This is a genomic window from Sphingomonas sp. Leaf62, assembly GCF_001421915.1.
In the GTDB taxonomy this organism is placed as follows: domain Bacteria; phylum Pseudomonadota; class Alphaproteobacteria; order Sphingomonadales; family Sphingomonadaceae; genus Sphingomonas.
On the sequence record NZ_LMLN01000012.1, the window covers coordinates 72298 to 128950 of the forward strand.

Here is a 56653-nt window from a genome sequence, read left to right on the forward strand (position 1 = left end):
CGTTACCGCAAGGCCGCCGTCGCTGACGTCGTGGCAGGCGGTGATCTTGCCCGACAGGATCGCGCGGCGGATATAGCCGCCGGTGCTGCGTTCGGCGTCGAGATCGACCGGCGGCGGCGGGCCTTCCTCACGGCCGTGCAGTTCGCGCAGCCAGAGCGACTGGCCGAGCGGCCCGGTGCGGTCGCCGACGCGCAGAATGATGTCGCTGGTCTGCTTGAAGGCGATCGTCGCCGACTTCTCCCAATCGGCCAGCAGCCCGACGCCGCCGATCGCCGGGGTCGGCAGGATCGCCGAGCCGCCGCCGGTCGCTTTCGATTCATTGTAGAGCGAGACGTTGCCCGACACGATCGGGAAGTCGAGCGCGCGGCAGGCTTCGCTCATCCCGTCGAGGCAGCCGACGATCTGGCCCATGATCTCGGGCCGCTGCGGATTGGCGAAGTTCAGGCAGTTGGTAACCGCCAGCGGCGTCGCGCCGACGGCGGTCAGGTTGCGATACGCCTCGGCGATCGCCTGTTTTCCGCCCTCGACCGGGTCGGCGAAGCAATAGCGCGGGGTGCAGTCGGTGGTCATCGCCAGCGCCTTCTGCGTCCCATGCACCCGCACCACCGCCGCATCGCCGCCGGGGCGCTGCACGGTGTTCGCACCGACCATGTGGTCGTACTGTTCCCAGATCCAGCGGCGGCTGGCGATGTCGGGCGATCCCATCAGCTTTAGCAGGTCGGCGGCCGGATCGGTGCATTCGGGGACGTCGGTCAGCTCGGCGGGCTTGGGCGTGGCGACATGCGGCCGATCGTAGAGCGGGGCATCGTCGGCCAGCGGCGCCAGCGGAATGTCGGCGACGACGTCCCCCTGCCATTTTAGCACCATGCGGCCGGTGTCGGTGACGTGACCGATGACCGCGAAGTCGAGCTCCCATTTGTCGAAGATCGCGCGCGCGAAATCCTCGCGGCCGGGCTTGAGCACCATGAGCATCCGCTCCTGGCTTTCCGACAGCATCATTTCGTACGGGGTCATGCCGCGCTCACGCTGCGGCACGTCGTCCATGACCAGTTCGATGCCGACCCCGCCCTTCGACGCCATCTCGACCGAGGAGGAGGTGAGGCCCGCGGCGCCCATGTCCTGAATTGCGACGATCGCGTCGGAGGCCATGAGTTCGAGGCACGCCTCGATCAGCAGCTTTTCGGTGAAGGGGTCGCCGACCTGCACGGTCGGGCGCTTCTCCTCGGCATCCTCGCCGAAGTCCGCCGAGGCCATGGTCGCGCCGTGGATACCGTCGCGGCCGGTCTTCGACCCGACATAGACGATCGGATTGCCGACGCCCGATGCCGCCGAATAGAAGATCTTGTCGGTGTCGGCGATGCCGACGGTCATCGCGTTGACGAGAATGTTGCCGTCATAGGCGGGGTGGAAATTCACTTCGCCGCCGACGGTCGGCACGCCGACGCAGTTGCCGTAGCCGCCGATGCCGTGGACCACGCCCGCGATCAGGTGGCGCATCTTGGGATGATCGGGCCGGCCGAAGCGCAGCGCGTTGAGGTTCGCGATCGGCCGGGCACCCATGGTGAACACGTCGCGCAGGATGCCGCCGACGCCGGTCGCCGCCCCCTGATAGGGTTCGATGTACGAGGGGTGGTTGTGGCTCTCCATCTTGAAGATCGCCGCCTGTCCGTCGCCAATATCGATCACGCCGGCATTCTCACCCGGACCGCAAATGACCTGACGGCCGGTCGTCGGCAGCTTTTTCAGATGGATGCGGCTGGATTTATAGCTGCAATGTTCCGACCACATGACCGAGAAGATGCCAAGCTCGGTGAGGTTCGGCTCACGGCCCATCGCGTGCAGGACACGCGCATATTCTTCGGGGCTCAGGCCGTGTTCGGCGACGATCTCGGGCGTGATCTGGGTCATGGGCGTGCCTCTAGCGTGCGCGCGCAGGCGGTGCCAGCCGGTTTGTGATCGTTGCCGATGTGTTTCCGGTGGTTCTGCTGCGTTGCAAAATAGGTACAGGCGAAGAACAATTATGATCGGCTGGATTTAATCCGCTTCGATTAACCCGTTTGCTGTGGGAACCTTGCATAGCGCTAGACGTCGGTGATCCGCATCGCCGGTCGCTGGCGTAGCAGGGCGTCATGCCGAGCAAGGGAGAATCTGAATGGTTTCGAAGTTTCTGACGGCAATCGCGGCAACCACGCTGGTCGCAGCCCCGGTCGCCGCCAACGCCGCATCGAACGCGCAGTCGCTGTCGGTTGCGAAGTCGGTCCGTGCGTCGGCCCCGACCAAGGGTGGCCAGAAGCTGGCCGGCGGCGGCATCGTGTTCGCACTGCTGGCAGCCGCGATCGTCGCCGGCGGCGTCATCATCGCCACCGACGACAATTCGGACAGCAACTAAGTCCGGTTGCGGGGCGGGGGCCGGTGTCGGTCCCCGCTTCGGTTTTCAGCTTGTACCTTGCCCGTTAGCGCGGTTCAGCACTGCGGACCGACGTTCTCCTATTTTGGTAACAAGGTCGTCGCAGAACAGTCCGCCCATCATGACAAAGAATGCGGTGTCGAGAGTCGGCGTTGCCATTCCCGACCACCAGCGCCACGCCACGATCGCGAACGGAACAAGCGCGACGATCCCTATCGCTTGCCGTAAACGGATCGGAACCTCATAGCGAAGCACGATGAGCGACAGCAGGGCGATCGCCCATGTCGATCCGGCCAGAACCCGCAGCATCAAGCGGTCTCCTGACCGGAAGACGAGCGGCTCAAACTTTCCGCTTCTTCCACGCCTGCCACAGCATCATGCCAAGCAACGTGCCGCCGGCGACGGTGCCGCCGACCGCGACCGCCGTCATCACCGGCGACAGCGTATTGTCGGCGCGGTGGAGATGCGGGCGGTGCTTCTTCAGCTTCTTGAGCAGCGGCGTGCGCTGCGACAACCCTTCGAACATCTCGCCCGGACCTTCGGGATCGAGGATCTTGTTGTCGGCCAGCCATTCGGTGACTGCACCGAGGTCCGGCACTTCATAGGGGCGTAGCGAGCGGCCGTCGCCGCGAAGTTCCTCGATGGTCGCGATCAGCGAGCCGGTACGCTCCAGCGTGGCCTCGATCGTCTTGCAATCGGTGCAAAGATGCTCGGCCAGCAACGAGTCGCGAATGCCGGCGATGGTGCGGCGTTCGTCGGCATTGACATGGCGGGTGGCATCGATGGTCACGTCGCATTCGGTGTCGAGGCGCAGCGAGCGGTTGTTGAAGTTCGACGAGCCGACGCGCAGCAGCTGGTCGTCGATCACCGTCACCTTGGCATGGACATAGATGGCGGTGCCGCCGGCGGTGAAGGGGTGGTAGATGCGCAGCCGGTCGTGGCGGTCGCGTTCCTTCAACGCCTGAAAGATGCGGGCGCGCGCCGAATCCATCGCGACCGGTTCGAGCCAGCCCTCCGCCGTGGTCGGGTTGACGATCACCACTTCGGGGCCGTCGGCTTCGTCCAGCCGCCTCGCGATCGCCTCGGCGACCTTGCGCGAGGCGAAATACTGGCTTTCGGCGTAGATGAAGCGTTCGGCGCGGGCGATCAGGTCGAGATAGAGCGTCTCGATCTCGTGCACCGGTTCCTGTTCGGCCATTTCGGGGATGGTACGGGCGATGGCGACGTCGATTTCGGTGAAGTCGGCGTCCAGCCCGGTCGGCCAGCAATCGCCGGTACCGGTCGGGGCGGGCAGGACCTCGCCCCCCGACACTGCCCAGCGGCGGCGGCACATGTCGCCAAGGGCGGCCGCGACCGGCCCTTCCAGCGCCGTCGTGACGTCGTGCCATGGTTGGTAGGGCGTGCCATCGGGTTCGAGACGACGGGGATCGTTGTCGAGGTGTTCGCGCGTGTCCCAACGGTCGACGGTCATGTCGATCCCGCCGCAAAAGGCGACGCTGTCGTCGATGACCACGACCTTTTGATGATGCGATCCGGCGATCGGGTGATGCCCGTCGAGGCGGAGATGGACCTGCGGATCGCCGATCCATTTGGCGATCCGTACCAGCGTGCGGCCGTGGAACAGCGTCTTGATCGCACCGGTGTCCCAACGCAGGATATGGACCTGTAGCCCCGGCGTGCGGCGCACCAGCCAGCTGATGAATTCGCCGACCTTGTCGGGGCCTTCGCTCTTCGGATCGGTCTTGAACCGGATGCGCGCATCGAAGTCCCAGCCGATCAGCATGATCTGCTTCCTGGCCTTCAGCATCGCGTCGCGGGCATGGGTGAAATAATTGTCGGCATCAACCAGCACGGTCGCGCGGGTCGCGCGCTCGATCCGCCAGCAGTTACGACCGGGTTCGAGCGGAGGAGTATGACGTGCCATATGCCCGCCATGGCATCCTATCGTGACGGTTCCAAGGGTTAGCGACGCGTGACGTGGCCAAAGGTCACAAAGGTCACACTCGCGCGCGGTTTGTGGCGCGCGTGTCGGACACCGGTTGGGACGGGCGGCGGGCGGACGATGGGAAAGAGCGGGAGGGCGATGCTGGCAGGGTGGCGGCGTGTAGGAAAGGGCGGATGCGGGCGCGCTCGCCTTCGCGGGAATGACGATGCGGGGCGTCGATCTGTCGTCACCCCGGGTCAAGCCCGGGTGACGGGGTGGAGAGGTGGTTACAGGATTTCGTGCACCCGTTCCGGCGGACGGGCAAGGACGCTGCCCCTGGACGTTTCGACGATCGGGCGTTCGATCAGGATGGGGTGCTCGGCCATCGCGTCGAGAATGGCGGCGTCGGTGGCGTTCTTCAGCGGTTTGGCTTCGGTTTCGCCGGTGCGCAGGGCCTCGCGTGGGGAGAGGTTGGCGCGGTTGAACAGGTCGGCCAGTTCTGCGCGGGTCGGCGGGGTTTTCAGATATTCGATGACGGTGACGTCGGCGCCGGCGTCGGTCAGGAGCGTCAGAGCCGCGCGGGACTTCGAGCAGCGGGGGTTGTGGTAGATCGTAGCTTTCATGATTTCCTCCCCACATGGTGGGGAGGGGGACCGTTCGCGCTGGCGAGGGGGTGGAGGGGGATGGCCTGCTCCACTGACGCTGCGTTCGGGGCGANATCCCCCTCCACCATCCTGCGGATGGTCCCCCCTCCCCGCGGGCGGGGAGGATCTTACGTCAGTCGTTCTTTGCCAGCCATTCCTCGAGCCATTTGATCGTATAGTCGCCCTGCTGGAATTCGGGGTCGTCGAGCAGCGCCTGATGCAGCGGAATGGTGGTTTTCATCCCCTCGATCACGAATTCCTCCAGTGCGCGGCGCAGGCGCATCAGGCAGCGTTCGCGGGTGGTGCCATAGACGATCAGCTTGGCGATCATGCTGTCGTAATAGGGCGGCACCTTGTAGCCGGCATACAGCCCGCTATCGACGCGGACGTGCATCCCGCCGGGGGCGTGGAAATGCTTCACCGTGCCGGGCGACGGCGCGAAGGTGCGCGGGTCCTCGGCATTGATGCGGCATTCGATCGCGTGGCCGGTGAAGCGGATCTGCTCCTGCCGACAGGTCAGGCCGTGCCCTTCGGCGACGCGGATCTGTTCGCGGACGAGGTCTAGGCCGGTGATCATTTCGGTCACCGGATGTTCAACCTGCAGGCGGGTGTTCATTTCGATGAAATAGAACTCGCCGTCCTCCCACAGGAATTCGATCGTGCCCGCGCCGCGATAGCCCATATCGGCCATCGCCTTTGCACAGATGCCGCCCATGCGCTCGCGGTCGGCCTGTCCGAGCACCGGCGAGGGCGCTTCCTCCAGCACCTTCTGGTGCCGGCGTTGCAGCGAACAGTCGCGCTCGCCCAGATGGATGGCGTGGCCGTTGCCGTCGCCGAACACCTGGAACTCGATATGGCGCGGGTTGCCGAGATATTTCTCCATGTAGACGGTGGCGTCGCCGAACGCCGCCTTCGCCTCGCTGCCCGCCTGCTGCATCAGCGTTTCGAGCTGGTCCTCGGATGCGCAGACCTTCATGCCGCGCCCGCCGCCGCCCGATGCGGCCTTGATGATGACCGGATAGCCGATCGACGCGGCGATCGCCTTGGCCTCGTCGACGTCCGCGATCGGGCCGTCGGAGCCGGGGACGAGGGGCAGGCCGAGCTTGCCGGCGGTCCGCTTCGCCTCGACCTTGTCGCCCATTACCCGGATATGTTCGGGCTTGGGACCGACGAAGATCAAATTATGCAGCTCGACGATCTCGGCGAACTTGGCGTTTTCCGACAGGAAGCCATAGCCCGGATGGATCGCGTCCGCGCCGCTGATCTCGGCGGCCGAGATGATGTTGGGGATGTTGAGATAGCTGTCGGTCGCCGCCGGCGGGCCGATGCAGATGGCTTCGTCGGCGAGGCGCACGTGCATCGCATCGGCATCGGCGGTCGAATGGACCGCGACCGTCCTGATGCCCATTTCATGGCACGCGCGGTGGATGCGGAGCGCGATCTCGCCACGGTTGGCGATCAGCAGTTTCTTGATTTCGGGCATGTTATTCCACGACCACCAGCGGCTGGTCGAATTCGACCGGCTGGCCGTTCGACACGAGGATCTGGGTGACGGTGCCGGCGGCGGGGGCGACGATCGGGTTCATGACCTTCATCGCTTCGATGATGACCAGCGTGTCCCCGGCCGCGACCTTTTGCCCGACCGTGATGAACGGTTTCGCATCGGGATTGGCGGCGAGATAGACGGTGCCGACCATCGGCGAGGTCACCGGCGGCACGGCGCTGACCGGCGCGACGGCGGCAGCGGCCTCGATCGTGGTCGTCGCGGCGCTGGCAAGCTGCGGCGCGGGTTGCGAGGCATAGGCCGGGGCGTAGGTCGCCTGTGCGACCGGCGCATGCTTGCGCACCACGCGGACCTTGCGCGCGCCGTCCTCCACCTCGACCTCGGTCAGGTCGGTTTCGTCGAGCACCTGCGCCAGCGCACGGACGAGGTCGATGTCGACGCGCATCGCGTGGCTGGTGAACGGCGTTCCTTCGCCCTGATTGTCGTCTGCCATGGTAACCCCCAATGGTATCGCTGAGTATAAAAAACCGCGCCCTTGTCAGATGCGGGCGGCCGCTTCAAGCGCGACCAGATAGGAGAGCGCGCCGAACCCGGCCACCGTGCCGCGTGCGGCGCGGCCGACGAAGCTGACGTGGCGAAAGTCCTCGCGGGTATGCGGATTCGACAGATGGACCTCGATCACCGGGGTCTTCACCGCCTTGATCGCGTCGTGGAGCGCGATCGACGTATGGGTATAGGCACCGGCGTTGAGCAGCACCGCCTTTGCCCCGTCCGCCTGCGCCTCGTGCAGCCAGTCGACCAGATGCCCTTCGTGGTTCGACTGGCGCAGTTCGATGGCAAGGCCGAGTTCACGGGCGCGATCCTCCAGCATGCCGGCGATGTCGTCGAGCGTGTCCGACCCGTAGATGTCGGGTTCGCGCAGGCCCAGCAGGTTCAGGTTCGGGCCGTTGAGGACGAAGACGGTGGCAGACAAGGCGGTGCTTTCGGTTGCGGGGGCTTGTCCGCCCTCCCTATATGCAGCGCACCATAGCCGGACCGGGCCCGGTAAGTCGAGAGAACGGCTCGCCCGCAGGAGACGACATGCATAGCGACGGCACCATCAGCATCACGGTCAACGGCGATCACATGCGGGTTCGCGACGGGCTGACCATCGCCGAGCTGGCCGCGCAGATCGGGCTGGTCGCCGAAAAGGTGGCGGTCGAGCGCAATCTGGAAGTGGTGCCGCGTTCGACGCTGAAGGACGTGAAGGTCGAGGATGGCGACGAGCTGGAGATCGTGCATTTTGTCGGGGGTGGCGATCATCCGCCGGTCGCGACGACGGCCGATACGTGGAGCGTGGCGGGCCGCGCCTTTACCTCGCGGTTGATCGTCGGCACCGGCAAGTACAAGAATTTCGAACAGAATGCTGCCGCCGTCGCAGCATCGGGCGCGGAGATCGTCACGGTCGCGGTGCGCCGGGTGAACGTCAGCGACCCCAAGGCACCGATGCTGACCGACTTTATCGATCCGAAGAAGGTCACGTACCTGCCCAACACCGCCGGCTGCTTCGATGCCGACAGCGCGATCCGCACGCTGCGGCTGGCGCGCGAGGCGGGCGGCTGGGATCTGGTCAAGCTGGAGGTGCTGGGCGAGGCGCGGACGCTGTATCCCGACATGGTCGAAACGCTGCGCGCGACCGAGGTGCTGGCCAGGGAAGGCTTTCTGCCGATGGTCTATTGCGTCGACGATCCGATCGCGGCCAAGCGGCTGGAGGATGCGGGGGCGGTCGCGATCATGCCGCTGGGCGCGCCGATCGGGTCGGGGCTGGGCATCCAGAACCTCGTGACGATCCGCCTGATCGTCGAGGGGGCGACGGTGCCGGTGCTGGTCGATGCCGGTGTCGGACAGGCGTCCGACGCGGCGGTGGCGATGGAACTGGGCTGCGACGGGGTGCTGATGAACACCGCCATCGCCGAGGCCAAGGACCCGGTGCTGATGGCCCGCGCGATGAAGGCCGCGGTCGAGGCGGGGCGCATGGGTTATCTGGCCGGCCGGATGCAGCGGCGGCGCTATGCCGATCCGTCGAGCCCGCTGGCGGGCCTGATATGAAGTAAGTTTAATGGAACCGGTGGGTGCGGTTGCGGTTTCTATCATCGCAATCCAGCGAGGGAAACCTCGCCAACCTACAGGAGCCTTTCATGGGTGAACTCACCGACAAGCTCGCCGCCGCCGGCAACAAGATCGCCGGCAACGTCAAGGAAGCCGTAGGCAAGGCGACCGACAACGAGCGTCTGGAAGCCGAAGGCGAGGCCCAGCAGGCCAAGGGCACCGGACAGGACGTCAAGGGCAGCGTCAAGGGCGCGCTCGGCGACAAGATCTGAGCCGATCCGCACCGCATACCGTCGTGTAGTTGGCGGGTGGTGCGAAAGGGTCGCTCCGGGAAACCGGGGCGGCTCTTTTCGTATCGGGCGTCGTGCTGCGGCAGGCCGCGCGTTGCGGGTAGGCAGCGGACGCGATAGGAACGGCGATGGCCAGAGCGGATCGACTTGCCCGTACCGAAACGTTGCGTGTCGAGCGCGAGGCGGAGTATCGCGACGCGTTGATCGTCGCGCTGACGGCGGCGGCGTCGGGCAAACAGGGGCTGTTCGATCATAACCGCGATCGACGTACCCGCGCGGCTATCGCCCCGGTCGTCGACGAACTGGTCCAGATCGGCGAGGAGATCGACGCGATGCGCGAGCAGTTGGGGATGCCGCCCTTCGCCTTGCACCACGAATTCATCAAATCGCGCGGCCCGGTCGGGCCGCAGGCGGTCGGCGAGCGCAAGCAGGCGCAGGCGTGGCTGGACCGGCTGGCGACGGATGTGGAGTAGCGTTGGGGCGGTGTGATCGAACGGTCCGAACGGAACCGTTGCCCGACACGGGTCCAGGTGGAGCGACCGAGCTTCACGACCGTGATGCCGGATGTGTTCGCGATCCCTGCAGAAGTCGCGATCGCTGATCGATAAGCGTACCCCCGCGCGGAGAGCTGGTGTCACAAACGCAAGTGATTGTTTTGCTTGGCTCTGGACCCCCGCCTGCGCGGGGGTACGAGGGTTTCTGCCTCGGCGCGCGACTGCGGCAGAGGTCTCGAACTAGGGCCGATCGACCTTCAGCGATAACCACGGAATTTCGTCATTCCCGCGCAGGCGGGAATCCATAGACGCCGACGGTTTGGCTGGATCTGCGACGATGGCGTGTATGGACTCCCGCCTGCGCGGGAGTGACGGAAAGGGGATGGAACGCTATTCCTTACGCGCAGCGAACTGAATGTCGATCCCGCCCGGTGCGGGGTACAGCAGCGGGCGAGGTTAACGATTGCGAATGGCGGCGATCGTCGTGCTGTGGGTGATGATCTCGATCTCGGTCCTGCAGTGGAGCAGACGGACGCCGGTCTGGGCCAGCGCGCGATCGAGGGCGGGGGCGAATTGGTCGGTCGTCTCGACGGTTTCGGACCACGCACCGTATGCGCGGGCGAGGGCGGCGAAGTCAGGGTTGCGAAGCGCGGTGCCGCTGAGGCGCGCGGGATATTCGCGTTCCTGATGCATGCGGATCGTGCCGTAGCCGCCATTGTCGACGAGGATGACGAGCAGGTTTGCTTGCGTCTGGACGGCGGTGGCCAGTTCCTGTCCGTTCATCAGGAAGTCGCCGTCACCTGCCACCGCGACTGCCAGTTTGTCGGGTTCGCGCAAGGCGGCGGCGACGGCAGCGGGGACGCCATAGCCCATCGCGCCGCAGGTCGGGGCGAGCTGCGTGCCTGACCAGCCATAGTGCCAGTAGCGATGCCACCAGCCCGAGAAATTGCCCGCGCCGTTGCAGATGATCGTGTCGTGGCCCGACAGGCGCTCGCGCATCGCCGCGACGCATTGGCCGAGGTCGAGGGCGACGTCGCGCGGGGCGGGGGTGGACCATGCCAGCCATTCGGCATGGGCTTCGGCACCCGACGGATGCGGATTGGCGGGCGGTTCGGCGCGGGCGAGCATCGCGGCGAAGGCGAACGGGTCGGCGGCGATGGCGATGTCGGCGCGGTACACGCGGTCGAGTTCGGCCGGGTCGGGATGGACATGGATCAGCGTTTGCCCCGGATGATCGGGGGTGACGAGGGTATAGCCGTCGGTGGTCGCTTCCCCGAGCCGCGCGCCGGCGACCAGCAGCAGGTCGGCGGCCTTGATCCGTTGCACCAGCCTGGGCGAGGGGCCGTAGCCGAGATTGCCGGCCCATGCGGGAGTATCGTTGGCGATCGCGTCCTGTCGCCGGAACGCACCGGCGACGGGGATGCCCCAGCTTTTGGCGAAGGCGGCGAAGGCGGCACCGGTCGCCTTGTCCCAGCCCGCGCCACCGACGATCGCGACCGGGCGTTCGGCCCGGCGCAACCGGTCGAGAATGTGGGCGAAGTCGGCGGGGGCGAGCGTCGTTTCCAGTCTGGCGAGCGGCGGGCGGTCGACCGCCACCGCTTCCTCGACCAGCATATCCTCGGGCAGCGCGATCACGACCGGGCCGGGGCGGCCAGAGGTCGCGGCGCGCCACGCGCGGGCGATATATTCGGGGATGCGCGCGGGATCGTCGATGCGCAGCACCAGCTTGGCGAGCGGTGCGAACATCGTCAGGAAATCGACCTCCTGAAACCCTTCGCGGTCGCGCATTCCGCGATCGACGTCGCCGATGAACAGCAGCATCGGGATCGAATCCTGCATCGCGACATGCACGCCGATCGACGCGTTGGTGGCACCGGGGCCGCGCGTGACGAAGGCGACGCCCGGTCGGCCGGTCAGCACCGCATCGGCACAGGCCATGAAGCCGACCCCGCCCTCCTGCCGGCAGGTGACCAGATCGATCGCGGGCGTGTCGTGCAGCGCATCGAGGACCGCGAGAAAGCTTTCGCCGGGGACGTGGAAGATGCGGTCGCAGCCATGGGTGACAAGGGCATCGACGAGGATGCGGCCGCCGGGTCGTGGAGTTGTCATGGCCCCACGCTATCGCGGGCCACCGGTCGACGCCAGAGCGGCGGCGAAGTTGAAGGGCGGTTCAGGTTCTTGACCCGCCCGGTCGACCCTGCGACATCGGCGACGCGACCAGTTGGGAGAGAGCGAGTGAACAAGCTGTACCCGAGTGCCGAGGCGGCGCTGGAGGGATTGCTCCACGACGGGATGACGATCTGCGCGGGCGGGTTCGGCCTGTGCGGCATTCCCGAACGGCTGATCGACGCGATCGAGGCGTCGGGCGTCCAGAAGCTGACCATCGCCAGCAACAATGCCGGGATCGACGGGCAGGGGCTGGGCAAGCTGCTGCGCAGCCGGCAGGTCGCCAAGATGATCTCCAGCTATGTCGGCGAGAACAAGGAGTTCGAACGGCAATATCTGTCGGGCGAGCTGGAAGTGGAATTCTGTCCGCAGGGGACGCTCGCCGAACGTTGTCGCGCGGGCGGGGCAGGCATTCCGGGCTTCTATACCAAGACCGGGGTCGGCACGCTGATCGCCGAAGGCAAGGAAGTGAAGCAGTTCGACGGCGAGGACTATATCCTCGAACGCGGCATCCGCGCCGACCTGTCGATCATCAAGGGGTGGAAGGCGGACGAGGCCGGCAACCTGATCTTCCGCAAGACCGCGCGCAACTTCAACCAGCCGATGGCGACCGCCGCCAATTTCTGCGTGGCCGAAGTCGAGGAAGTCGTGCCGGTCGGGTCGCTCGACCCGGATGCGATCCATCTGCCGGGCATCTATGTGAAGCGGATGATTGTCGGCGCGCCGTATGACAAGCAGATCGAGTTCCGCACGGTGCGGGAGCGGGTGTGATGGGGTGGCCGCGCGGTTTGACCAAAGGGGTGGCGCGTACGCTTGCTCTTGGTGTCGGAGCCTTCGCGCTGTCGGGATGCGTCGTGGCGGTCGGCAACCAGTCGGCGGCACCGGTCGCGCCGGCCACCGTGGCAGGTGTGCCGGCGGGGATGCAGTATCTCTATGGGTCGGGTGAGGCGGCGGCGGCGAGCCGGCAGGCTTATGCCGGGCTGGTCCGCTATGTGAACCAGTATTTGCGCGACCGGACGACGCTCCGGCGGATGTCGCTCTCGGCGGTCCTCGCCGCCAATGCGACGCTCGCGCAGCCGGCGCAGCTGCCCTGCACCGGCAAGCCGGCGGTCGTGTTCGATGTCGACGAAACCGTGCTGCTGAACACCGGGTACGAGTATTCGGATGCGCGCGGTGGCCTTGGCTATGATGCCGCGCGCTGGGAACGGTGGGAGCGGTCCGACGGGCGCGCGACCCGCGCCGTGCCGGGTGCGGTCGAGGGGCTGGCGGCACTGCGCGCGGCGGGCGTGACCGTGGTGTTCAACACCAACCGCAACGCCGCGACCGCCGAATTTACCGAAGGCGTGCTGAACCGCGCGGGCCTCGGCCCCGCCAGACATGGCGAAACGCTGTTCCTGAAGGGCGATGCGCCGGGCGGGTCGGGCAAGGATGCCCGGCGCGCGCTCATCGCCAGCCGATACTGCGTCGTGGCGCTGGTCGGCGATCAGCTGGGCGATTTCAGCGACCTGTTCAACACCGGGCTGAAGCCCGCCGAGCGCCGCGCCGCCGCCGATTCGCCGGCCGTCGCCAATCTGTGGGGCAATGGCTGGTTCGTGCTGCCCAACCCGGTGTACGGCACCGCGCTGGCCGGTGATTTCGACGATGTTTTCCCCAATGACCTGCGCTGGACCGATCCCGGCGCGCGCAAGGAGTAACCCGATGGCCTGGACCCGCGATGAAATGGCGGCGCGTGCCGCGCGCGAGCTGAAGGACGGATTCTACGTCAATCTGGGCATCGGCATCCCGACGCTGGTCGCGAACCATATCCCGGACGGCGTCGAGGTGACGTTGCAGTCGGAAAACGGGATGCTGGGCATCGGCCCGTTTCCCTATGCCGGCGAGGAAGACCCCGACCTGATCAACGCCGGCAAGCAGACGATCAGCGAATTGCCGCAATCGGCCTATTTCAGCAGCGCCGACAGTTTTGCGATGATCCGCGGCGGGCATATCGACCTGACCGTGCTGGGCGCGATGGAGGTGTCGGAGAAGGGCGACATCGCCAACTGGATGATCCCGGGCAAGATGGTGAAGGGCATGGGCGGGGCCATGGACCTGGTCGCCGGGGTCAAGAAGATCATCGTCGTGATGGAGCACACGTCGAAGAACGGCGATCCGAAGTTCATCCCCGAATGCACCCTGCCGCTGACCGGGCGCAATGTCGTCGACATGATCGTCACCGATCTGGCCGTGTTCCAGCGGGCCGACCATGACAGCCCGTTCCGGCTGATCGAATGCGCGCCGGGGGTGACGACCGAGGAGGTTCGGGCGAAGACGACGGCGGCGTACGAGGGGTAGCGCCGCCTGTCCACGGACGCACTTTCAGGGAAGGCAGGAATGACGTTCGCGGTGGGCGCTCGATAAGAAGATTGGTTTCACGCGAAGGCGCGGAGACGCGAAGGAAGAAGTAGCAGAATTGGTTTGCGCAGAGGCGCGAAGGGCGCAAAGTACTGCGCTTGCGGTAAAGTCCGCCGCGACAGCGGCTTTCGGCGCTCGCGGCAAAAGGAAGAGAGGCTTCGCCGGACAGGCGGCGACCGCCACGTCCACAACCTCTCTTCTTCCATCGCGTCTCCGCGCCTTCGCGTGAAACGAACCTTCTCCTGCCGTTCCATCGCATCAGGCTCGATGCGCCCGTATGCAATCCAGCGAGATCGGTAATAAAATGTCGTGCGGACTTTTGTTGGCGACTGTTTTCGGTTAACGCGCGCCCATGAGCAACCGTCCGCAAACCCTGTACGAGAAAATCTGGGACGACCATGTCGTCGAACGCCGCGATGACGGCACCTGCCTGATCTATATCGACCGGCATCTCGTCCACGAGGTCACCAGTCCGCAGGCCTTTGCCGGGCTGCGCGCCGCCGGACGGCGGGTGCGGCGGCCCGACCTGACGCTGGCGGTGCCCGATCACAATCTGCCGACGACGGCGCGGGTGGACGCGCAGGGCAACCGCCTGCCGATCGCCGATCCGGCCAGTGCCAGCCAGCTGGCGGCGCTGGAGAAGAACGCGCCTGAATATGGCATCCGCTATATTGACGCGACCGCCGCGCAGCAGGGCATCGTCCATGTCGTCGGACCCGAACAGGGCTTTACGCTGCCGGGGACGACGCTGGTGTGCGGCGACAGCCATACCAGCGCGCACGGGGCGCTGGGCGCGCTGGCGTTCGGGATCGGCACCAGCGAGGTCGAGCATGTGCTGGCGACGCAGACGCTGTTGCTGCAGCAATCGAAGACGATGGAAATCCGCGTCGACGGGACGCTGGGCTATGGCGTGTCGGCCAAGGACGTCGTGCTGGCGATCATCGGCAAGATCGGCGCGGCGGGCGGCACCGGCTATGTCGTCGAATATACCGGTGAGGTCATTCGCGGCCTGTCGGTCGAGGGGCGGCTGACGATCAGCAACATGTCGATCGAGGGCGGGGCGCGCGCCGGGCTGATCGCGCCCGACGAGACGACCTTCGCGTATCTGAAGGGGCGGCCGATGGCCCCGACCGGGGCCGATTGGGACCGGGCGGTCGAATACTGGCGGACGCTGCCGACCGACCCGCAAGCCCGGTATGATCGCGTCGTGCAGCTGTATGCCAGCGATATCGCGCCGTCGCTGACCTGGGGCACCAGCCCCGAGGATGTCGTGCCGATCACCGGCGTGGTCCCGTCGCCCGACAGCTTCGCTGATGCCAGCAAGCGCGTCGCGGCGCAGAAATCGCTCGATTATATGGGGCTGACGCCGGGCACGCGGATGCAGGACGTCCCGGTCAGCTACATCTTCATCGGCAGCTGCACCAACAGCCGGATCGAGGATCTGCGCGCCGCCGCCAGCGTCGTGAAGGGCCGCCATGTCGCGGGCGGGATCAAGCAGGCGCTGGTCGTGCCGGGGTCGGGACTGGTCAAGCGACAGGCCGAGGCCGAGGGGCTCGACCGCATCTTTACCGAAGCGGGCTTCGAATGGCGCGAACCGGGCTGTTCGATGTGCCTGGCGATGAACCCGGACAAGGTGCCGCCGGGCGAACGCTGCGCTTCCACCAGCAACCGCAATTTCGTAGGGCGGCAGGGACCGGGCGCACGGACGCACCTGTTGTCCCCGGCGATGGCGGCGGCGGCGGCGGTGACCGGGCGGCTGGCCGATGTCCGCGAATTGGTGACGGAGTAAGGCGTATGAAGAAGGTGTTGATGGCGCTGATCGCGGGCGCGGTGCTGAGCGGAGTCGCGGCGGCCTATGCATCGAGCGTGCGGCCGGCGGTCGCGAAGCCGATCGTGCCGCGCGACGGAGCATAGGATGGAAGCGATCACGCAGGTCGAGGGTGGTGCCTATCCGTGGGGTGCCAAGAATATCGACACCGACATCATCATCCCGGCGCACTGGTTGAAGACCACCACGCGCGAGGGGCTGGGCAAGGGCGCGTTCGAGAGCGTTCGGGCGGAAGCCGGCAATATCTTTGACGATCCGCGCTACGCGGGCAGCCCGATCCTGATCGCAGGCGAGAATTTCGGTTGCGGGTCGAGCCGCGAACATGCCGCGTGGGCGCTGGGCGACATGGGCGTCAAGGCGGTGATCGCGCCGAGCTTTTCCGACATTTTCTCCGGGAATGCGATCAAGAACGGGATCGTGACGGTCGTGCTGCCGCAAGCGGCGATCGACCGGCTGGTCGAGGTGGCGAAGGATCAGCCGATCGCGGTCGATCTGGAGACGATGACCGTCACCACGCCGTATCAGGATCGCTTCACCTTCGACCTCGATCCGTTTCGTCGCCGGTGCCTGATGGAGGGGCTGGACGAGATCGGCATGACGCTGGCACAAGATACCGCGATTTCGAAATATGAGTCCGGCGTGGCGAATGCCCGACCGTGGCTCAATGGGAGAAGCGGTGATGCGGGCGTTGCTGTCGAAGGAGCCGGGCGGGCCTGAACGCCTCGCGATCGGGGAATTGCCCGAGCCGGTAGCGGGCGGGGGCCAAGTGATCGTCGCCGTCCGCGCCTGTGCCGTCAACTATCCCGACGTGCTGATCATCGAGGATCGCTATCAATTCCGCCCGCAGCGCCCGTTCGCGCCGGGGGGTGAGGTCGCGGGCGTCATCGAGAGCGTCGGCGAGGGTGTCGAGGGCTGGGCGGTCGGCGACCGGGTGATCGCGGTCACCGGCCATGGCGGGATGGTCGAGAAACTGGCGCTGCCCGCCGCCGCGCTCCACCGCCTGCCACCGAACCGCAGTTTCGAAGATGGTGCGGCGCTGTTGCTGACCTATGCCACCGCGATCCACGCGCTGGTCGATCGCGGGAGGATCGCCGCGGGGCAGACGTTGCTGGTGCTGGGGGCTGCGGGCGGTGTCGGGCTGGCGACGATCGAGCTGGGCAAGGCGTTCGGGGCGCGGGTGATTGCGGCGGTGTCTTCGCAGGAAAAGGCGGCGGCGGCGCGGAGCGCGGGTGCGGACGAGGTCGTCGTCTATCCGTACGCGCCGCTCGACAAGGCGGCGTCGAAGGCGCTGGCGGATGCGTTCAAGGCGGCGGTCGGCGGGCAGGGCGCGGACATCGTGTTCGATCCGGTCGGCGGCGACTATGCCGAACCGGCGCTGCGCAGCGTCGGGTGGGAAGGGCGCTATCTGGTGGTCGGGTTTCCGGCCGGGATACCGAGGCTGCCGCTCAACCTGACGCTGCTCAAGAGTTGCGATGTGTGCGGCGTCTTCTGGGGCGCATTCGCGACGCGCGATCCGGCGGCGAATGCGGCGCATGTGGCGACACTGTTCCGGTTGTGGGACAAGGGCGCGATCGCACCGAAGGTTACGGGGGTGTTTCCGCTGGAGCGTGGCGGCGATGCGATTGCGGCGCTGGCTGCGCGTCGGGTCGTCGGGAAGCTGGTTGTGGTGCCGTAAATTTGGTTCACGCGAAGGCGCGGAGGCGCAAAGGGGTTGCTTGACGTCGAACCTGCATGAATTTCGTCCTTCCCGCGAAGGCGGGAAACCATAGACGCGCAGCTTGGCGATGGAGGCGTGACCGTTGCGGTTATGGATCCCGGCCTTCGCCGGGATGACGGTGGGGCACGGGTTCGGGACGACGGGGGACGTGATCTGGTGATGGCGGCGAGTTGTACCAGCCTCCCAACCCTGCGCCGTTGCACGGAACCCGGCTGCGTCCTATCTCGCGGGGGAGGGACCATTAGGGGATTGCCATGACGACGTTCGACGACCGGGAGCGCGCTTTCGAAGCCAAATTCGCCCGTGACGGGGAAATGGCGTTCCGCGTGACCGCGCGGCGCAACAAGCTGGTGGGCCAATGGGCCGCCGAACGCATGGAACTGACCCCGGCCGAAACCGACGCCTATGCGACGTCGGTCGTTCAGGCCGATTTCGAGGAAGTCGGTGACGAGGATGTGATTCGCAAGCTGATATCCGATTTGGCCGCCGCCGGTGTCGATTGCGGCGAGTCGGACATTCGCCAGGCGATGGCCGATTGCACGGTCGAAGCCCGCCGGCAGCTGCTGGAGAGCATGTAATGCCGATGGAGGCACAGGCGATCGAGGCGCTGATCGTCGCCGCCATTCCCGATGCGGTGGTCGAGATCACCGATCTGGCGGGCGATGGCGACCATTATGCGGCACGGGTCGTGTCGGAGAGTTTCCGTGGGAAACCGCGTATCGCACAGCAGCGCGCGGTCTATGCCGCGCTGGGTGAACGGATGGGCGGCGAACTGCACGCATTGCAACTGACGACCGGCGTCCCCACTCCACAGGCATGAAGCGCCCGTCGGGCGACGAGAAGGATATGACGATGACCGACGATACCAACGCCCGCATCGACGCGGTGGTGAAGAGCAACCCGGTGGTGCTGTTCATGAAGGGCAGCCCGCTGTTCCCGCAGTGCGGCTTTTCGAGCCGGGCGGTGGCGATCCTGAACCATCTGAACACCCAGTTCGAAAGCGTCGACGTGTTGCAGGATCAGGGCATCCGCCAGGGCATCAAGGCCTATTCGGACTGGCCGACCATCCCTCAGCTGTACGTCAATGGCGAGTTCGTCGGCGGATCGGACATCATGATGGAAATGTACGAGAGCGGCGAACTGGCCGAAATGCTGGGCGGCGACAAGGCGGCCTGAGGTTTCAGGTTTTGGACCGTCGGGAAGGCCCGGTCGCACGATGGTGCGGCCGGGTTTTCCGTTTGGGGTGGCGGAGGTTGAGTCATCGGGGGTGCGCCGGACCGCGGACTGACGACGCCTGAAATAGCTTCGTGAAAGCGCGGCGAGTGCTGCTGCAGGCGCCCGCCCCTCGCCAGGGCGACCTCTGCTCGGATGTTCCGCCCGGTCGAAGCGATCATAGACCAGTTCAACGCCGGCGGCGGAATGGCATGGCTGTCGGTGAGGGAGACCCGGGTGGGCGGACCGGCAAGGATGCTGGCCCGCCCGATTGAAGCGCGAACGCATCGGGTGCCTGTACCGTTGCAGATCGCGTGCCAGTTCCGAACATTGCACGTTTCCATCGGCCATTGCGGTTAACCGCCCTTCACCACGCGGCGGGAGTGTAAGCGGTTCCGACAGGTTGGATGGCGTAAACAAATTACACTTGTAAACGTGGCGACCACGGGTGTAGTCATTGCCCATGGCCGAACGAATCAGCGATGCCGAGCATGCCGTCATGGAAGTGCTCTGGGACAAGAACCCGCTCACCGCGCAGGAGGTGGTCGAACGCGTCGCCCCGCTGCGCGACTGGAGCGCGAATACCGTCAAGACGCTGCTCGGCCGGTTGCTCGCCAAGGACGTGATCGGCGCGGAGGAGGATGGGCGGCGCTACCGCTATCGCCCGCTGGTCGCGCGTGAGGAATATGTCGCGGGGGAATCGCAGAAGTTCATCGACCGGTTGTTCGGTGGCAGCCTGACCCCGCTGGTCGCGCATCTGGCCGAACGCGACCAGTTGAGCGCGAAGGAAATCGACGAGATCGAGGCTCTGTTAAAGGCGCTGAAACAATGATCGGATGGGCGGTGGAGACGATCGCGGCGGCGACGCTGCTGATGCTGCTGGTGCTGGTGCTGCGCGGTCCGGTCGCGCGGCGGTTCGGTCCGCAGGCGGCCTATGCGCTGTGGGCGCTGCCCGCGCTGCGCATGATCCTGCCGCCGATTCCCGATGCGTGGCGGCCGGTCGATATCGCACCGATCGGTGCCGCGACCGAGCCGGGGGTGTTTTCGCTGGGCGTGCCGGTCGCCGACATCCCGGCGCTGCCGCAGGGGTGGGGTATGGCCGACGTGCCGCTGGCGGTGGTCGCGCTCTGGCTGCTGGGCGCCATCGCGTTCGTCACCTGGCATGTCGTCCAGCATCGCCGATTCTGTGCGAAGGTGCTGGCGTCGGGGCGAGCGAAGGGGGTGGCGAACGGACACGTCAAGATGATCGAGACGCGCCATGCCGCCGGGCCGCTCGCCTTTGGCGTGGTGCATCGCTACGTCGCGATGCCGGTCGATTTCCGCGAACGCTATGACGAACGCGAACAGGCGTTGGCGCTGGCGCACGAGCTGGGCCATCATGCGCGCGGCGACCTGCTCGCCAACTGGGTCGCGCTGGTTGTGCTGGGGTGCCACTGGTTCAATCCGGTCGCGTGGCGCGCCTTTCGGGCCTTCCGCGCCGATCAGGAGATGGCGTGCGACGCGATGGTGCTGGCCCGCGCCACGCCCGGCGTCCGCCACGCCTATGCCACCGCCATCGTCAAATCCGCGCATGGCCAGGGGCTGTCGGCCGCCTGTCACCTGCACGGCGTCCATGAACTGAAAGGGAGGCTTGTCATGTTGTCGAAGCATCGGGTGATGTCGCCCGCCACCAGGCGGATCGCCGGGGGCGCGACGCTGGCGCTGGCCGTGCTGGGGCTGGGGATCACCGCGTCGGGGACGGAGGCGGCCGAGACGCTACGCGGCAAGATGGAGAATGCGACCGGCGTCGAGATCGCAGCAGTCGAGGCGAAGGCGGCGGCGGTGCTGGCTCCGGTCGCGGCGATCGTGCCCGCACAGGCGGCGACGCTGCCGGCAGAGCCTGCGAGCCCCGCGCCCTTGCCGAAACCCGCGGTCCCGGCGACCACGCCGCAGGTGCCGATGCCGGTGACGGTCGTGATGCCGGCCATGCCCACCATGCCCGCGACGTCGGGCAAGCGGGCGAGTGGCGAGGTCCGCAAGATCGTCGTCCAGCGGTTCGATGGCGATGGCAAGCTGATCGGACAGGATGTCAACGACATCCCCGAAGTGAACGTCGTCGCCGGCAATTGCGGCCCCGGCACGCAGACCAGCGTGACGCGCAACAAGGACGGCAAGCAGGTCACCGTCATCTGCTCCGACCGCATCCGCATCATCACCCGCGAAGCGGCACGCCGCGCGCAGGACGGTGCCCGGATAGCGGCAATGGGTGCGGCTGCGGCAGCCCGCGGCGAAGCGGCGGCGGCACGCGGTGACGCACAGGCGGCGCAGGGCCGTATCTATGCCCGGCAGGGATTGCGGACCGCGCTGGCCAGCCTGCGGTCGACCCGCGCGTCGATCGCGGCGGACCGGGACATGCCGGCCGCAGGACGCACCAGCGCGCTCGAAGGCATCGACGAAAGCATTAGCGAACTTCAGTCCCAGTTGGACGACGAGGACTGATACCCGATCCACGGACGTTCTGCCCCGTTCGTTCGTGGCAGGGCCGGTCGGCTTCGCGCCGGCCGGCCCGATCGCCTTGTATCGTCGGCGGTCAGCCGCCATCTGTCCCGGTAATGGCCGAATTTCCCCCCGGTATCGCCCAGCCGCTCGAACCGCTGGTGACGCGCGTGCTGGCGCGCAATGCTTCGCCCTACACCCATAGCGGCACGCAGAGCTTCGTGGTCGGCGGCACGGGGGCGGTGGCAGTGATCGATCCGGGGCCGGTCGACGACGTTCATCTCGACGCCATTCTGGCGGCGGTCGGCGGGCGCGAGGTCGCCGCCATCCTGTGCACCCACACCCACCGCGATCACAGTCCGGGCGCGGCACCGCTGGCGGAGCGGACCGGCGCGGCGATCATCGGCTGCGCGCCGCTGACGATGGACGATGCAGGCCCGCGTTCGGATGCGGCGTTCGACATCGATTATCGCCCCGACCGGGTGCTGGCCGATGGCGAGGCGGTGGCGGGTGACGGGTGGACGCTGGTCGCGGTGGCGACGCCGGGCCATACATCGAACCACCTCGCCTTTGCCTTGCCCGAAAGCGGTGCGCTGTTCAGCGGCGACCATGTCATGGGCTGGTCGACGACGATCGTGTCGCCGCCCGATGGCGACATGGGCGAGTACATGGCGAGCCTCGCGAAGCTGCTCGAACGTGATGATCGCGTCTATTACCCGGCGCACGGTGATGTCGTAGCGACGCCGCAACGGCTGGTGCGCAGTATGCTCGGCCATCGTCGACAGCGTGAGGGGCAGATCGTCCGGGCGATCGAACGCGGCATGCACGACGTGCCGACGATGGTTTCGGCGATGTATGTCGGACTGGCACCGGGGCTGGTCGGTGCGGCGCAGCGGTCGGTGCTGGCGCATCTGATTGACATGGAGCGGCGGGGATTGGTGATGCAGGAGGGCGCGACATGGCATCGCAGGTGAGGCCACAGGCGCTGCGGCTGGTCGTCGCGGTCGTCGTGCTCCTGGCATTGGCGGTCGGCGGTTGGCTGCTGTGGCAACGCTATGAAGAGCGCTATACCGTCACGACCGAGCCGGACAGCGGGCAGGCGGTGACGCGGATCATCACCGCGCGGTTGTCGGGGGCGAGCGCGCTGAAGGTCGCGTCGTTGTCGGGCACGTTGCAGGCGACGGCAAGCGATGTCCGCGGCTTTGGCTGGCTGCGGTCCGATCAGGTGGTCAAGATGCCGTATTCGGTCGATTATTTCGTCGATGTTGGCGGGATCGGGGATGGGCAGCTGAGCTGGTCGGCGGATACCCGGACGCTGGTGGTCGATGCGCCTGAGGTAACGGTAGCGCGGGCGAATATCGACGAAGCGGCCCGGACGCTGGTTCAGACCAACGGGCTGTACGTCACGCGCGAGGCGGCGGCGGCGTTGTCGCAGCGGGTGTCGTCGGTGGCGCAGACGCGCGCCGAACGCGAGGCGCGCAGTCCCGAGCGACTGGCGCAAGCGCGGGAGATGGCGCGTGCCGGGCTGGCCCGGTTGCTTGCCGCGCCACTGGCGGCGGCGGGTGAGCGGAATGTGCGGGTCGTCGTGACCTTTCCGGCCGAACGAGCCGTTCGGAACAACGAGCGCTGGGATGTTTCGGCGGACCCGGCCGAGGTGGTCGCCAATCGGCGGTGAGGTTTCGGCTCCGCTCCCTTGGCGGGGAGGGGCGGACGTCCCGCTTGCGATGCGGTCGGGACCGACCTACGGGCAGGTTCACAGGAGACGACAATGAACGCGCGCACCGAAATGCCCACCGGCACCGACCTGCTGGCCGAGATCGACCGGCTGCGCCGTGAGCGCAACGCCGTCATCCTCGGCCATTATTACCAGCGACCCGAGATTCAGGACCTTGCCGATTTCGTCGGCGACAGCCTCGACCTCAGCCGCAAGGCGGCGGCGACCGATGCCGATGTCATCGCGTTTTGCGGCGTGCGCTTCATGGCCGAAACGGCAAAGATCCTGTCGCCCGACAAGACGGTGATCCTGCCCGACATGGATGCCGGCTGTTCGCTGGAGGACAGCTGCCCGCCCGACCAGTTCGCGGCGTTCCGGGCCAAACATCCCGACCATATCGCGCTGACGTACATCAACTGTTCGACCGAGGTGAAGGCGCTGTCCGACATCATCGTCACCTCGTCATCGGCCGAAAGGATTCTGGCGCAGCTGCCGGCCGATCAGAAGGTGATCTTCGGTCCCGACCGCAATCTGGGCGGGTATCTGATGCGCAAGACCGGGCGCGACATGTTGTTGTGGCCGGGCGTGTGCATCGTGCACGAGGCGTTCAGCGAGACCGAGTTGCTGAAGCTGAAGGCGCAGCATCCCGGCGCGCCGGTCGCGGCGCATCCCGAATGCCCGGCGATCATCCTCGACCATGCCGATTATGTCGGGTCGACCAGCGGCATCCTCGCCTATGCCGCCGACTTCCCCGGCGACACGCTGATCGTCGCGACCGAGCCGCACATCATCCACCAAATGGAAAAGGCGTTGCCGAACAAGCAATTCATCGGCGCGCCAGGTGCGGACGGGAACTGCAACTGCAATATCTGTCCGTATATGGCGCTCAACACGCTGGAAAAGCTCTACATCGCGCTGCGCGACCTGTCGCCGCGGATCGAGATCGAGGAGGGCTTGCGCCAGCGGGCCAAGGTGTCGCTCGACCGGATGCTGGCGATGGCCAGCGGCACGGTGGGGCTGGGCGATCTGGGACCGCTGCGCGCGGGGTGACGGCGGCGTAGCGGCACGGGTGCCGGACGCCGAGTCGCTATGCCATCGGTCGTCCGGACGGGCGGTTTCCCCCGCCGGTGGGCGAGCGGGTGCGATTCACACGCGGGCCTGGTTCCGGATTTCGTCCGTAGCGCGCGGCACGCCGCGTCCCAGCCAATGGGCGAAGCCGCCATTGCGCAGGCCGGTAATGGTGCCGATCAGCACCAGCAGCGTGGCGATGACCACGCCGATCGCGACCAGCGCCGATCGCTGCCCGCCCGATGCCCAGATCGCCGACAGCGCCCAGAAGAAGACCAGCGCATAGGGCGGGCAACCCCGGCCGGCGACCAGTGCCGCCGACGCGATCGCGCCACCGACGACCACCACCGCCGCGGCGATGAACGGCGTTTCGCCGCCGAAATAGACGCCGTGCGCGCGCAGTGTCGCGGTGATGTTGACGATCGACGCGACGGTCAGCCAACTGGCCAGCGCAGTCAGCGGCAGGACCGCGCACCACCGCTCACCGGGGGTGAAGCCCGATGGCCATGCGGCGAGAATGCGGTAGCTTTTGAGCAGGCACAGCAGCGTGAACAGGATGATCGCGACCGACGGCACACCCAGCCCGGCGACCTGCACATAGGCGGCCCATAGCGCGTTGCCGAAGAACGCCCCGGCGGCGGGGCCGCGCAACCGGGCGATCAGCACATTGTCGCGCTGGGCGGGTAGCGCCTGATACAGCGCGAACACCAGCGCGCCGGTGTAGAGCGCGCCCCAGATCGCGAACGCCCAGCCGGCGGGCGTGACCAGCGTGCGGACGGCGTTCGACTGATCGCCGATCGTTCGCCCGATGTCGATCATCGGCAGCAAGGGGGTCAGGATTTGTGCCGAAGCGCAAACCAAGGGGAGCATGCGCGACGTGAACGATACGTCGGCGATATCAGGGGATTGCGTCGTCATGGCGAGCAAACTCGCAACATTGCATTCGGTTGCCAACTGCTACTGGCATGTTGGTTCCATTATTTTTTCTGTCTGCTCCGACTAATCGGCGCACCGGGGGTGCCGGCGCGCCGAAAATGTCAGGGATTGGCCACGCTGCGCCGTTCCCCGAACCGGGCGTACAGCGTCGGCAGCACGAACAGGGTCAGCAGCGTGGCCGAGATCAGCCCGCCGATGACGACGGTGGCGAGCGGTTTCTGCACCTCCGCCCCAGCGCCCGATCCCAGCGCCATCGGCAAGAAGCCGAGGCTGGCGACGAGCGCGGTCATCGCGACCGGGCGCAGGCGGAGCATTGCCCCGGTCCGCGCCGCCTCCGCCCGGGCCATGCCACCCGCGACCAGTTGCTGGATCGAACTGACCATCACCAGCCCATTGAGCACCGCGATCCCCGACAGCGCGATGAAGCCGACCGCCGCCGATACCGAGAAATCGATGCCGCGCGCGTACAGGAGCAGCACGCCGCCGACCATCGCGAAGGGAACGCCGGTAAACACGATCGCGGCGTCACGCACCGACCGCAGCGCGCCGTACAACAGCAACAGGATCAGCACGAAACAGGCCGGGACGACCAGTTTCAGCCGGGCGGTAGCGGACGCGAGGTTTTCGAACTGACCGCCCCATTCCAGATAACTGCCCGAAGGCAGGCGGACCTTCGCCGCGATCGCCTCCTGCGCATCGGCGACGACCGAGGCGACGTCGCGGCCGCGGACATTGGCCTGCACCACGACGCGGCGCTTGCCGTTTTCGCGGCTGATCTGGTTGGGGCCGTCAACGACGCGGATTTCGGCCACGCTCGACAGCGGTACGCTGCCGCCGCCCGCAATCGGCACCGGTACGCGCTCCAGCAGTTGCAGGTCGGCGCGCTGGCTGTCGGACAGGCGGATGACGATCGGCACCCGCCGGTCGCCTTCGAAGATCACGCCCGATGGCCGCCCGCCGATGGTGGCGGTGATGACGTCCTGCACGTCCTGCGCGGTGACGCCGCGCTGTGCCATCGCCATCCGGTCGACGCGGATGTCGAGCATCGGCAAACCGGTGGTCTGTTCGACCTTCACGTCCGCCGCGCCCTTCGTCTGGCGCAGTACCGCCGCGATCTGTTCGGCGGTGCGGTTCATCGCGTCGAAATCGTCGCCGAAGACCTTCACCGCGATGTCGCCGCGCACCCCCGCGATCAGTTCGTTGAAGCGCATCTGGATCGGCTGGGTGATCTCATACGCGTTGCCGGGAATCTTGGACAGATCATGCTCGATCCGCTCGACCAGTTCCGCCTTGGGCAAACGCGGGTTTGGCCATTCGGAGCGGGGTTTCAGGATCACGAACATGTCGGTGGCATTTGGCGGCATCGGGTCCGATGCCAGTTCGGCGGTACCGGTCTTCGAATAGACGAAGCGCACCTCGGGCTGGCGTGACATCAGCCGTTCGATCGGCACCTGCATCGCCTGACTCTGCTGGACCGAGGTCGCGGGGATGCGCAGCGCCTGAATCAACAGATCGCCTTCGTCGAGCTGCGGCAGGAACACCTGTCCCAGTCCGGTAAAGGCGAGCAGCGCCACGATCAGGCTGGCGATACCCGCACCGATGGTCAGCGATGGGCGCTTCATCGCGCGGTCGAGGCCGGGTTCGTAGCGCGCCTTCAGCCACGCGACGATCCGGCCGTCCTTCTCCTCGATCCGGCGCGACAGCAGCAGCGCGATCATCGCGGGGACGAAGGTCAGCGACAGCACGAAGGCGAAGGCGAGCGCGATGATGACCGTCAGCGCCATCGGCACGAACGTCCGCCCCTCGACCCCCGACAGCGTCAGCAAGGGCAGGTAGACGAGGATGATGATCGCCTGCCCATAGACCGAGGGCCGGATCATCTCGCGCGCCGCCGCCGTCACGGTGTCGAGCCGTTCGTCGGTGGTGAGCAGCCGGCCCTCGGCATGTTGACGATCGGCAAGGCGTCGCATCGCATTTTCGACGATGATGACCGCACCGTCGACGATCAGCCCGAAATCGAGCGCACCGAGACTCATCAGATTGGCCGACACACCCGCGTGCAACATGCCGAACCCGGTCAGCAGCATCGTGATCGGGATGACCAGCGCCGCGATCACCGCCGCACGGAAATTCCCGAGCAGCAGGAACAGCACGACAATGACCAGCACCGCCCCTTCGGAAAGGTTCTTGGCGACGGTGGCGATGGTCGCGTTGACCAGTGCGGTTCGGTCGAGCACCGGCTGCACCACCACGTCGGGCGGCAGCGAGGCGTTGATCGATTTCAGCTTGTCGGCGACCGCGGTGGCGACGGTGCGGCTGTTCTGGCCGATGCGCATGATCGCGGTGCCAACGACGACTTCGGTGCCGTTTTCCGACGCCGATCCCATCCGCACCGCCTGTCCGGTCCGCACGGTCGCGACCTGATCGAGCGTGATCGGCACGCCTTCGCGGGTGGCGATGACCATGCGCGACAGGTCGGCGGCGCTGCGCACCAGCGCGTCGGACCTGACTGCCAGCCCCTCGCCACCGCGATCGACGAAGCCGCCGCCGACGCTGCTGTTGTTGCGTTCCAGCGCAGTGCCGAGGTCGGTCAGCGTCAGGTCGAGCGCCGCCAGCCGCTGGATATCGGGGACGACGAGGAACTGCTTGGCATAGCCGCCGATCGAATCGACCCCGGCTAGACCCGGCACGGTTTTCAGCAGCGGGGTGACGATCCAGTCCTGCGCGGTGCGCAGATAGGTCGCCTTGTCCTCTTCGCTGACCAGCCGTTCGCCCTCGGGCGTGATATAGCTGCCATCGGGCTGCTGGCCGGGCTCGCCGGGTTTGTGCAGGTCGTCGCCGCGATGCTGAAGCCGGACGGTGTACATATACACTTCGCCAAGGCCCGTCGCGATCGGCCCCATTTCGGGGGTGACGCCCGGCGGCAGGCTTTCCTGCACCCCCTGCAACCGTTCGCCGACCTGCTGCCGGGCGAAATAGGTGTCGGTGTCTTCCGAAAAGACGGCGGTGATCTGGGCAAAGCCGTTGCGGCTGAGCGAGCGGGTATATTCGAGGCCGGGGGTGCCGGCGAGCGCGGTCTCGATCGGGAACGAGACCTGTTTCTCGACCAGTTCGGGCGAGAGGGCGGGGGCGCGGACGTTGATCTGCACCTGGTTGTTGGTGATGTCGGGCACGGCGTCGATCGGCAGGCGATAGAGCGACCATGCGCCGATGGCGGTGGCGATGAGGGTCAGCAGCAGAACCAGCCAACGCTGCGCGACCGACCACGAGACGATGCGGGCGATCATCGATCAGTGATCCGCATGGGTGGCTTCACCCTTGCCGAGTTCGGCCTTGAGCGTGAAGCTGCCGGTGGTGGCGATCTGTTCGTTACCCGACAGCCCCTTGCGAACGACCACCGCACCGCCCGATGCGGTGCCGAGTTCGACCGGAACCGCCCTGAACCCGGTCGGGGTACGGACGAACACGACCGAGCGATTCTCGACGGTCTGGACCGCCGTGGTCGGCACGCGGATCGCGCCGGTGCCTTCGCTGCCGGTCAGGCGGATCGCGGCGGTCACCGGTTCGCCGACCCGCCACTGGCCACCGCGATTGTCGAGCGTGGCGATGGCGGGAACCAGCCGCGTTTCGGGGTCGAGCGCGGGCGAGACGAAGCGGATGCGGGCGGTCGTTTCCCGACCCGGCGCGGTGACGGTGACGACATTCCCCGGCGCGATGCGGCTGGCATCCTCGGGCTTCAGGCTGAGCGACAGCGCGACCCGCGACAGGTTGGCGACGCGGAACAGTTCGGCGTCCGCCGCGACGGTCTGACCCAGTACCACCGGGCGGGCGATCACCTGTCCGGCGATCGGGGCGACGATGCCGATGCGGTTGAGGCTGCCGCCCCCGCCGCCCATCGCGGCCATCATGGCGCTTGCCTGCGTCAACGCGATGCGCGCCTCGGTCGCGGCGGAGCGCGCGGCGATCAGATCCTGTTCGGGCGTGACCTTCTGCGCAAACAGCCGCTGTTCGCGGGCGAGATTGCTGTTGGCAAGTGTCAGGCGGGCGCGGGCGGCCTGTACCTCGCCCTTGATCTGCGCCGCCTCGCGGCTTTCGATCACCGCCAGCGTCTGTCCGCGTGCGACGCCTTCGCCGAGATTGCGGTTGAGCGCGACGACCCGTCCGCCGATCGCGGCGGAGACGACCTGCGTCGCCTGCGGATCGCCCTCGACGATCGCGGGGATTTCGATCGTCGCCGCGCCGTCGTTGGTCGGGCGGGCCAGTTCGACGCCGGCCAGCGCGATCTGTTCGGCGGTCAGGGTGACGGTCGCTTCGTCATGCTCGCCGCCATGTTCCTCGCCATGTTCGGCTTGCGCCGCTTCGTTGGTCGGGGCGTCGACGGTGTTACAGGCCGACAGCAACAAGGCGAGCGCGAGGGTCGTGCGCAATTTCATCACGGTGTCTCCGTCGACGGCGCAGGGGCGGTCAGTCGCTCCAACTGCGCACGGGCATTCTGATACTCGGCCAGCGCATCGATCGCGGCGAGCCGGGTTTCGGCAAGGGTGCGTTCGACGTCGAGCAATTCGGTCTGGCCGAACTTGCCCTCGCGATAGCCGATACGGGCGATGCGCGCGGCCTCCTGCGCCGCTGCCAGTGCCGGGCCGGCGGCGGTGCGCGCGGTGGTCGCGGCATTGGCGGCCTGTACCTGCGCATCGGTGATCGCCTGCGCGACATCGAGCGCGGTGACGCGGGCCTGCGCCTCGGCACGGGTGCGTTCGGCGCTGGCCTGCGCGATCGCCGCGCGACCACGGTCGAACAACGGGATCGGCAGCGACAATGCTACCACCGCGGCGGTATCGTTGGTCGCCTCCAGTCGCCGGATCGCCGGACCGATATTGAGGTCGGGAACGCGGGCCGCGCGGGCGAGGCGAATGCCGGCATCGGCGACGGCGATATCGGCCCGCGCCGCCGCCAGCGCGAGCGTGCCGTCGGGCAGGACGGGCGCGACGGGGCCCTGCGTGTCGGCGGGCAGGCGATCGAGCAGGCGGTCGTCGAGCGGCCCGGCCGCCGGCTGACCGATCCGGCGCGACAGGTTGGTGCGCGCCGCCTGCGCCAGTCGCTCGACGCGTTCGACCCCGGCCTCGGCATTGATGCGGGCGACCTCGGCCCGCTGCCGTTCCAGCGGTGAGGCGCGGCCAGCCTCGACCCGGATCGTGGCGACGCGGAGTGCTTCGGTGGCGATCCGGGCCTGTTCGCGCGCGGTCGCGACGCGGCGGTCGGCGGCCAGCGCGCCGACATACAGCTGTGTGATCCGCAGCCGCAGGTCGGCCGCGATGACGGCTGCCTCGATCCGGGTACGCGACAATTGTGCCCCGGCGACCGCGCCGCGCGCGCTACGCTTGCCGCCGAGTTCGATCGGTATGGCGATGCCGAGCGTCGTCTCGGCGCTGCGCAGTCCCTGATAGGCACCCGAGCCGAGGATATTTTCGACCTGCGCCTGCACCTGCGGGTTGGGGCGAAGCGCCGCGACGGCACGCGCCTGTTCGGCGGCATCGACTGCAGCGTTGGCGGCGTCGATCGACGGTGCGCGACCGCCCGCCGCCGCGACCGCCTGATCGAGCGTATAGACCGGCCCCGTGTCGGCGGGGGCGGTTTGCGCCATGGCCGGACCGGCACACGACGCCACGACCAACATGGCCGCGAACCAGATTTGCATGATGGAGACATCCCAACGAACTGCGTCAGGCCGGTCGTAACCGGCCGGTGGCGTTCGTCAGGCGGCGGGGGGCCGCAGCGCCGGATCGATCGCGCGTGACGGTGCCCCACGAATCTGCGCAAGCGTAGCGGGATTGACCGTCGCCAGCGAAAACAGGCTCAGCAAACCACGCTGCGGAACGCTGAACGTCCCGGCGTGGCAGTTGCCGTGATGGTGCAGCGCCGCCTTGTCGTTGTCGCTGCCATCGGGGCCGGTATCGGCATCGCTATGGACCGGTCCCGAACATTCGACGGTCGCCGGCCCGGCCGATTCGCGCGCATGGACCGTGGTCGCCAGCACCAGCGACGACAGCAGCAGCATGAGCAACAGGGACCAGGCACGGGTCAGCATGAGCGCGACCCTATCGCATCGCCGACGGAAAGTCACCGGGAGGCTGCCGGAAAACAACAAGGACGCGATGCTACCGTATTCGTCGGTCATGACCGGAGCGAAACCGGACCGATCAGCCGGCAGCGACGCGCTCCGCCTCGCCGGGTGCGAACCCTGCCAGATAGGGATGCCCCAACACGCGGCGGGCATTGCGTTCGCCGATCGCGGTGTCGTTGACCAGCCGGCTGCCGGCGACGGTGCGGTACTGCGCGACACAGGCGTCGATCCGCGCGAAGCGGGCCCCCGCCGCCCCGGCCCGGGTGTAGAAATCCCAATCGTTGCAATTGTGGAAGCTGGGATCGAACCCGTCGACGCGCTCGACCAGCGTGCGGCGGACCACCGACCAACTCGGCCCGATCACCCCGCCGCTGGCAAGGCCCGCACGGATGCAGTCACCGTCCCAGCCGCATTCGGGATCACCGGGCGCGGCATCGCCCTCGACCCGCGCGAACCAGCCGACGACGATGTCGCTGGCGGCACTCACCACGCTGCCGAGCAGCGCGCGCGCCGCGCCGGGCAGCCAGACATCGTCGCTGTCGAGGAACGCGATCCAGTCGGCGGTGGACAGCGCCGCGCCGCTGTTGCGCGCCTGCGATGCGCCGACGTTGCGCGGCAGGATCATCGCGACCACGCGCGGGTCGGTATCGGCAATAGCGCGGATCGTGGCGGCGCTGTCATCGCTCGACCCGTCATCGACCACGATCACGCGTTCGGGTGCCGGCACCTGCGCCAGCACGCTCGCCACCGCATCGGCGACGACGTGCGCGCGGTTGTGACACGGGATGACGACGTCGTACGACGCGACGAACGGATCGGCGGAATGCAGCATCCCCGTCCCATGCCAGAACCACGCCCACGATCAAGCGTCGCAACCGTACCGGCGCAAAGGCCGTTCGAAAACGCGCCGGTACCGCCTTGAAACTCGCCCTTTCGCAAGTTTCCAAACAGACTTTTAGCGCCCGCCGTAGCGCAGGCGGGCACCGGCATAGACATAGCGGCCGACCGGCGAGATCGGCACGTTGGTTTCGAAGCCGATATCGGGCCGCTGGTCACCCAGATTGTTGACGCCGCCATAGAAGGAGAAATCGTCGTTGACCGCGACCTGCGCCTGCACGTCGTGGCTCCACAATTCCTTGTACCGCAGATAGCGCGGATCGACGAGGCTGGGGTTGCTGTCGGTATCGATCCGCGAGAAGCGGCGGACGCCGTTCTGCCAGCGCAGATTATAGCTGAGCGTCAACGTGCCGCTGTTCCATGTCGGTGAGAAGGCGAGGGTATAGCGCGGGCGGAACGGCTGATCGACATTGTCCTCGGTCACCGCGCCCGGTGTCGCCACCTGTTCGAGCCGGTCGAGATAGCCGCCGACCAGCCGCAGGTCGAAATCGCCGATGCGCGCGGTCGAAAAGCGATAGGTGACGTTCAGTTCAGCCCCGGCGGTGCGAAAGGCGGCGACGTTCTGCGGCTGCACGGTGAAGCCGTTGATGAAGCCCGTACCCGTGCGACGGCTGATCGACCGGCAATAGGCGTTGTCGAGCGTCGGCTGATCGACGCACAACTGGGCGATGGTGTTGGCGTCTGGCGTGTTGATCGCATCGCGCAGCTCGATGTCGTACCAATCGACCGCGATCGACAGGCCGGGTACGAAATTGGGACGGAGTACGATGCCCGCCGTCCATGTCGTCGCGACTTCGGGACGCAGGTTGCGGTTGCCCTCCTGCGTACCGGGAATGAAGATCGTCGCGTCGGGATTGTTGGCGGCGGTGAAGTTCGCGAAATCGCCGCCGGCGGCGGCGATCAGCGTGCGGCAATTCTCTGCCCGGAACGACGTGCCGAGGCTGCGGTTGGCGACATAGCAGGGGTCGGAGAAGAAGTTGCTGGTCCCGGTCTGCGGACGGAAGATCTCGCCGATATTGGGCGCGCGCACTGACCGGCCGTAGGAACCCCGGACGCTGATCGCGGCGATCGGCGCGTAGATTCCGTTGAACTGCCACGCGCGGGTCGATCCGATCGTCGAATAATCGGACAGGCGACCCGCCGCACCGACGGAGAGCAGATGGGCGAAGGGCACTTCCTTCAGCAACGGCGCATTGACCTCGCCAAAGGCTTCCCAGACGTCGAAGCTGCCATCCGACGGGGTCGGAATGATATATTCGTCATACTGGTAGAAGGCATTGTCGATCAGCGCCTGTGCCGGGCGGAAGCGGCTCGATTCGCGACGATATTCGCCACCGGCGGCGAAGGCGACGGGGCCGCCGGGCAGCTCGAAGAACTGGCCGAAATCGCCGGTCACCGATGCGTTGGCGACATGCTGTTCGATCCGCGCGTTGCTGACCGGGTTGCTGAGATAATAGCCGAACGAGCGGCCATCGACGGTATTACCGCCAAAGGTGTTGACCGGAATACACCCCGCCGCCCGCGCGTCGGCCGAGCGGCACACGATCGCGCCGCTGGCATCGCGCACCGCGTCGAGGGCGTTCAGGAATTGGGTGTTGAGCCGGTCGTTCAGCTTGGTCGCGCGGACATCGGTGCGGCCATAGGTATAGGACAGGTCGTAGCTGGCATGGTCGCTGATCCGTCCGGCAAGATCGACCACGCCGCGCCACGTCCGCCGCCGGTCGCGCTCGCCGCGGCGGGGGATGTCGAAATTGTTGCGGCTAATATCGACCGAGGTAAGGCCGGCGGCGCGCGCGGCGGTCAGGATCGACAGCGGGATGAACGGGTTGTCGAGCGCGATGGTGGCCGGGTAATTACCGCCATAGCCGCTGAAGCTGGTCACCTCGCTCTGGACGAACTTGCCCTCGACCGACAGCTTGAACGCGTCCGAGACGTCGAAATGGGCGAGCGCATTGACCGCATGGCGTTCGGTGCGCGGCAGGATGTCGCCGACATAGCCCGCGACCGGCGTATCGTCGCCGCCGATCGAGTAACCGTCATTCTGCAGGAAGCGACCGGGGGTGTAGAGTGCGCCGTCGCCGCGAAACACCTGATCGCCGATCACGACATAGCCCTGGTTCGATCCATAGGGATAGCGCAGGTCGGTGACCGGTCCGATCTTGTAGCTGCCGGCTCGGGTCGGGTCGTAGCCGTCGAGGTTCACGAAATACTGGCGCTGGGCGAGCGCCAGATAATCGCGGTCGTCGTTCGCCAGCGGATCATCGGCGTTATATTCATAGGCCAGCGTCAGATTGCCGCGCCCCTCGGCGAAATTGCGTCCCGCGATCAGCGACGCGAAGCGGTTGCCGGCATCGCCGCGTTCGGAAATGCCCGCCTGCGCCCGCGCGGCGATCCCGTCGAAATCGCGACGCAGGACGAAGTTGACGACGCCCGATACGCCATCGGCACCATAGACGGCGGAGGCGGCACCGGTCAGCACGTCGACCCGTTCGATCAGGTCGGTCGGGATCGCGTTGATATCGACGGCGGCGGTGTCGGGCTGTCCGGCGACGTGGCGACGGCCGTTGACCAGCACCAGCGTCCGGTTCGGGCCGAGGCCGCGCAGGTCGAGCAGGTTCAGCCCGACCTGTCCCAGTGCGCCATCAGCCTGGTTGCGGCCGGCGGTGCGGGTGCTGTCGAGCGAGTTGGTGAGCGCGGGCACGCGTTGCAGGAAACTGGTGACGTTGGTCGTCCCCGATCGCCGAAGTTCCTCGGCACCCAACGACACGACCGGGTTGGGCGCGGCATAGTCTGGCCGGGCGATCCGCGATCCGGTGACGACGATTTCACCGCCGTCGTCGTTGCTCGTCGCGGCTTCGGGGGGCTGCGGCGTCACGGCTACGGTCTGGGCCTGTGCGGATGCTGCGGTAAGCAACGCCGCCCCGGCAAGCAGGTGACGGCGTGTGACGATCGACATGGTGACTTCCCCCGACCATCGCACCCCTTGGCGTCGAAACTGGTCGGAATGCAGAACATCCTTCGGCGAAAAAGGGTTCGGTTCGGTACGCGGTGGACCGGAATATCGGCGCGTTTCTTGTGGTTTAGCTGTCACGTCGGCTGGCGTCCGACTCCGCGATCCGGCACAGATCGACGGGTGCAGAGCGGCGACGATCATGGCGGACCGACCCGCAGGGCGATGCTCGGCCTGTTTCCCGCGCTTGCGATCGCCGGCTGCGGCAAGACGAGCGGGCCGCCGCCGCTGCGCGTCTGGGCGATGAGCTATGAGGGCGACTATTCGCCGTTCCTGATGCCCGGCTTCACCGCCGCCACCGGCATCCCGGTCGAGGTCCAGTCGCTGCCGACCACCGCGTCGCACGAAAAGCTGCTGACGGCGTATGCGGGGGGGGCGTTGCCCGACGTGTTGATGTTGTTCAACGGCTGGGTGCGCGAATTCGCGATGATCGGCGCGGTGGCACCGGTCCCGTCGCCCGCGCTGAGCGCCGGATTGTTCCCAGGCATCCGCGACGCGCTGCGCATCGAGGGGGTCGATTATGCGGTGCCGTGGTCGGTCGCGCCGCAGGTCCAGTATTATCGCACCGACATCGTCGCCGAGGCCGGCTATGCCACGCCGCCGCTCGACTGGGCCGGGTGGCTGACGATGGCGCGGGCGATCAAGCGGCGGCGGCCCGACGATTACGTCTTCCTGATGCTGCTCAACTGGCCCGGCGCGCTGCTGACGATGATGACGCAGGCGGGCGCGACGATGCTGCGCGATCAGGCGACCCGCGGCAATTTCCGGTCCGAACCGGTGCGGGAAGCCTTTGCCTATTACGCCAATCTGTTTGCCGAGGGACTGGCCCCGCGCGCAGCATCGACCGAGGTGCAGGACCCGCTGGCCGCATTCGCGCAGGGGTTTTTCGCGATCTGGCCGAGCGCGCCGACGACCTTGCTCGACCTGCGCCGCCGCGCCGCCGATATCGCGCCCGATCGCTGGGGCACCGCGCGGCTGGCCGGGCCGAACGGGCCGGGGCCGGTGTCGGGCGATAGTGCCGCGCTGTGCGTGTCGGCCACGACCGACCGGCCGGCGGAGGCTTGGGCGCTGGTGAGGCACATGACATCGCGCACCAGCGAGCTGACGTTTCAGCGGATGATCGGCAATCTGCCCGCCCGGCTGGATGCATGGGATTCGCCGCAACTGGCGCTGCCGGTACTGCGCGCGTTTCGCGAACAGATGGCGCAGCCGGCACCGATCCCGCCGGTGGTCGAATGGGAACGCATTCAGGGCGAGATTCAGCTGGCCGCCGAACGGGTGGTGCGCGGACTGCAAACGATCGGCCAGGCGCTGACCGCACTGGACAAACGGGTCGATCAGCTGCTGGCGCGGCGCCGGGCGCTGGTCGATGCGGGGAAGATCGCATGACCCGCCAGTCGCGCGCCGCATGGCTGTTCACCGCACCGGTGCTGACCATCATCCTGATCGTGCTGGTGATCCCGACGATCGCGGCGATGGCGCTGTCGGTCACCGATTATTCGGTCTATGCGCTGGCCGATCCGGGCAATCTGCATTTCATCGGCATCGACAATTTCGTCGAGCTGCTGGCGACGCCGTTATTCTGGCGGTCGCTGAAGAACACGCTGATCTTTGCGGTATTGGGCGTGCCGATGGCGATCGGTACCTCGCTGCTCGCCGCCTTGCTGTTGAACGACGCGACGGTCCGGTGGAAGCCGTTGTGGCGCGTCGCGCTGTTCGCGCCCTATGTCACCAGCGTCGTCGCGACGGCTGTCGTGTGGCGGTTCCTGTTCAACGAACGGTTCGGCCTGCTCAATCAGGGGCTGGCGCTGATCGGCATCGCGCCGATCGACTGGCTGGGCAATCCGAACAGTTCGATCCCCGCCATCCTGATCTTCGTCACGTGGAAGATCTTCGGATACAACATGATCGTGTTCACGGCCGCGCTGGCGGCGGTGCCGCAGGACCTAATGGAGGCGGCGCGGCTCGACGGGGCAGGGCGGTGGTTGCGGTTCCGCCACGTGACGTTGCCGGCGATCGGGCCGACGCTGCTCTTGGCAGCAGTGATGAGCGTCGCGGGGTTCCTGCAAATCTTTGCCGAACCCTATGTCATGACGCTGGGCGGACCGGCGCAGAGCACGACGACGGTGCTGTATTTCATGTTCGAGGAAGGGTTCAAATGGTGGAACCTCGGACAGGCAAGTGCGGTCGCCTTCGTCCTGTTCGTCATGATCCTCCTCATCACCTGGGTCCAGACCCGCATCGGCAGGCGTAACGAATGGCTGTGAGCAAAGTGCGCGTGGTCGTCGCCAATGCCGCGGTCGTCGCGCTGGTCGCGCTGACCGTTGCGCCGCTGGTCTATATGGTCGTCGTGTCGTTCATGCCGCGCGGCGAGTCGGGCACGTTGCCGATCCCGCTGTGGCCGTCGCGCTGGTCGCTGGAGAATTATCACGAACTGCTGGTCCGGCGGCAGATCGACGGGGCTTGGTTCGATTATCGCATCCTGCCGGCGCTGCGCAACAGCTTCGGCATCGCCATGCTGTCGACGCTGCTCGGGCTGCTGCTGACGGTGCCGGCGGGCTATGCCTTTGCAAAGCTGCGGTTTCGCGGGCGCGAGCGGTTGCTGAAACTGCTGATCGCCGCACTGGTAGTTCCCGGACAGGTGGCCATGCTCCCCCTCTTCCTGCTCTTCCGCCATCTGGGGCTGGTCAACAGCTATGCCGGGGTGATCCTGCCGGGGCTGGCGGGGATTTTCGGCGTGCTGTTCGTGCGGCAGGCGACGCTGGCGATCCCCGACGAACTGATCGATGCGGCGCGGATGGACGGGGCGAGCGAGATGCGCATCTTTCGCGCGATCGTCCTGCCGCTGCTGACGCCGGTCGTCGTCACGCTGGCGCTGTTCACCTTTCTGGCGAGCTGGAACGATTTCATGTGGCCGCTGGTGATCCTGGCCGACCAGCAGCGCTATACCCTACCCGTCGCGGTCGCCGCGATCGCGCGCGAACATGCCGCCGATGGCGAATTGATGATGGCGGCATCGGTGGTCACGACGATGCCGGTGCTGCTGATCTTCCTGCTGCTCCAGCGTTATTATCTGACCGGGCTGCTGGGCGGCGGGGTCAAGGGATAGGCCCGGCCATCGGTGGCAAAGACATGGGCGTCGCCCGGCGGGATCGAGAAATGCAGCGTCTCGCCAAGCGTCACCGAACGGTCGCCGGGCAGCTGGGCGACGATCGTATCGACATCGCCCCGTGCGCCGAGATGCGCGAACGACAACGGTCCCAGTCGTTCGAACAATTCGACCGCACCCACGAATGGCCCGTCGTCATCGGGCACCAGGTGTTCCGGGCGTACGCCGAGCGTCACCGACGTGCCGACATCGTCGATGCCGACCAGTGCCGCCGTCGCGACCAGCGCGCCGTCGGTCAGGCGCAGCGTCGCTCCAGCCGGGGTGACGGCAGCGAGCGTGCCGGGCAACAGGTTCATGCCCGGCGATCCGATCGCGGCCGCCACCGCGATGCTTGCCGGGCGGCGATAGACGTCGATCGGCGCACCGACCTGTTCGATCCGCCCCGCGCTCATCACGACGATGCGGTTGGCGAGCGTCATCGCCTCCAGCTGGTCGTGCGTCACGTAGATCATCGTCGCGCCCAGCTGCTGGTGCAGGCGCGCGAATTCGTGCCGCATCCGCGCGCGAAGCGACGTGTCGAGGTTGGAGAGCGGTTCGTCGAGCAACAGCACCTGCGGCCGGCGGACGATCGCACGGGCGATCGACACGCGCTGCCGCTGCCCGCCCGACAAGGCGCGGGGGCGGCGGTCGAGCAGGCCGGTCAGGTCGAGCATCGCCGCCGCCTCGGCGACGCGTTCGGCGATTTCGGTTTTTGGCAGGCCAGCGACTTTCAGCGGAAAGGCGATGTTCCCGGCAACAGTCAGATGCGGGTAGAGCGCATAGGACTGGAACACCATCGCCACGCCCCGTTCGGCGGGCGGCGCGTCAGTCACGTCGCGCCCGCCGATCAGGATACGGCCTTCGCTGGCGGTTTCCAGTCCGGCGATCATCCGCAGCAGCGTCGATTTACCGCAGCCCGACGGGCCGACCAGCACGACGAATTCGCCATCGGCGATGGTCAGGTCGCTGGGGACCAGTGCCACGGTGTCGCCGTAGCGCTTCCCAAGTCCCGCAATATCGACCGCCGCCATGATCTCTCCCGCTTGTTACAGCGGCTTACGCGTAATCACGGGCGACGCAACGATTGGTGCGGTAACGGCAGTTCAGTGAGTCCCGGCGCAGGGCGCGGCCAAATCCTCCCCACGGGCGGGGAGAAGTCGGGTGAAATCAGAAGCGGAAGGCGGTTCCGACGTAGATCGCCTGGCTGTCGCGATTGTCGCGGGCGATACGCAACATGCGTTCGCGTTCCGAGCGGTAGCGGACGCCGGCGGTGACATCGAGGTTGCGGGTCAGCTTGTACGATCCGCCCATGTCGAGCGAATAGGCCGGTGCATCGGCGATCAGCGCGGGCTGATCGGCGAGCGGACGGTCGCTGATCGCGCCGACGCGGCCGGTGAACTTGCGGCCCGAATAGCTGACGCCGACGCCCATCTGCTCGCGGCTCCCCGGCTGCCCGGCCAGATCGAGACGCGTCACATCGCCCGATACCGCCAGCCGCTTCCAGCCGACCGAAACGCCGAGATTATAGGCGACCGGGTTGAGCGTCTGCACCGGTGCCGCCGCAGCGATGCGCTCAGGCAGGCGATTCGGCTGGAGCGAGCGACCGCGTACCGCGACCTTGATCGAACGGTTGCCGATCACCGCCCCTTCGGATGGCGTGAACTGAAACCCCGGTGCGTTGAGCGCGGTCCGCGACAATGCCGCGGTCAGGCGCGGGTCGGCAGCGGCGGGGGTGAACGATCCGAATGCCACCAGCGGCATCGAGTCGGGATTGACGCGCTTCAGGACGCGCGGTGCGCGCTGTTCCTGCGCGAACAGTGCAGGCGACGCACCAAGACCGGCGGCGATCATTGCCCCCAATCCTATGCCAGCCGAGATCCTGCCACGCGTCATCATTTCCCTCACTCCCCGCTAATGGCGCTACCACGATTCGGTTGCGTGGCACCACCGCGCCCGGTCGCTTTCCCGTGACCTGTTGCATCGAACCCACATATTTGTCCGACTACGCCCGAACCTGCATCAATCCGGGACCGTCACCGCCCGCGCCCGCCCGGTTCCGGTCGCGTGTCACCAACCCGCTTGCCGCGTCCGCGGCACCTCCTATAGAAGCGGCGCGAACTGCCGTAATGGCCTGTAGTCAAGGAACCGCTAATGAACCGCCCGCTGCTGATCGCGTTGCTGGCAACTTTCGCCTTGCCGATGGCCGCGTGTAGCGGTGGCAAGGGGCGTGTCGCCGGCGATCTCGCCGCGTCGAAGGTGACGACGATCGGCGTCAACAGCTATCTGTGGCGCGCCAGCCTCGACACGCTGTCGTTCATGCCGCTGACCCAGACCGATTCGAACGGCGGCGTCATCGTCACCGACTGGTACGTCAATCCGGCGACGCCGACCGAGCGGACCAAGGTGACGGTCACGATCCTCGACCAGGACCTCCGCGCCGATGCGCTGCGCGTCGCGGCGCTGCGCCAGATCAATCGCGGCGGCCAGTGGATCGAGGCCCCGGTCGAGGCCGCGACCGTGCAGAAGCTGGAGGATATCATCCTGACGCGCGCACGCGACCTGCGCCGCGGGGCGGTGACCGGCTGAGCGACGCATCGATGACCCCCCGTTTTTCGCCCGGCGAGGCCGATGCACGCTGGCAGGCCGCATGGGACGATGCCCGCACCTTCGTGGCCGACGATGCGTCGCCCAAGCCGAAGCGCTATGTCCTCGAGATGTTTCCCTATCCATCGGGGCGCATTCATATGGGCCATGTCCGCAACTATACGATGGGCGACGTGCTCGCGCGTTTCCTGCGGATGACGGGCCACGAAGTGCTTCACCCGATGGGGTGGGACGCGTTCGGCATGCCCGCCGAGAATGCGGCGATGGAAAAGAAGGTCCATCCGGGCCAGTGGACCTATGCCAATATCGCGGCGATGAAGGCGCAGCTGAAGCGGCTGGGTCTTGCCTTCGACTGGTCGCGCGAGTTCGCGACCTGCGATCCCGAATATTATGGCCACGAACAGGCGCTGTTCCTCGAACTGCTCAAGGGTGGGCTCGTCTATCGCAAGGAATCGGCGGTCAACTGGGACCCGGTCGACATGACCGTGCTGGCCAATGAACAGGTGATCGACGGGCGAGGCTGGCGGTCGGGCGCGGTGGTCGAGAAGCGCAAGCTGTCGCAGTGGTTCCTGAAGATCACCGACTTTGCCGACGATCTGCTCGACGGTCTGGGTAGCCTCGACCAATGGCCCGACAAGGTCCGGTTGATGCAGGAAAACTGGATCGGCAAGTCGGAGGGGCTGCAATTCGCCTTTGCGCCGGTCGCGCCGTTCGACCAGTCGATCGAGGTGTATTCGACGCGCCCCGACACGATCTTCGGCGCGAGTTTCGTCGCGATCGCCGCCGACCATCCGATCGCGCGGGCGCTGGCCGATGGCAATCCCGATGCGGCGGCGTTCATCGAGCTGTGCAAGCAGGGCGGTACCACCGCCGCCGAGCTGGACACGGCCGAGAAGCTGGGGTTCGATACCGGTTATCGGATGCGGCACCCGCTCGATGCGTCGATCGACCTGCCGGTCTATATCGCGAATTTCGTGCTGATGGACTATGGCACCGGCGCGGTGATGGGCGTGCCGGCGCATGACCAGCGCGACCTTGATTTCGCACGGAAATACGGGTTGCAGGTCCGCCGCGTCGTCGCCGATGGCGACCTGACCGACCCGGTGTTCGACGGGACCGAAGCCTATACCGGTCCGGGGCGGCTGGTGAACTCCGACTTCCTGAACGACATGGACGTCGCCGCCGCCAAGCGCGCGGTGATCGATCGTGCCGAGGCGGGCGGCTGGGGCAAGGGCACGACCGTATGGCGCCTGCGCGACTGGGGCGTCAGCCGCCAGCGTTACTGGGGTACGCCGATCCCGATCGTGCATTGCGACGCGTGCGGCGTGGTGCCGGTCCCGGTCGAGCAGCTGCCGGTCAAGCTGCCCGACGACGTGTCGTTCGACATTCCTGGCAACCCGCTCGACCGTCATCCGACGTGGAAGCGCGTGGACTGTCCGACGTGCGGTGCCCCGGCGCGGCGCGAGACCGACACGCTCGACACCTTCGTAGATTCGTCGTGGTATTTTATCCGCTTCGCCAGCCAACCCGACGACAAGCCGTTCGATCGCGCGGTCGCCGAAAGCTGGCTGCCGGTCGGGCAGTATATCGGCGGGGTCGAACATGCGATCCTCCACCTGCTCTATGCGCGGTTCTGGACGCGGGCGCTCAACCATGTCGGGCTGATCGACCTGAAGGAGCCGTTTGCGGGGCTGTTCACTCAGGGCATGGTGACTCACGAAAGCTACTACGCGCAACTTCTTTCGATCGATAAGGTCGAGGATATTCCCGAGATTGTTGAAGTTATTCGGCGCGATAACTTGACTAAGCGGGAAGCTTATGAGCGCTTTAAAGATAAATATGTCTCATCTAGGCGGTGGGTTGCTCCTGCTGACATTGTAGTCGGCTCTGATGGGCAGCTGACTTGTCCGTCTATTGAGCTCGAATTTTCCGATTCAGAGGATATTCTCGTCTCTGAAATTGGTTTTGTCGAAAGGGTCGATCGCGGCCGTATCGAGAAGATGTCGAAGTCGAAGAAGAATACGGTCGATCCCGAGCCGATTCTCGATCGCTACGGTGCCGATGCGGCGCGTTGGTTCATGCTGTCGGACAGCCCGCCCGAGCGCGACCTGCCGTGGAGCGAAGCCGGGATCGAGGGTGCCGAACGCTTCGTGAAGCGGGTGTGGAAGCTGGTTGCGGCGCATGCACCCGGCGGTTCCAGCCCGGAAACGCTGACCCGCGTGGTTCATCGCACCATCGCCGGCGTCGCCGACGACATTACCGCGCTGCAATTCAATAAGGCAGTCGCCAAGCTTTACACACTGCTTGGCGAGGCGGAGAAGGCGAAGGGCATGTCGGACGCCGACATGGACGCGCTGCTGCGGCTGGTCAGTCCGATGATCCCGCATCTGGCCGAAGAGGCATGGTCGCAACTGGGGCGCAGCGGCCTGATCGCCGATGCGCCATGGCCGATGGTCGATCCGGCGATGCTGGTCGAAGCGGAAGCGACGATCGCGGTGCAGGTCAACGGCAAGCTGCGCGACACGATCGTCCTGCCCAAGGGCGCGGCCAAGGAAGACGCCGAAGCGGCCGCGCTGGCGAGCGAGAAGATCGTCCGCGCGCTGGACGGCAAGGCCCCGCGCAAGGTCATCGTCGTGCCCGACCGCCTCGTGAACATCGTCGCATGATTCGCGCCGCCGTCCTGGGTGCCGCCCTGCTGCTCGGCGGGTGTGGCTTGCGCCCGCTCTATGGCGGCGGCGAGGGTGGCATGGTGCGCCAGACGCTGGCGGGGGTCGAGGTCGCGCCGATCGCCGGGCAGAATGGCTGGTTGGTCGCCAACGCCCTGCGCGACCGGCTGCGTGCCGAAGGACCAACGCGCTACCGGCTCGAAATCAAGCTCGACGACGATATCACCGGTCTGGGCGTGCGGCGCGACGATTCGATCACACGCGAACGACGGACGTTGCGCGCGCGCTATCAGCTGATCGACCTGACCAACGGTGCGGTGACGCTCGACGCGACGGCAGGATCGGATGCCGGCATCGACGTGGTCCGCTCCGAATATGCGACGATCGCGGCGGAGCGCACCGCGCTCGAACGGCTGTCGCTGATCGTCGCCGACCAGATCGTGACGCGGATCGCGCTGACGCTGCCCAGGAAGGGCTCGTGAAGCTCCGGCCCGAGCAGGTCGCGGCCAAGCTCGACCGGCCCGGCCCCGATATCCGCCTCTATTTGTTCCACGGCCCCGACACGGCCGGCGCGATGGCGCTGGCCGCGCGACTGGCGAAGGGGGTGGGCGAGGGGGCCGAGCGCGTCGACCTGGACGGGGCGATGCTGAAAAGCCGGCCTGGTCTGCTCGCCGACGAAGCCGCGTCGATGTCGCTGTTCGGCGATGCCCGCTGCATCCGCGTAACCGGCATGGGCGAGGAATCGGTCGAGGCGGTGACGCTGCTGCTGGCGGCCGAGCGCGCCGGCAATCCGGTCGCGGCGATCGCGCCGAGCGTCAAGGGCACGTCGAAGCTGGTGAAGCTGGTCACCGCGTCGCTCAATGCCGTGGCCGTCGCCTGCTACGTGCCCGATGCGGCGCAGGCGGCAAAGCTGGCGGTGACGATGGCGCGCGATCATGGGCTTCGGCTGCTGGGCGACGTGCCCGACCGGCTGGCGGCGGTGACGGCGGGCGACCGTGCCGTGCTGGCCAGCGAGATCGAGAAGCTGGCGCTGTATCTGGACGCATCGTCCGAGCGCCCGCGCGATGCGGATGGGGAGGCGTTCGATGCGATCGGTGCCTCGATCGCCGATGCCGAACTGGGTGGCATCGTCAGTGCGATGATCGCGGGCGATGCGGCGGCGGCGGCACTGCCCGAAATGCCGGGCGGGGCGATTCCGGTGCTGCGCGCGGTTGCACGGCGGCTGTTGTCGCTGGCCGAGATGCGCGCCGATATCGACGATGGCGACAGCGTCGACCGGGTGATGGAGCGCCACCGCGTGTTCTTCAAGGAACAGGCCGCGACCGCCACCGCGCTGCGCCGCTGGGATGCGCCGCGCCTTGCCCGGGCGCTCGAACGCGTCCGCGATGCCGAGCGTGCGGCGCTGTCGGGCAGCGGTCTGGGCGAGGTGATGACCGCCGCCGAAGCCATCGCGATCGCCCGCGCGGCGGCGCGCGGCAAATAATCCACAAAAGCATTTGCACGACCGCAAACGCGCTGCTAGGGGCACGCTCCTGCCAGCCAAGGGGGCAACCCCAAGGTGTTCACGTGCGGTCGTGGCGGAACTGGTAGACGCGCAACGTTGAGGTCGTTGTGGCCGAAAGGCCGTGGAAGTTCGAGTCTTCTCGACCGCACCATTCTCCCCCGGCAATGGCCGGGGGGAGAACTCTTCCCCTCCGATCAGTTCGACAGGTTCGGTTTTGCCTGGCTGACCGTTGGTTGCATGGCGCGCAGGAGGACCATTCCGGATTTGCCAGCAGTGAGCGCGACTTCGCGTAGGGCGATCGCCGTGCGACATACTTCGCGCGCCTCTCCCTTGCCGGTCAATGCTTCGCGCAGCCGATCTTCGGGCAGACCGGAGACGCGTCGAACTTCATCGACGATCGAGCCCGGTATCATAAACAGCTGCGACGTCGTTACGGGCCGTTGGTCCGACGCCATGATGGCGCGATGGATCAGCTTCTCCTGCCGTGGACGTTGGTCGGGGAACAGCACGGTGTAGTGCGCGGGAAACTGGAACTCGTTGCACCGCTCCGGGGTCGCTGTCAGCAACGGCTGATCCTTCAACAACGCCCGTTTTCCGTCGATCTCGAACTGTGTGACGTCCCGAAGCAACGCATCGGGTGCGTTGGCCAGTCCCGAAAGAATGCGGCGACCAGCAAGCTCGTTGATGATCTGACGCGCTTTCGGTTCACTCGACACCGAACTCAACGCGGCTACGGTCGCCCGGATTTCGGCAGCTAGTTTTGGGTTGCGGTTGCTGACCGGGACGATGCCTTCGCCGGTCAGGTCGCGGGCTATCTGGTTCGGTTCGGCGATGAAGCCGGCCGACGCGGGCGCCGTCCATTTAGGTGACTGGGGTTCCTCCGATGAATTCCAGGCGTTCAATATGCGGACGGCGACGACGAGCAAGAAAATGATCAGCCATGTCACAGTTCCCGCCCATTGCCGTTTCGATCGACGTTGCTCCCATCGAGCGACCCGGGCGGGGTCGAGCCATTGTTCTGCAGCAGGATGCCGTTCGCGAACGATCTGTAGCAATTCGCTGGTCCGCGTATTCTGATTGAACCATTCGAACCGACCTCGATCCTGCCCCACCAGCCCGGTCCACGCCCGGTGAAATCGGTGATCGGGATGCGATACCAGATGAACGAAACGCTTCGTCCCGATCCGTTCCACGATCTCGACGGCCTCCGGCGACAGCGCGTAGTCGTTTCGACGATCGATCCAGCCGAACGCGGCGGCAGCAGGCTCCAACAGCGTGTCGGAGCGCGGAATGCTTGCCGACAGGACTTCCGCCAACCAGCGTTCCGCACCGGTCACGAAATCGACCTGTTCGAGCCGGGCGTCGGCCAGCAGCGCATGGCCGTGATGCTCGATCGCCGTTAGCTCCTCGGCGGTCGGTGGCGCATCGTGGCCAGGGAACAGCAACGATTCGAGCGCCTGAAAATGGACGTTGATCGCTTCGTGAAAGGCGGCGAGTTCCGGATCGATCCCGGCGCCGGGCGGCGGTTCGGCCTCCGCCATGTCGGGGGACAGGGTTTCCGTCGCCAACGCCCGTGCCTCCTCCATCACCGCTTCCGCGGCGCCCGCCAGCGCCGCATCCCGCGCTGCGCGCAGCGCCGCGAAGCCGGCCGGATCGGCATCGACGTCCATCGCCTTCAACTTGGCGGCATAGGCTTTGCGGATCGCGCTGCGGTCGGTGGTCGGATCGAGGTCGAGCGTCGCCCAGATGCCGTGCCTCATAGGAAGCGCTCGCCTTCGATCTGGTCGAGTGCGGCACCGAACGCTTCGCGCGCTGCGGCGATGATGCGGTCGTCCTGCGTCGCCAGCGCGGTTTCGAACTGGCCGAGCATATGGCCGATCGCGGCGCGGGTGTCGCCGAGAAAGGATTCATACGCGCGCCGCGCCCGTGCCAGCAGTGCTGCATTGACCGCATCGTCGCGCGGATGGACCTTCAGCGCGGCCAGTGCCGCGCGGCGCTTCTCCAGTTCTGCGGGGTCGGGTGCGTCCTCGTCATCGACGATCACCAGATTGCGGGTCATGCCCGTCTCCGGCACGCTGACGTCGATTTCGAGCAGCCCCGACGTATCGTAGCTGAAGCGGCATTCGACGGTGACCTCGCCCGCGCGGCGCGGGGGGACGGGCACGGTGATCTCGCCCAGCTTGACGTTGCCCGATACCTCGCGCGCCTCGCCCTGATAGACGCCGAACTGCACCTTGGTCTGCTGGTTCGAAAGCGTCGAGAAGGTCGAGACGCGGCTGACCGGCACCGCCGAATTGCGCTCGATGATCGGCGAGAACAGCCCGGTACGAAACCCGCCGCGCCCGTCCGGCTCGCTGGTATCGACACCCAGCGTGAACGGGCAGACATCGGTCAGCCGGATTTCGTCGAGACCCGCATCGCGCGCCAGTAGCCCGGCCTGCACCGCCGCGCCCATCGCCACCGCATGGTCGGGATGGACCGTCGTCGCGGGGAACCGGCCGAACATCCGGGTGACGGCCCGGCGCACGATCGGCATCCGCGTCGCCCCGCCGACCAGCACGACTTCGGACAAGGTTGCGGCGGCGATGCTGCTGTCGCGCAGCGAGCGTAGCACCGGCTCGCGGATGCGCTGGAGCAGGCCCGCCGCCGCTTCCTCGAACGCGCCGGCGGTGACGGGGACGGTCAGCGCGGTATCGCCCGCCGTGACGCCGAAATCGGCGCTGTCGCCGTCGCTCAGCGCCCGGCGGCAGCGTTCGGCGGCCTGCGCCAGCAACGCGGCGGCGCGGTCGGGCGGAAGCGTCGCCAGCAGCCCCTGCGGATCGAGCGAGGCGCGGACCAGCGCGATCAGGCAGTCGTTGAAATCGTCACCGCCCAGCCGGTTGTCGCCGGCCGATGCGCGGACCTCGATCACCCCGTCGAACATCTCGACGATCGACACGTCGAACGTGCCGCCGCCCAGATCGAAGACGAGAAACGGTTCGTGATCGGCGCGGTCGGCGATGCCGAAGGCGAGTGCGGCGGCGGTCGGTTCGTTGATGAGCCGGCGGATCGGCAGCCCGGCGAGTTCGCCGGCACGCCGTGTCGCCTTGCGCTGGCGATCGTTGAAATAGGCGGGGACGGTGACGACCGCTGCGGTCACGCTTTCACCGGTAAAGGCTTCGGCATCGCGCTTAAGGCTGGCGAGGACCAGGGCCGACAGCGCCTCGCTGTCGAAATCGCGTTTGGCGAGCTTCACCGTCTCGCGCGTGCCGATGCGGCGTTTGAAGCTGGTGACGGTGCGGTCGGGATGGGTCGCCATCCGGTCGCGCGCCGCACGCCCGACCAGCACCGCGTCGTCCTCGCCGATGCTGACCGCCGACGGCGTCAGATAGTCGCCCAGCGCATTGGGCACCATCACCGGCGCATCGTCGCGCCAGATCGCGCACGCGCTGTTGGTCGTCCCCAGATCGATACCGACGATCATCCCTGTCCCCTTCGACTTTGGGGGACGGGTGTAGCGCGTCGGCTTCGTCAGGCAACGGGGTGGCGATCCTCCCTTGGGACGACCGCCACGATCAGAATTCGGCGACCTTGCCCCATGCCGACTGGGCAAAGCGGTCGGGGTGATAGGGTTTGGGGTCGACGATCGGTTCGGCCCCGCTGACGATATCGGCGATCAGATGGCCGGCGCCGGGTCCGATGCCGAAGCCATGGCCGCTGAACCCGGAAGCGAGGACCAGTCCGGGCAGCGCCGCCATCTCGCCGATACCGGGCACGCCGTCGGGGGTGCTGTCGACATAGCCCGCCCATGCCCCGGTCACCGTCCGTTCGTTCAGGCGCGGCATCATCTCCAGCGCGCGGGCACGAGTGCGTTTCACGGTCGCGGCGTCCGGTGTCGGATCGAGGATACGCATCCGCTCCATCGGCGTCGGCCGGTCGAGCTTCCAGCGCCTCACGCTCTCATGGCCCGACTGCACGCCTTCCAGCCCGCCGGGCGACAGCTTGCGCCAGCGACGCGCGAACATCGGCAGGAACTGGGTCGAGAACCGCAGGAACTGCGGCGTCGGATCGACCTTGCCGCTGCCGCTGATCGACAGGGTGTAGCCGCCATCGCTGCGCCGGGTCATCGAGATGAATTCGCTGTGCATCGCCGGTGGAAAAATGTCCTCACCCGGCCCGACCGCCATTACCGTCTGGCGGATCGTCGCCTGCGGAAAACGGATGCCATATTGGTAGCAGAAGGACGACGCCCATGCCCCGGCGGACAGGACCGCGATTCTGGTGCGGATCACGCCGTGTTCGGTGATCACGCCCGACAGCCGCCCGCCTTCGGTTTCCAGCCCGCGCACGGCGCAGTGCTGGTGCACCGTCCCGCCCAGCGCCATGATCGCGCGGGCGACGGCCGGGGCCGCGCGTGACGGGTCGGCGGTGCCGTCGGTGGGCGAGAAGACACCGCCCTTCCACGCCTTGTTGCTGAACCGGCCGCGTTCGGTCGCTTCGGCGGCCGACAGCATATGAGTCGTGACGCCCGCGGTTTTCGCGAAATCGCGCCACCGCGCCCAGCCCGCGATCTCCGCCTCGCTGTCGCTCAGATACAGGAGGCCGCAGCGGCTGAAGCCGGTATCCTCGCCGGTGTCGGCGGCGAATTGTTGCCACAGATCCAGCGCCTTGGTCGCCATCGGCAGTTCGCGCGCATCGCGATTCTGCTGCCGACACCATCCCCAGTTGCGGCTCGACTGTTCGGCACCGATCCGGCCTTTTTCGATCAGCGCGACCTTCAAACCGCGTTTGGCGAGATAATAAGCGGTGAAGCTGCCAACGATGCCCCCGCCGATCACCACCACATCGGCGGAATCGGGCAGGTCGGGGGTCGAATCGACGAACGTCAGCGGTGCGGGCATGTGGAAAGGCTCCAACAGATCAGGACAGGACGCTCAGAGATATTTGAGCCAGCGAATGTCCTTGCGGCGCTTCTTCAGGTTCGAAAACCAGCGCGTCGGGAAATAGAGCGGCACGATCAGCAACAGCCACATCAGCCAGATCCAGCCGATCGAGGGCAGGCCGAACAACTCGCCATGGTTCGTGCCCCAGATCGCCAGCGCGATCAGGTACACGGTGCGCAGGAGATACAGGTGGAAAAGATAGAAGAACATCGGCGCCCCCCCCAGCACCGCCAGCCACCCGGTCACCCGCGCATCGGCGATCCGGTCGAACAGCGCGAGCAGCAACAGGCCGAAGCCGAGCGTCGCCAGCACGTACAGCAACGACGGCGGATATTTGGTCAGCGCGAGGAAGCTCATCACGGTGCGCAGCGACGAACCCGGCACCACGAACCACGGCGTGTCGCCATAGACATTTGCGAAACGCAGCACGACGAATGCCGCCAGCATTGCCAGGCCGGCACGCACCAGCGTCCGCCCCCGTGCCGCGACGTCGCCGCGCGCGAACCATGGCCCGGCGGTCCAGCCGAGGCAGATGACGCCGATCCACGGCAGCACCGGATAGCTGAACCGGATCGGCAGCCCGCCGATGGTGATCGTGCCGCGTTCGTGCAGCAGCGACCAGATGGCGTAGAAGGGATGTTCGGGCGGCAGCACGATCGGATCGAGCAGGTTATGCCCGGCGACGATCGCCACGCCGATCGCGGCGATGACGATATGCGGCAGGCGGATCAGCCCGGCCAGCACGATCATGCTGAGGCCGATCGCCCAGATGACCTGCAGATAGACGATCGTCGGCGGAAATTCCGCGCGCCACTGAAAATTGACGACGGTCAGTTCGAGCAGGACGAGAAAGATGCCGCGCTTGAGCAGGAAGGCGGTCGTGTCCGACTTGCTGTGCTTCTGCGCATAGAGATAGGCGCCCAGCCCGGTGAGCGCGACGAAGACCGGCGCGCAAATCTGGCTGGTCAGGCGGCTGAAGAAGCTGGCGGGCGAGACGGTCAGCGCGTCGACCGGATCGCCGATCGGGACCCACAGGAAAAAACCTTCGCGGACATGGTCGAGCAGCATCAGCACCATCACGAACCCGCGCAGCGCATCGATACTGACCAGCCGCGCCGCCGCCGCCGGCTTCGCCGTTGCCGGGGGCGGGGCGGTTCGCGCGGGGTAGGGGGCGTCGGTCGGGATGCTCGCCATGGAATGCTCCACCGATAGAAGAGAGATCAGTCGCGCGGGAACAGCGCGACTGCGTCGATTTCGACCAGATACCCGTAATGCAGTTCGGGTACCGGCACGACGGTGCGCGCCGGGCGGGCGTTGCCGAGCCTTGCGGCATAGACCGCGTTGAAGCGCGGCCAGTTGTCGACGCCGACGATATAGGCGGTGACGCGCGCCAGATGATCGGCGGTTCCGCCGGCCGCGTGCAGGATCGCCAGCATATTGTCGATCGCCTGCGCCGCCTGCGCCTCGAACGCCATTTCGTCCAGCTTCGCGCCATCGGCACGGATCGGAAGCTGGCCCGAGATATAGAGGTGGTCGCCCGCGCGGATCGCCTGCGCATAATGGCCGGCGGGGGCAGGGGCGTCGCCGGTCAGCACCGGCTGGATCATGTCGCGCATCTCACCACCCCCCGAAACGCGACCATGTCGCGACGACCGCCGGATCGTCGCCATGGACGACGTGATAGGCGGGATGCTGCGCACCGGTCGAACAGGCATGGTTGGGCAGCACGCGCACCCGGTCGCCGATGCGAAGCGGAGGCAGTTGGCCGTCCGATCCGGGGCGAACGGTGATGATGCCGTGTTCCTGATTGGCATCGGCGAGGATCAGGTCGGGATAGGCGGTGCCGTCGGGCGTGCAGACCACGCCATAGCCCTGATCCACCGGCTGTCTGGCGGTACCGCGATCGCGCGACATCGCCATCCATCCGGCGTCGATCAGGATCCAGCCCTTTTCCTTTTGAAACCCGATGACGGTGCCGAGCACGGACAGGGCGATATCGTCGATCGCGCAGACGCCGATGCCGTGCATCACCAGGTCGAAGAACACGAACACGCCGGCCCGCACCTCCGTCACGCCCGTCAGGTCGGTGGCGAAATGCGCGGTCGGGGTCGATCCGACGCTGACCACCGGACAGGGCAGACCGGCATCCCGCAGCGTCGCCGCCGCATCGACCACGCTCTTGCGCTCGGCCTCGGCATAGCGACGTAGTTCGTCGGGGCTTCGCGCGGCATAGCTGCCGCCGGCATGGGTCATGACCCCGCGCAGTTCGCCGCCGGCCACCAGCGCGCGACCGATCGCGATCAGCGCGGCGCTGTCGCCGGGCAACACGCCCGAGCGGTGGCCGTCGCAGTCGATTTCGATCAGCGCGGGAATGGCGGTGCCCGCCGCCACCGATGCGGCTGCGACCGCCTCCGCCTGTTCGACCGTGTCGAGCACCACCGCGATATCGACCCCGCGTTCGCGCAGCGCGAGGACGCGCGGCAGCTTGTCGGGGGCGATGCCGACGGCATAGATCAGGTCGCGGACGCCGGCGTCGGCAAATTGTTCGGCTTCCTTCAGCGTCGATACCGTCGCTGGTCCCGCCGGGCTTTCCATCAGCCGTTGCGCGACCTCGATCGACTTGCCGGTCTTCAGATGCGGACGCAGCGTGACCCCCATCGGCGACAGATGCGCGCGCAGCCGGGCGATGTTGCGGTCCATCCGATCGATGTCGAGGATCAGGCACGGCGTCTCGACGGTCGACAGCGTCGCGCCGTCGGTCTGCGTCTTGTGGGTCAGGGTTGCTGTCGTCATGCCAGGATCGCCTTGGTTTCCAGATATTCCTCAAAGCCATGGACGCCATATTCGCGGCCATTGCCCGATTGCTTGTAGCCGCCGAACGGCGCGTGCGCGGTCCATGCCGGATAATTGATATGGACCTGTCCCGACCGGATGCGCCGGGCAACTGCCTGCGCGCGCGCCGCATCGCCCGACTGGACGTGCGCGCCAAGACCGTAGACGGTGTCGTTGGCCAGCGTGACGGCGTCCGCATCGTCGGCATAGGGCATGATGCACAGCACCGGCCCGAAAATCTCCTCACGCGCGATCCGCATGTCGCGCGTCACCCCCGAAAAGATCGTCGGACGGACATAATAGCCACGGTTGAGGTCGGCGGGGCGGCCGGGGCCGCCGCAGATCAGCCTGGCCCCCTCGGCCAGGCCCGCTTCGATCATCGCCTGCACGCGGGCGTACTGCGCGGCGTTGGCGATCGGGCCCATCGTCGTCGCTTCGTCGGTGGGCGCTCCGACGCGCCATTCCCCGGCGGCCTGTGCCGCCAGTGCCTCGACGTCCGCCAGCCGGGCGGCGGGGACCAGCAACCGGGTCGGTGCGCTGCACGACTGGCCGACATTGCGCATGCCGGCCATCACGGCGCGCGGTACGGCGGCACCGAAATCGGCATCGTCGAGGAACAGGTTCGGCGATTTGCCGCCCAGTTCCTGCACGACGCGCTTGACGCTGACCGCCGCCGCCTGCGCGACCAGTACGCCGGCGCGGGTCGATCCGGTGATCGAAATCATCGCGACATCGGGATGCGCGGACAATGCTGCGCCGACCGCTTCGCCGGTGCCGTTCACCAGATTGAACACGCCCGCCGGCAATCCGGCGTCGTGCACGACCTCGGCGAACAGCAGCGCGCTGTACGGCGACATCTCGCTGGGCTTCAGCACCACCGGGCATCCGGCGGCGATGGCCGGGGCAACTTTTGCCGTGATCTGGTACAATGGCCAGTTCCACGGCGTGATGAGCGCACACACGCCGATCGCTTCCTTGACCAGCGTGAACCCGGCATCGGGCCGTTCGAACCGATAGCCGCACAGCACGTCGATCTGCGCGCGGACATGGGCGATGGCGAAGGGAACCTGCGACGCGCGGGCAAAGCCGATCGCGGCCCCCATTTCCAGCGCGATCGCCTGTGCAAAGGCTTCGGCGCGTTGTTCCATCAGCGCCGCGATCGTTTCGAGCAGCGCGATCCGGTCGGCGACCGGGGACACCGAAAAGGAGTCGAATGCCCGCAGGGCCGCTGCCACCGCGCGGTCGACATCGGCGGCTGACCCGGCGGCGATCGTGCCGATCTGCGTTTCGGTCGCCGGGTCGATGACGGCGATGCGCGGGGCGTCGCCGACCGGATCGCACCAGCCGCCGTCGATATAGAATTGTCCCGACCTGTCGCCCGTCATGCCCGTCCCGCCCGTATGTCCGTCGCCCGATACGGGCGGCACGACCAGATGTCGTCTTACGATCGCAAGTCTAGAGGCAAGCGAACGGCAGACGCTTTCGAAAACATGCCGCAAAACGGCATTCCCGCCGCGGGCGGGCGGCGTTGCCGGCCATATCCGCTCGCGCCACGCGATTTCCTGCCGCAATGACGTCCGCGCCATCGCCGTGGAGGCGGCAATCACCTGCGTCCGGGATGGATGGAGGCTCGGCATATTATGCCGGACGATCCGCAACGTCGTTCGCTTCGCGGCATCCGGCCGGGCAAAACAAGTGTTTCTGCCGCACTCCTGCCGCCAATATCACCACCATTCCGCAATAACTTCGCAAAGGGGGCTACCGTGCTTCGTCCTAAATACATCACGTTCGATTGCTATGGCACGCTGATCTATTTCGAGATGGCGCCGGTCGCCCGCCGTCTGTACGCCGATCGGGTCGCCGAAGCCGATCTGCAGCGCTTTACCGACGATTTCTCCGCCTATCGCCTCGACGAAGTGCTCGGCGCATGGAAGCCGTATCGCGATGTCGTCGAGGGTGCGTTGCGCCGGACCTGCAAGCGGTGGAACATCGAATATCGCGACAGCGACGCGGCCGAGGTCTATGCCGCCGTGCCGACCTGGGGGCCGCACCCGGACGTCGTCGAACCGCTCAAGCGCGTCGCCGCCGAATATCCGCTGGTCATCCTGTCGAACTCGATGGTCGATCTGATTCCGCCCAATGTCGAAAAGCTGGAGGCACCGTTCCACGCCGTCTACACCGCCGAAGAGGCGCAGGCGTACAAGCCGCGGATGCAGGCGTTCGAATATATGTTCGACCAGCTGGGCTGCGGACCGGAGGACATCCTGCATGTTTCGTCGAGCTTCCGGTACGATCTGATGACCGCTCATGATCTGGGCATCAAGGACAAGGCGTTCGTCAATCGCGGTCACGAACCGCTGAACGCCTATTATCAGGTCAACGAGATCCCGAGCATCGCCGGTCTGCCGGGACTGGTCGGGCTGTGAGCGTGGCGAACAAGGTCCGCTCGTTCATCGATCTGCGCGCCTTTGCCGATACGGCAGAGGTGCCAGCCACCGGCGACTATGCGACGGCGCGCGCCGCATTGCCGCTGGCGGACGGGCCGTGCGGGGTCGATCTGGTCGCGCTCGACGGCGGAGCGGGGTCGGTCGCCGGCCTGCCGGGCGACGAGTTCGTGATCGTCGTCGCCGGATCGCTGCGCATCGGCGCCACGACGCTGGTCGCCGGGCACAGTGCGGTCGTCCCCTCGGGTGTCGCCTTCGACTGGGAGGCGGCACCCGCGACGCGCGCGCTGGCGATGCGCTACGCGATCGAAACGCCCGCCGCCGACGCGGTGGTACCGATCGACGAGGATGCGGCGCTGACCCCATCCAACCCGCCGCTTGCCGAACTGCTGGTCGGGCCGACGCCGTCCTGCCGCAACCATACCGATTACCTGTCGAGCGACGGCGTCTTCATTTGCGGGACATGGGATTCGACGCCCTATCACCGCATCGCCATGCGTTATCGCCATCACGAACTGATGCACTTGCTGGACGGCAGCGTGACCTTCGTCGACGAGGCGGGGGTCAGCGGGACCTTTGCCACGGGCGATATCTTTCTGGTGGAGCATGGCGCCGAATGTTCGTGGGAAAGCCGCGAACACGTGAAGAAGGTCTATGCGATCTGGCGGCCGGCGGTCGCCTGATCGGGCCGATGGTTTGATCGTCACCCCGGGCCTGACCCGGGGTGACGGACAATCCGCCCCCTTACTGCCCCGCCAGCGTCTCGATCGACCGGTGGCAGTAAATATGCCGATCGCCCTCCGCCAGCAACGGCGGCATCTGCGTGGCACAGGCATCGATCGCCAGCGGGCAGCGTGATACGAAACTGCACCCGACGTCCCGCATTCGCGCGCCGCCGGTCGTGTTCGCGTCGCGGGCGGGGGTTTCCTCCAGCCAGCCGGGGCGCAATTCGGGCACCGATGCGGTCAGCAGCCGGGTATAGGGGTGATGCGCACCATGGCCGACCCCGTCGCGCGTCACCCGTTCGGCGATGCGGCCGGCATAGAGCACCAGCACATCGTCGCTGATCGCGCGCACGATCTCCAGATCATGGGTGATGAACATATAGGCGAGGCCGAGTTCGCGGCGCAGCTCGATCAGCAGGTCGAGCACCGCTTCGGCGACGACCGGGTCGAGCGCCGAGGTCACTTCGTCGCACAGCAGCAGTTCGGGACGTGCCGCCAGCGCGCGGGCGAGGTTCACGCGCTGCTTCTGCCCGCCCGACAATTCGCCCGGCAACCGGTCGGCAAGCGCGGCGGGCAGGCGGACGAGGTCGAGCAGCCGCGCGACCTCCGCCCGTGCCGACCGGCGATCCATGCCGTGGTAGAAGGCGAGGGGGCGGGCGATCGCCGCGCCGACGCTGACCGCGGGGTTGAGTGCGGTGTCGGCGCTCTGGAACACCATCTGCACCCGGCGCAGTTCGTCGCGCGAGCGGCGGCGGACGACGGGGGCGAGCGGTTTGCCGTCGAGCAGGATGCGGCCGGCGGTCGGCGCGTGCAGCCCGGCGACGACGCGCGCCAGCGTACTCTTGCCGCAGCCGGATTCGCCGATCACGCCCAGCACCTGTCCGCGCCGGATCGTCACGTCGATCCCGTCGAGGATCTT

54 protein-coding genes and 1 tRNA gene (2 of these 55 running past the window's edge) are annotated in these 56653 nt (G+C 66.9%); 30 read left to right on the plus strand and 25 right to left on the minus strand.

Annotated elements, in window-relative coordinates; translation table 11 throughout:
- A protein-coding gene (gene purL / locus ASE91_RS07305) for a phosphoribosylformylglycinamidine synthase subunit PurL (RefSeq protein WP_056624398.1) crosses the window boundary here: on the minus strand, positions 1–1908 show its 5' portion. Its footprint begins 315 nt before the window's first position; 1908 of the gene's 2223 nt are visible here — the first part of the coding sequence; its start codon is at positions 1906–1908; its stop codon lies off the left edge, out of view.
- A 244-nt stretch (positions 1909–2152) separates the two neighbouring features.
- Between purL and ASE91_RS07310 the strand changes: the two genes are divergently transcribed.
- On the plus strand, positions 2153–2389 hold the full coding sequence (locus tag ASE91_RS07310) for a hypothetical protein (protein WP_056400153.1): 237 nt from the start codon (positions 2153–2155) through the stop codon (positions 2387–2389).
- Between the two features lie 45 nt (positions 2390–2434).
- Here the strand turns inward: ASE91_RS07310 and ASE91_RS07315 are convergent, their stop codons facing one another.
- The 6 genes from ASE91_RS07315 to aroQ form a co-directional block, all read right to left on the minus strand.
- On the minus strand, positions 2435–2716 hold the full coding sequence (locus ASE91_RS07315; protein ID WP_056624400.1) for a hypothetical protein: 282 nt from the start codon (positions 2714–2716) through the stop codon (positions 2435–2437).
- Between the two features lie 31 nt (positions 2717–2747).
- A complete protein-coding gene (locus tag ASE91_RS07320) occupies positions 2748–4331 on the minus strand; it encodes a phospholipase D-like domain-containing protein (RefSeq protein ID WP_056624403.1) in 1584 nt (527 codons plus the stop codon).
- A gap of 287 nt (positions 4332–4618) precedes the next feature.
- The gene (gene arsC, locus ASE91_RS07325) at positions 4619–4954 is read right to left on the minus strand and encodes an arsenate reductase (glutaredoxin) (RefSeq protein ID WP_056624406.1); all 336 of its coding nucleotides are present in this window, start codon (positions 4952–4954) and stop codon (positions 4619–4621) included.
- Positions 4955–5108: 154 nt separating this feature from the next.
- Positions 5109–6458, minus strand: a complete 1350-nt coding sequence (accC, locus tag ASE91_RS07330; protein WP_055996569.1) for an acetyl-CoA carboxylase biotin carboxylase subunit — start codon at positions 6456–6458, stop codon at positions 5109–5111.
- Between the two features lies 1 nt (position 6459).
- Entirely contained in the window at positions 6460–6972 is a 513-nt protein-coding gene (accB, locus tag ASE91_RS07335; protein WP_056624411.1) for an acetyl-CoA carboxylase biotin carboxyl carrier protein, read from the minus strand.
- A 45-nt stretch (positions 6973–7017) separates the two neighbouring features.
- Positions 7018–7452: a type II 3-dehydroquinate dehydratase gene (aroQ, locus tag ASE91_RS07340; protein ID WP_056624413.1), complete on the minus strand. Its 435-nt coding sequence runs from the start codon at positions 7450–7452 to the stop codon at positions 7018–7020.
- A 107-nt stretch (positions 7453–7559) separates the two neighbouring features.
- On the opposite strand from aroQ, the gene thiS reads away from it, so the two are divergent.
- The 3 genes from thiS (at position 7560) to ASE91_RS07355 (ending at position 9330) form a co-directional block, all read left to right on the plus strand.
- A complete protein-coding gene (gene thiS, locus ASE91_RS07345; protein WP_082453881.1) occupies positions 7560–8567 on the plus strand; it encodes a sulfur carrier protein ThiS in 1008 nt (335 codons plus the stop codon).
- A gap of 89 nt (positions 8568–8656) precedes the next feature.
- A complete protein-coding gene (locus ASE91_RS07350; RefSeq protein ID WP_055996560.1) occupies positions 8657–8839 on the plus strand; it encodes a CsbD family protein in 183 nt (60 codons plus the stop codon).
- 146 nt (positions 8840–8985) lie between these two features.
- Positions 8986–9330, plus strand: a complete 345-nt coding sequence (locus ASE91_RS07355) for a hypothetical protein (protein WP_056624416.1) — start codon at positions 8986–8988, stop codon at positions 9328–9330.
- 477 nt (positions 9331–9807) lie between these two features.
- Here the strand turns inward: ASE91_RS07355 and ASE91_RS07360 are convergent, their stop codons facing one another.
- A complete protein-coding gene (locus tag ASE91_RS07360; RefSeq protein WP_056624419.1) occupies positions 9808–11460 on the minus strand; it encodes a thiamine pyrophosphate-binding protein in 1653 nt (550 codons plus the stop codon).
- Positions 11461–11586: 126 nt separating this feature from the next.
- Here ASE91_RS07360 and ASE91_RS07365 point away from each other — a divergent pair, with 126 nt between their 5' ends.
- From ASE91_RS07365 to nadA, 15 genes are all read left to right on the plus strand, one after another.
- Positions 11587–12288, plus strand: a complete 702-nt coding sequence (locus ASE91_RS07365; protein WP_082449412.1) for a CoA transferase subunit A — start codon at positions 11587–11589, stop codon at positions 12286–12288.
- Positions 12288–13211 (plus strand): HAD family acid phosphatase, encoded by a 924-nt coding sequence (locus ASE91_RS07370; protein ID WP_082453882.1) that lies wholly within the window; start codon positions 12288–12290, stop codon positions 13209–13211. Before ASE91_RS07365 ends, ASE91_RS07370 begins: the two co-directional genes overlap by 1 nt.
- A gap of 4 nt (positions 13212–13215) precedes the next feature.
- Positions 13216–13851: a CoA transferase subunit B gene (locus ASE91_RS07375; RefSeq protein WP_056624422.1), complete on the plus strand. Its 636-nt coding sequence runs from the start codon at positions 13216–13218 to the stop codon at positions 13849–13851.
- A 412-nt stretch (positions 13852–14263) separates the two neighbouring features.
- Positions 14264–15700 (plus strand): 3-isopropylmalate dehydratase large subunit, encoded by a 1437-nt coding sequence (leuC, locus tag ASE91_RS07380; RefSeq protein WP_056624426.1) that lies wholly within the window; start codon positions 14264–14266, stop codon positions 15698–15700.
- Between the two features lie 126 nt (positions 15701–15826).
- On the plus strand, positions 15827–16456 hold the full coding sequence (gene leuD, locus ASE91_RS07385) for a 3-isopropylmalate dehydratase small subunit (protein ID WP_055996548.1): 630 nt from the start codon (positions 15827–15829) through the stop codon (positions 16454–16456).
- Complete coding sequence (locus ASE91_RS07390) at positions 16419–17414, plus strand: NADPH:quinone oxidoreductase family protein (RefSeq protein ID WP_200911216.1); 996 nt, start codon at positions 16419–16421, stop codon at positions 17412–17414. Before leuD ends, ASE91_RS07390 begins: the two co-directional genes overlap by 38 nt.
- A gap of 296 nt (positions 17415–17710) precedes the next feature.
- Positions 17711–18034 (plus strand): DUF1476 domain-containing protein, encoded by a 324-nt coding sequence (locus tag ASE91_RS07395; protein WP_056624429.1) that lies wholly within the window; start codon positions 17711–17713, stop codon positions 18032–18034.
- Positions 18034–18276 (plus strand): BolA/IbaG family iron-sulfur metabolism protein, encoded by a 243-nt coding sequence (locus tag ASE91_RS07400; RefSeq protein WP_055996542.1) that lies wholly within the window; start codon positions 18034–18036, stop codon positions 18274–18276. The genes ASE91_RS07395 and ASE91_RS07400 overlap by 1 nt, the downstream gene beginning before the upstream one ends.
- A gap of 32 nt (positions 18277–18308) precedes the next feature.
- Positions 18309–18632 carry a Grx4 family monothiol glutaredoxin gene (gene grxD / locus ASE91_RS07405; RefSeq protein ID WP_056624680.1) on the plus strand — a complete coding sequence of 108 codons (324 nt, stop codon included), beginning with the start codon at positions 18309–18311 and terminating at the stop codon, positions 18630–18632.
- A 192-nt stretch (positions 18633–18824) separates the two neighbouring features.
- Positions 18825–19028 carry a hypothetical protein gene (locus tag ASE91_RS19265; protein ID WP_156357719.1) on the plus strand — a complete coding sequence of 68 codons (204 nt, stop codon included), beginning with the start codon at positions 18825–18827 and terminating at the stop codon, positions 19026–19028.
- Between the two features lie 103 nt (positions 19029–19131).
- Positions 19132–19500: a BlaI/MecI/CopY family transcriptional regulator gene (locus ASE91_RS07410; protein ID WP_056398396.1), complete on the plus strand. Its 369-nt coding sequence runs from the start codon at positions 19132–19134 to the stop codon at positions 19498–19500.
- A complete protein-coding gene (locus tag ASE91_RS07415) occupies positions 19497–21146 on the plus strand; it encodes a M56 family metallopeptidase (RefSeq protein ID WP_056624432.1) in 1650 nt (549 codons plus the stop codon). The genes ASE91_RS07410 and ASE91_RS07415 overlap by 4 nt, the downstream gene beginning before the upstream one ends.
- A gap of 113 nt (positions 21147–21259) precedes the next feature.
- Positions 21260–22117 (plus strand): MBL fold metallo-hydrolase, encoded by an 858-nt coding sequence (locus ASE91_RS07420; RefSeq protein WP_056624434.1) that lies wholly within the window; start codon positions 21260–21262, stop codon positions 22115–22117.
- A complete protein-coding gene (locus tag ASE91_RS07425; RefSeq protein WP_056624437.1) occupies positions 22102–22818 on the plus strand; it encodes a DUF4230 domain-containing protein in 717 nt (238 codons plus the stop codon). The genes ASE91_RS07420 and ASE91_RS07425 overlap by 16 nt, the downstream gene beginning before the upstream one ends.
- Positions 22819–22911: 93 nt before the next feature.
- Positions 22912–23907 carry a quinolinate synthase NadA gene (gene nadA, locus ASE91_RS07430; protein ID WP_056624440.1) on the plus strand — a complete coding sequence of 332 codons (996 nt, stop codon included), beginning with the start codon at positions 22912–22914 and terminating at the stop codon, positions 23905–23907.
- Between the two features lie 96 nt (positions 23908–24003).
- Here the strand turns inward: nadA and ASE91_RS07435 are convergent, their stop codons facing one another.
- Entirely contained in the window at positions 24004–24744 is a 741-nt protein-coding gene (locus ASE91_RS07435) for a hypothetical protein (protein ID WP_200911213.1), read from the minus strand.
- On the opposite strand from ASE91_RS07435, the gene ASE91_RS19915 reads away from it, so the two are divergent.
- Complete coding sequence (locus tag ASE91_RS19915; protein WP_162233633.1) at positions 24734–24928, plus strand: hypothetical protein; 195 nt, start codon at positions 24734–24736, stop codon at positions 24926–24928. The two genes, ASE91_RS07435 and ASE91_RS19915, sit on opposite strands and share 11 nt — an antisense overlap.
- Before the next feature lie 34 nt (positions 24929–24962).
- On the opposite strand, the gene ASE91_RS07440 is transcribed toward ASE91_RS19915, so the two are convergent.
- From ASE91_RS07440 to ASE91_RS07465, 6 genes are all read right to left on the minus strand, one after another.
- Positions 24963–28148, minus strand: a complete 3186-nt coding sequence (locus ASE91_RS07440) for an efflux RND transporter permease subunit (RefSeq protein ID WP_056624443.1) — start codon at positions 28146–28148, stop codon at positions 24963–24965.
- Between the two features lie 3 nt (positions 28149–28151).
- Complete coding sequence (locus tag ASE91_RS07445) at positions 28152–29294, minus strand: efflux RND transporter periplasmic adaptor subunit (protein WP_056624446.1); 1143 nt, start codon at positions 29292–29294, stop codon at positions 28152–28154.
- Positions 29294–30556, minus strand: coding sequence for a TolC family protein (locus tag ASE91_RS07450; RefSeq protein ID WP_056624450.1), 1263 nt, complete (start codon positions 30554–30556; stop codon positions 29294–29296). The genes ASE91_RS07445 and ASE91_RS07450 overlap by 1 nt, the downstream gene beginning before the upstream one ends.
- Before the next feature lie 57 nt (positions 30557–30613).
- Positions 30614–30946 carry a hypothetical protein gene (locus tag ASE91_RS07455; protein ID WP_156357720.1) on the minus strand — a complete coding sequence of 111 codons (333 nt, stop codon included), beginning with the start codon at positions 30944–30946 and terminating at the stop codon, positions 30614–30616.
- Between the two features lie 112 nt (positions 30947–31058).
- The gene (locus ASE91_RS07460) at positions 31059–31814 is read right to left on the minus strand and encodes a glycosyltransferase family 2 protein (RefSeq protein WP_055996509.1); all 756 of its coding nucleotides are present in this window, start codon (positions 31812–31814) and stop codon (positions 31059–31061) included.
- Positions 31815–31937: 123 nt separating this feature from the next.
- On the minus strand, positions 31938–34835 hold the full coding sequence (locus ASE91_RS07465) for a TonB-dependent receptor plug domain-containing protein (RefSeq protein ID WP_082453883.1): 2898 nt from the start codon (positions 34833–34835) through the stop codon (positions 31938–31940).
- Between the two features lie 177 nt (positions 34836–35012).
- On the opposite strand from ASE91_RS07465, the gene ASE91_RS07470 reads away from it, so the two are divergent.
- Genes ASE91_RS07470 through ASE91_RS07480 form a run of 3 tightly spaced genes read left to right on the plus strand, consistent with a single transcriptional unit; the run spans position 35013 to position 37998 of the window.
- Positions 35013–36278, plus strand: coding sequence for an extracellular solute-binding protein (locus ASE91_RS07470; protein WP_056624456.1), 1266 nt, complete (start codon positions 35013–35015; stop codon positions 36276–36278).
- A complete protein-coding gene (locus tag ASE91_RS07475; RefSeq protein ID WP_056624460.1) occupies positions 36275–37156 on the plus strand; it encodes a carbohydrate ABC transporter permease in 882 nt (293 codons plus the stop codon). The genes ASE91_RS07470 and ASE91_RS07475 overlap by 4 nt, the downstream gene beginning before the upstream one ends.
- Positions 37147–37998 carry a carbohydrate ABC transporter permease gene (locus ASE91_RS07480; RefSeq protein ID WP_056624463.1) on the plus strand — a complete coding sequence of 284 codons (852 nt, stop codon included), beginning with the start codon at positions 37147–37149 and terminating at the stop codon, positions 37996–37998. Before ASE91_RS07475 ends, ASE91_RS07480 begins: the two co-directional genes overlap by 10 nt.
- Here the strand turns inward: ASE91_RS07480 and ASE91_RS20935 are convergent.
- Both ASE91_RS20935 and ASE91_RS07490 read right to left on the minus strand, forming a co-directional pair.
- Positions 37959–39068, minus strand: coding sequence for an ABC transporter ATP-binding protein (locus ASE91_RS20935; protein WP_056624466.1), 1110 nt, complete (start codon positions 39066–39068; stop codon positions 37959–37961). The genes ASE91_RS07480 and ASE91_RS20935 overlap by 40 nt on opposite strands.
- A gap of 136 nt (positions 39069–39204) precedes the next feature.
- Complete coding sequence (locus ASE91_RS07490; RefSeq protein ID WP_235530371.1) at positions 39205–39888, minus strand: hypothetical protein; 684 nt, start codon at positions 39886–39888, stop codon at positions 39205–39207.
- 300 nt (positions 39889–40188) lie between these two features.
- On the opposite strand from ASE91_RS07490, the gene ASE91_RS07495 reads away from it, so the two are divergent.
- The 5 genes from ASE91_RS07495 (at position 40189) to ASE91_RS07515 (ending at position 44962) form a co-directional block, all read left to right on the plus strand.
- Positions 40189–40623 (plus strand): DUF3576 domain-containing protein, encoded by a 435-nt coding sequence (locus tag ASE91_RS07495; protein WP_055996495.1) that lies wholly within the window; start codon positions 40189–40191, stop codon positions 40621–40623.
- An 11-nt stretch (positions 40624–40634) separates the two neighbouring features.
- On the plus strand, positions 40635–43307 hold the full coding sequence (gene leuS / locus ASE91_RS07500; RefSeq protein WP_056624469.1) for a leucine--tRNA ligase: 2673 nt from the start codon (positions 40635–40637) through the stop codon (positions 43305–43307).
- The gene (lptE, locus tag ASE91_RS07505) at positions 43304–43789 is read left to right on the plus strand and encodes an LPS assembly lipoprotein LptE (RefSeq protein ID WP_056624470.1); all 486 of its coding nucleotides are present in this window, start codon (positions 43304–43306) and stop codon (positions 43787–43789) included. The genes leuS and lptE overlap by 4 nt, the downstream gene beginning before the upstream one ends.
- Entirely contained in the window at positions 43786–44790 is a 1005-nt protein-coding gene (holA, locus tag ASE91_RS07510) for a DNA polymerase III subunit delta (protein ID WP_056624473.1), read from the plus strand. The genes lptE and holA overlap by 4 nt, the downstream gene beginning before the upstream one ends.
- Before the next feature lie 85 nt (positions 44791–44875).
- Positions 44876–44962: transfer RNA gene (locus ASE91_RS07515), tRNA-Leu, on the plus strand.
- Positions 44963–45005: 43 nt separating this feature from the next.
- Here the strand turns inward: ASE91_RS07515 and ASE91_RS07520 are convergent.
- The 7 genes from ASE91_RS07520 to ASE91_RS07550 form a co-directional block, all read right to left on the minus strand.
- The gene (locus tag ASE91_RS07520; RefSeq protein WP_156357722.1) at positions 45006–46481 is read right to left on the minus strand and encodes a hypothetical protein; all 1476 of its coding nucleotides are present in this window, start codon (positions 46479–46481) and stop codon (positions 45006–45008) included.
- An 86-nt stretch (positions 46482–46567) separates the two neighbouring features.
- Positions 46568–48274 (minus strand): Hsp70 family protein, encoded by a 1707-nt coding sequence (locus tag ASE91_RS07525; RefSeq protein WP_056624480.1) that lies wholly within the window; start codon positions 48272–48274, stop codon positions 46568–46570.
- A 91-nt stretch (positions 48275–48365) separates the two neighbouring features.
- A complete protein-coding gene (locus ASE91_RS07530) occupies positions 48366–49691 on the minus strand; it encodes an NAD(P)/FAD-dependent oxidoreductase (protein WP_056624483.1) in 1326 nt (441 codons plus the stop codon).
- Positions 49692–49724: 33 nt separating this feature from the next.
- On the minus strand, positions 49725–50927 hold the full coding sequence (locus tag ASE91_RS07535) for a DUF1624 domain-containing protein (protein WP_082453885.1): 1203 nt from the start codon (positions 50925–50927) through the stop codon (positions 49725–49727).
- A gap of 26 nt (positions 50928–50953) precedes the next feature.
- The gene (locus ASE91_RS07540; RefSeq protein WP_056624486.1) at positions 50954–51349 is read right to left on the minus strand and encodes a RidA family protein; all 396 of its coding nucleotides are present in this window, start codon (positions 51347–51349) and stop codon (positions 50954–50956) included.
- Between the two features lies 1 nt (position 51350).
- Complete coding sequence (locus tag ASE91_RS07545) at positions 51351–52526, minus strand: DSD1 family PLP-dependent enzyme (RefSeq protein ID WP_055996473.1); 1176 nt, start codon at positions 52524–52526, stop codon at positions 51351–51353.
- Positions 52523–53950 carry an aldehyde dehydrogenase family protein gene (locus ASE91_RS07550; RefSeq protein WP_056624698.1) on the minus strand — a complete coding sequence of 476 codons (1428 nt, stop codon included), beginning with the start codon at positions 53948–53950 and terminating at the stop codon, positions 52523–52525. Before ASE91_RS07550 ends, ASE91_RS07545 begins: the two co-directional genes overlap by 4 nt.
- Before the next feature lie 378 nt (positions 53951–54328).
- Here ASE91_RS07550 and ASE91_RS07555 point away from each other — a divergent pair, with 378 nt between their 5' ends.
- A complete protein-coding gene (locus ASE91_RS07555) occupies positions 54329–54991 on the plus strand; it encodes a haloacid dehalogenase type II (RefSeq protein WP_235530372.1) in 663 nt (220 codons plus the stop codon).
- Positions 54992–54993: 2 nt separating this feature from the next.
- Positions 54994–55692 carry a cupin domain-containing protein gene (locus tag ASE91_RS07560; RefSeq protein ID WP_235530373.1) on the plus strand — a complete coding sequence of 233 codons (699 nt, stop codon included), beginning with the start codon at positions 54994–54996 and terminating at the stop codon, positions 55690–55692.
- A 61-nt stretch (positions 55693–55753) separates the two neighbouring features.
- Here the strand turns inward: ASE91_RS07560 and ASE91_RS07565 are convergent, their stop codons facing one another.
- On the minus strand, positions 55754–56653 hold the 3' portion of the coding sequence (locus ASE91_RS07565) for an ABC transporter ATP-binding protein (protein WP_056624492.1). It continues 891 nt past the right edge of the window; the window shows 900 of its 1791 coding nt (coding positions 892–1791); its start codon lies off the right edge, out of view — the gene reads right to left on this strand; it ends in the stop codon at positions 55754–55756.

Excerpts from the sequence above, each read along its gene's own strand:
- ASE91_RS07310 (WP_056400153.1), top strand. The coding sequence starts at position 2,153 with ATGGTTTCGAAGTTTCTGACGGCAATCGCGGCAACCACGCTGGTCGCA.
- ASE91_RS07315 (WP_056624400.1), bottom strand. The coding sequence starts at position 2,716 with ATGCTGCGGGTTCTGGCCGGATCGACATGGGCGATCGCCCTGCTGTCG.
- ASE91_RS07320 (WP_056624403.1), bottom strand. The coding sequence starts at position 4,331 with ATGGCACGTCATACTCCTCCGCTCGAACCCGGTCGTAACTGCTGGCGG.
- arsC (WP_056624406.1), bottom strand. The coding sequence starts at position 4,954 with ATGAAAGCTACGATCTACCACAACCCCCGCTGCTCGAAGTCCCGCGCG.
- accC (WP_055996569.1), bottom strand. The coding sequence starts at position 6,458 with ATGCCCGAAATCAAGAAACTGCTGATCGCCAACCGTGGCGAGATCGCG.
- accB (WP_056624411.1), bottom strand. The coding sequence starts at position 6,972 with ATGGCAGACGACAATCAGGGCGAAGGAACGCCGTTCACCAGCCACGCG.
- thiS (WP_082453881.1), top strand. The coding sequence starts at position 7,560 with ATGCATAGCGACGGCACCATCAGCATCACGGTCAACGGCGATCACATG.
- ASE91_RS07350 (WP_055996560.1), top strand. The coding sequence starts at position 8,657 with ATGGGTGAACTCACCGACAAGCTCGCCGCCGCCGGCAACAAGATCGCC.
- ASE91_RS07355 (WP_056624416.1), top strand. The coding sequence starts at position 8,986 with ATGGCCAGAGCGGATCGACTTGCCCGTACCGAAACGTTGCGTGTCGAG.
- ASE91_RS07360 (WP_056624419.1), bottom strand. The coding sequence starts at position 11,460 with ATGACAACTCCACGACCCGGCGGCCGCATCCTCGTCGATGCCCTTGTC.
- ASE91_RS07370 (WP_082453882.1), top strand. The coding sequence starts at position 12,288 with ATGGGGTGGCCGCGCGGTTTGACCAAAGGGGTGGCGCGTACGCTTGCT.
- ASE91_RS07375 (WP_056624422.1), top strand. The coding sequence starts at position 13,216 with ATGGCCTGGACCCGCGATGAAATGGCGGCGCGTGCCGCGCGCGAGCTG.
- leuC (WP_056624426.1), top strand. The coding sequence starts at position 14,264 with ATGAGCAACCGTCCGCAAACCCTGTACGAGAAAATCTGGGACGACCAT.
- leuD (WP_055996548.1), top strand. The coding sequence starts at position 15,827 with ATGGAAGCGATCACGCAGGTCGAGGGTGGTGCCTATCCGTGGGGTGCC.
- ASE91_RS07390 (WP_200911216.1), top strand. The coding sequence starts at position 16,419 with ATGCGGGCGTTGCTGTCGAAGGAGCCGGGCGGGCCTGAACGCCTCGCG.
- ASE91_RS07395 (WP_056624429.1), top strand. The coding sequence starts at position 17,711 with ATGACGACGTTCGACGACCGGGAGCGCGCTTTCGAAGCCAAATTCGCC.
- ASE91_RS07400 (WP_055996542.1), top strand. The coding sequence starts at position 18,034 with ATGCCGATGGAGGCACAGGCGATCGAGGCGCTGATCGTCGCCGCCATT.
- grxD (WP_056624680.1), top strand. The coding sequence starts at position 18,309 with ATGACCGACGATACCAACGCCCGCATCGACGCGGTGGTGAAGAGCAAC.
- ASE91_RS19265 (WP_156357719.1), top strand. The coding sequence starts at position 18,825 with ATGTTCCGCCCGGTCGAAGCGATCATAGACCAGTTCAACGCCGGCGGC.
- ASE91_RS07410 (WP_056398396.1), top strand. The coding sequence starts at position 19,132 with ATGGCCGAACGAATCAGCGATGCCGAGCATGCCGTCATGGAAGTGCTC.
- ASE91_RS07415 (WP_056624432.1), top strand. The coding sequence starts at position 19,497 with ATGATCGGATGGGCGGTGGAGACGATCGCGGCGGCGACGCTGCTGATG.
- ASE91_RS07420 (WP_056624434.1), top strand. The coding sequence starts at position 21,260 with ATGGCCGAATTTCCCCCCGGTATCGCCCAGCCGCTCGAACCGCTGGTG.
- ASE91_RS07425 (WP_056624437.1), top strand. The coding sequence starts at position 22,102 with ATGGCATCGCAGGTGAGGCCACAGGCGCTGCGGCTGGTCGTCGCGGTC.
- nadA (WP_056624440.1), top strand. The coding sequence starts at position 22,912 with ATGAACGCGCGCACCGAAATGCCCACCGGCACCGACCTGCTGGCCGAG.
- ASE91_RS19915 (WP_162233633.1), top strand. The coding sequence starts at position 24,734 with ATGTCGATCATCGGCAGCAAGGGGGTCAGGATTTGTGCCGAAGCGCAA.
- ASE91_RS07435 (WP_200911213.1), bottom strand. The coding sequence starts at position 24,744 with ATGATCGACATCGGGCGAACGATCGGCGATCAGTCGAACGCCGTCCGC.
- ASE91_RS07440 (WP_056624443.1), bottom strand. The coding sequence starts at position 28,148 with ATGATCGCCCGCATCGTCTCGTGGTCGGTCGCGCAGCGTTGGCTGGTT.
- ASE91_RS07445 (WP_056624446.1), bottom strand. The coding sequence starts at position 29,294 with ATGAAATTGCGCACGACCCTCGCGCTCGCCTTGTTGCTGTCGGCCTGT.
- ASE91_RS07450 (WP_056624450.1), bottom strand. The coding sequence starts at position 30,556 with ATGCAAATCTGGTTCGCGGCCATGTTGGTCGTGGCGTCGTGTGCCGGT.
- ASE91_RS07455 (WP_156357720.1), bottom strand. The coding sequence starts at position 30,946 with ATGCTGACCCGTGCCTGGTCCCTGTTGCTCATGCTGCTGCTGTCGTCG.
- ASE91_RS07460 (WP_055996509.1), bottom strand. The coding sequence starts at position 31,814 with ATGCTGCATTCCGCCGATCCGTTCGTCGCGTCGTACGACGTCGTCATC.
- ASE91_RS07465 (WP_082453883.1), bottom strand. The coding sequence starts at position 34,835 with ATGTCGATCGTCACACGCCGTCACCTGCTTGCCGGGGCGGCGTTGCTT.
- ASE91_RS07475 (WP_056624460.1), top strand. The coding sequence starts at position 36,275 with ATGACCCGCCAGTCGCGCGCCGCATGGCTGTTCACCGCACCGGTGCTG.
- ASE91_RS07480 (WP_056624463.1), top strand. The coding sequence starts at position 37,147 with ATGGCTGTGAGCAAAGTGCGCGTGGTCGTCGCCAATGCCGCGGTCGTC.
- ASE91_RS20935 (WP_056624466.1), bottom strand. The coding sequence starts at position 39,068 with ATGGCGGCGGTCGATATTGCGGGACTTGGGAAGCGCTACGGCGACACC.
- ASE91_RS07490 (WP_235530371.1), bottom strand. The coding sequence starts at position 39,888 with ATGATCGCCGCCGGTCTTGGTGCGTCGCCTGCACTGTTCGCGCAGGAA.
- ASE91_RS07495 (WP_055996495.1), top strand. The coding sequence starts at position 40,189 with ATGAACCGCCCGCTGCTGATCGCGTTGCTGGCAACTTTCGCCTTGCCG.
- leuS (WP_056624469.1), top strand. The coding sequence starts at position 40,635 with ATGACCCCCCGTTTTTCGCCCGGCGAGGCCGATGCACGCTGGCAGGCC.
- lptE (WP_056624470.1), top strand. The coding sequence starts at position 43,304 with ATGATTCGCGCCGCCGTCCTGGGTGCCGCCCTGCTGCTCGGCGGGTGT.
- ASE91_RS07520 (WP_156357722.1), bottom strand. The coding sequence starts at position 46,481 with ATGGACGTCGATGCCGATCCGGCCGGCTTCGCGGCGCTGCGCGCAGCG.
- ASE91_RS07525 (WP_056624480.1), bottom strand. The coding sequence starts at position 48,274 with ATGATCGTCGGTATCGATCTGGGGACGACCAACAGCGCGTGCGCGATC.
- ASE91_RS07530 (WP_056624483.1), bottom strand. The coding sequence starts at position 49,691 with ATGCCCGCACCGCTGACGTTCGTCGATTCGACCCCCGACCTGCCCGAT.
- ASE91_RS07535 (WP_082453885.1), bottom strand. The coding sequence starts at position 50,927 with ATGGCGAGCATCCCGACCGACGCCCCCTACCCCGCGCGAACCGCCCCG.
- ASE91_RS07540 (WP_056624486.1), bottom strand. The coding sequence starts at position 51,349 with ATGCGCGACATGATCCAGCCGGTGCTGACCGGCGACGCCCCTGCCCCC.
- ASE91_RS07545 (WP_055996473.1), bottom strand. The coding sequence starts at position 52,526 with ATGACGACAGCAACCCTGACCCACAAGACGCAGACCGACGGCGCGACG.
- ASE91_RS07550 (WP_056624698.1), bottom strand. The coding sequence starts at position 53,950 with ATGACGGGCGACAGGTCGGGACAATTCTATATCGACGGCGGCTGGTGC.